A 57,671-nucleotide genomic window follows, 5' to 3' on the forward strand; every position below is an offset into this window, starting at 1 on the left:
CGCCGCGTGCCGTTCGGGCAGATCCTCTCGAATCTGACGATGGCCTCGCCGAGTTTCCGTCACGCGTTGCGCGTGACGATTGCCGTCGCGGTCGGCTTCTGGCTCGGCCGTCTGCTGCCGCTCACCAACGCCTACTGGATCGTGATGACCACCGTCATCATTCTGAAACCCGGCTATTCGCTGACCAAGCAGCGCAACGGGCAGCGGATCATCGGCACGCTGATCGGCTGCGCGGTCAGCATTGCGCTGATGGTGTTCGTCAAAGAGCCGGCCGTTCTGCTGGTGGTGATGTTCGCGTCGATGGTGATGAGCTACAGCCTGCTGCTGTTCAACTACACGGCGAGCGTGGTGTTCACGTCGTCGTATGTGCTGCTGATGTTCCATCTGCTTGCGCCGGGCAGCATGCGCATCATCGGCGAACGGGCGATCGATACGGTGGTGGGCTGCGCGATCGCGATTGCGGCAAGCCATCTGTTCCCATACTGGGAATACCGGTTGATGGGCAAGCTCGTCAACAACGTGATCAACGCGACCCGGCAGTATCTGGAAGCGAGCTGGTGGTGGAGCGGCAAACCGGCCGCCGCGGTTGCAGCGACCGTGACCGAAGCCGGCGCGCGCGCACCGGTGGCGGCGATGGCGGACCCGGCAATCGAGTTCGGCACGCCGGCGCTCGCAGTTGCTGGCAACGGTGCGGGTGTAGGTACGAACCCGGGCACCACTACCGTCAGCAACAACGCCACAGCCAAACCAGCTACTGCGACGTCTGCTGCCGCAGCAGCCGCCGCTACCGCGCTCGATCGCGACTATCGCTACCGGCTCGCGCGCAAGAACGTCCATGTCGCGTTTGCCAATCTTGGCCAGGCGTTCCAGCGCATGATGCTGGAGCCCAAGTCGGCGCAGAAGTTCGTGCCGGAACTGAATGGCCTGCTGGTGCGCAGCCACGTGCTGGCGTCGCAGATCACGGTGGCGGCGCCTTTGCTGCGCACCTCGGCGCAACAACCAGAGGGCGTCTCGCTACAATCGCTGCAACGCGCGCTAAGCATAGTCCGCGACAATCTGACCGAAGCCGAGGCCGGCAATGCGCCGCCGGCCGATCAGGGCGAGCAGATCAAACAGTTGACGCGTGAACTGGATGCGATGGTGGTCGAGGCGGAGAAATCGCCGGACTATTCAGCGGACGCCGTGCATGACATCAAATTGCTTGCGCATCAATGCAAGCAGATGCTCGCGGCGTCGGCACTGATTCGCAAGGATGCGAGCGTGATTCGCCTGCCGGAAGAGCGAGACTTGTAGAGGCCGCGGCGCGATGCTCCGCCCTGGCGCGCTTTATTGCGAAGCGCCGCTCGCCGCTGTCGCTACCGCCGCGTCCGATGCACTCGACAGCGCCGGGGCTTTCTGGCGGTCGAAATCGCGCTTTTCCGTGATGGCGTTGTAGACGAGCGTAGCGATCACCAGCAGCACCGCGACCACAATAAAGATGGCAATGCCGAAGGTCGGGTTCTTCTTGCGCGGCGGATTGTTCATGAGGCGGGCTCGGTTCGCGAGGCAGTCGCGGTTATGTCTGGAAAGGCGGCATTCTACGCCCACTGAGCTTGCACACGGCTTGCAATTGGACAAGCTCACATGGTGTTGCAGGCAGATTCGCCGTCTTGCCTTGCTCGTTGCAGCAGCCAGGCGCCAGGACTGCCGCAACTCGCAGAAACTCGCCGCTAGCGCCCTTCCACAGCGGCCGACGGCCGCACCGGCAACGCCGTCGAATACTTGATCTGCTCCATGGCGAAACTCGAGCTCACGTCGTACAGCGGCACGGCGGCGATCAACTGCTTGTAGACGCGATCGTAGTCGTCGATATCGGACACCACCACGCGCAGCAGGTAATCGGTTTCACCGCTCATCCGGTATACCTCGACGACTTCCGGAATATCCTGCACCGCACGCGTGAAAGTCAGCGCCCAGGCCTCGGTGTGCTGGTTGGTCCGCACCGCGACAAATACGGTCGTGCCCACGCCGAGCTTGCGCGCGTCGCACAGCGCCACCTGCGCGCGAATCACGCCCGCCTCCTTCAGACGTTGCAGCCGTTTCCAGCAAGGCGTTTGCGACAGGTTCACGCGTTGCGCCAACTCGGCGATCGGGAGGGTCGCGTCTTCCTGCAACAGTTCAAGCAGCTTCCGATCGATGATATCCATTCCCATCATTTCACCCCCATAGAAAATTATTCTACTTTTAAGAACCCGAGGGGAATTATATGGAAACTCTTTCTCCAGACAAACAGGTATAAATGTAGCTATCCAAAAATATCGAGAAAGCAGCCGCCCGCTGCACAGCCATCATGAACCAAGGCCTCCGTCCGACACCTTTCGACTGCCCCCCCGCCAGCGGCGCGCAGCTTGCCGAACCGAATGAAGCGGCCTCACGCGCGCAACGAAGCGCGCCGGTCGCGCACCTGTGCGACGCGCTCGACGCGATCTTCGAAGCCTGCGCGAAATTCCCCAAGCCGTCGGACTCCGCCTTTTTCGCCCGCGCCATGCGCATCGCGCTCGCGGACGCCGCGGCGAATCCCGCGCTGCTCACGCCTGCGCAACGCGAAGGCTCTGCCGAAAACTATCGGCGTCATCTGTTAGCCGCCGACCCGCAGGGCCGCTATGCCATAGCCGCACTGGTCTGGCTGCCACATCAGGCGAGCCCCGTGCATGGGCATCACACGTGGTGCGGCTATGCGGTGCTGGACGGCACGCTGAGCGAAACGGTATTCGAATGGAACGGCGCACAGCATTGCGCAAGCGCCACCCGCACGCAAGCTCGCAACAGCGGCGCGGTGTCGTTCGTGCGCGGCGGCCGCGGCGGCATTCACCGGCTGGGCAATTGCAGCAGCGAGCCCGCTGTCTCGCTGCATATCTACGGCGTCCCGGGCGCGCAAATCGCCACGCATGTCAACGACGTGGTGCGTGCAGCCGACGCGCCAGCGCTCGCCTAGGCGCGCTCATTCCGCTTGGCGATGCGGGCCGAGACCTTGGCCGACCCGCTCGTCATTCAATCAGCTTTTGCCACCTGCTTCGCCTGCTGTGGGTATTTGCGGCGGGATCGGCGCAGTCTGTCCAGTCGGCGGCGGCGCAGGACGCGGTTCGTGCGAGACATCGCGCGCCACCGCGGCAGCCAGGTGAGCAGCCCGTACCGATGAGGCCGTATCAGCATGCGCGTGCGCATGACCGTGCACGCCGGACCCAGGAAGGTCGTCGTCCGGCAGAGCTTGCCCTTCGTTATCCTTCGACGATGTGTACACACGCATCTGCGGCACAGGTATCTCAATGCCGGCTTCGTCCATCTTGCGTTTGAGCCGCAGATTGAAGGCCCGCGCCACGCTCCATTGCTGCAGTGGCCGTGTCTTGATCTGACCTTTGACGACCATCCAGTTCGGATCGAAACGGTCCAGTCCCCACACCTCGATCGGCCCGAGCATTTCGCGCCGGTAACGGAAGTCGGCCATCAGATCGGCGCCGACTTCACGGATCAGTTGCGTGATCTGATCGACGTCGGTCGAGAAGCCCATCCGCACTTCGAACACCGCATAGGCGAAATCGCGCGACAGGTTCTTCACGATCTTGATCTGCGAGAACGGGATCGCGTGAATCGCGCCCTGCCCGTCGCGCAGCCGTACGGTACGGATCGACAGATGCTCGACGGTGCCCGCATGGCCACCGTCGACATCGATCCAGTCGCCGACTGAAATCGTATCTTCGATGATGATGAAGAGGCCCGTAATCAGATCGGTGACGAGCGACTGCGCGCCGAAACCGATCGCCAGACCGATCACGCCCGCGCCTGCCAGCAGCGGCGTTACGTTGATGCCGAGGTTCGCCGCAGTGACGATACCGGCGATCGTCATGATCGACACCAGCAGCACGTTGCGCACCAGCGGCAACATCGTGCGCGCGCGCATGCTCGGATTGCGCGACTTGTTGCGCAGGCTGCCCGGGTTGAGCGCTTCAGTAATCGCCGTGTCGACCAGAATCCACAACAGCCACGCTATGAACACCGTCGCGATGATCGCCGTCACAGCGTGTGCAATGCCGCGCGCCGCAACGTTTTTTTCGACCACCGCCGCGAGCGACAAACCCCACAAACGCGCTGCCAGTTCGAAGAAAAACAGCCAGATGAAGAGCGTCAGCAACGTGCCGGAAAAGCGCAGCAAGCGCGTCAGATACGGCGAGCGGCGGCGTGCGCGCGGACTGCGCGGGCGCGTCATGCGCAGCACGATGGCCGACAGGAAGAAGGCCAGCACCAGCAACAGCGCGGTCACCAGAGAAATCTGCAGCACGCTTTCGCTGGTGCCCGAGCCGCCGAGGGTGGCGACGACCGAGGCCGTCGCGAGTACCAGCACCGGCACGTGCCATAGCGACGCGAGCACGTCGAACGCGTCGGTCGCGGCCTTATGATCGTTGCGCTGCTGGTAGGCCCGGTTGCGGATCAGATGCGCGACCGGGCGGCGGAACGCCACCGCGAAATACGCGGTCAGCACGGCGGCCGTCATGTTGGCCACCGTCGAAATCAGGGCGGCAAGGTTCGACCCGAGTTGATGCGCGACGTCGTAGTTCACAGCCGCATCGCCGAGCGCGCCGCACACGCCGACCACGAACAGCAAGCGCCGCGCGTGATCGATCAGCAGATGCACCGCGACCCGCCGATGCCCTGAGCCGAACAGCGAAAACATGATCAGACAGATCGCCGAAAACACCGCGCCCGCAACGATCGCATAGGCGACTACCATGCCTAGCGTGCGGCCAAGCGCATCGGGCATCGCGTGCACGAACAGGAGCGCCGCGAGAAACGCGACGATCCAGGGGCCCACGCGGCGCAACGCGAAAATCAGCAGCTCGCGCGTGGTGGGATTCGGCTTGAGTCCCATGACGATGCCGAAGCGCCGGTACAAGCGGTGCTGCAGATAGATCAGGGCGCCGGCGCAGGCGCCCCAGCCGGCCAGCATCGCGAACATCGACAACACGATGTGGCCGAGGCTCTCCTGCCCTTGGCCCGAAATGATCGTATACAACTCGTTGCCGGCCGCAGTTAAGCGTCCGGCCCAGTAGTGCACGGGCGAGCGGCCCTGATGCACGCCGGTTTCGAACGACGCGATGCCTGACGCGATCGCGCCCAGCAAGCCGGGACTCGGTTGCGCGGGCGCCGGCGGTGCGACGTTCTGCGAGACGTCGCGCAGCTTCTTGAGTTGCGCGACAAGCGCGGTGCGCTGACGGTCGTTGTCGAGCGTGGCAATGACGCTGTCGAGCGAGCGTGCCAGTTCCGCCTGGCTGGCGGGCGACGGCGCGGAGGCCGCCTCTGCCGCCGAGGCGCCGGAGGCCGCGGCGGGCGTCGCCGTCGCGCTATTGATCAGGCTCTGCAACGCCGGAATGACCGGGGTGCTACCGGCGGCCTGCGCGTTGGCGGGCATCCATCCCAGACACAGCAGCAGCGCGAGGCAGACAATGGCCGACCACGCGCCGGGCCACGCCGCGACGCGCGCGTGAACGCCGCGGCGAGCGCCGCATCGGGTATGACTAAAAGGAAATTGAAAGGCGGCGCGAGTCGCCGGCTGCCCGCCGTTGAACGGCGCAGCCCCGGACTCACGCCACAATGGGCATGACTGCATGGCGATCCGTAAGAAAACGGGAGACGCCAGTGTAGCCGCAGTTGCACCGCGAGCGACCGAACATGCGTAACCGAATGTTAGGACGCTTGCGCGTGCCCGGAATGTGAGGCCGGACTGGCTTTCACATCCACGGCACGCCCATTACCACGCGCATGTAGAGCGCAGGCGTCATAGCGCTTCCGCTACGCTCAATAAGCCACCGTCGCGATCTGACGAATGAAACGGCCCTGCTCCAGTTCATCGACGAAGGCGATCGCGTAGTCTTCCGCGGAAATGCGGCTGTTGCCTTCGGTGTCGACCAGCAACGTGCTCGTGCCCGTGCGGAACTTGCCGGTGCGCTCGCCCGGAGCGATCAGCGCGGCGGGGGCAAAGAAAGTCCAGTCGAGGTCGGCCACGCTACGGTAATAGTTGAACACGTCACGGTGCGCGAGCGCAACCGCTTTGTAGGCTTCGGGAAAACCGTCCGTATCGACCAGTTGCTTGCCCGGCGCCACTTCAAGCGAACCCGCGCCGCCCACCACCACAAGGCGCTTCAGGCCGGCGGCGCGCGTGCCTTCGACCAGCGCATGGGTCGCTTTCGTGAGCGCAGCCACATCGCCGTGCGGCGGCGCGTAGGCGCTGGCCACCACATCGTGACCGCGCGCCGCGGCGCCGACGCTGGCGGCGTCGAGCAGATCCGCCTTGGCAGCATGCAGATTCGCCACGTCGGCGGGCACGCGTGCCGGATTGCGCGCCAGCGCCGTCACCTGATGGCCGCGCTGGGCTGCTTCCGCGGCGATCCGCGAACCAATCATGCCGGTGGCGCCAAACAATGCGATTCTCAACTGTTTGCTCATTTCGATGCTCCTGTCATTAGCTTATATGTAACCATGTTAATTACATATAATGCGGAAAAAAGCGGGGCCACCGCCCCGTCCGTTATCAAGCGCATGCGTCTTGACTACTCGCCACGCGCCCTCTCCTACAGCTTCTTTATCGCGTCACCCGTGCGGGCGCCGCTTGCGTTCGCGCGCCCGTTCGGCACGCACTACGTCTGCGGTGGCATCGGCAAGCGTGCGTGCGCCAAGCGATGCCTCCATTGCCTGCTGTGCTTCGCCGATGATGTCACGCAGCACAACCTGAATATTCCGCCCGACCATGCACGCCGGATTCGGCTCCTCGCGATGCAGCGCGAACAATTGCGCGTCGTCCACCGCACGGTACACCTCGAGCAAGGTGATGTCTTCCGGCGCCCGAGCCAGCAGCGCGCCGCCGCCCGCGCCGAGTTGCGAGCTGGTGAGGCCCGCTTCGGCCAGCATGGTCAGCAGACGCCGGATCAGCGCGGGATTCGTATTCACGCTGCCCGCGATCATCTCCGACGATAACGGCACGCCCTCCTGCAACGACAGCAGCGCGAGCACATGCACCGCAAACGCAAACCGGCTACTCGTATTCACAGCAAACCTGCCCGGCAACGACAATGTGTAACCATATTAATTACATTTAATTCGCTTGTCAAACTGTCCTCAAACCGTCGAACGGGCTCGCCGGCGCATTTACTTATCCATCTGCTTTTGCGCATCGCTCGAAGTCGACGAAGAAGTCGAAGCGTTGGCCGACGACGCCGTATTCTGCGCCGACCATTCCTGCAGCTTGCGCCCTGCCGTCTCCAGCCTCTGACCGGTCAGCGAAGCAGCCTTGCCAAGCTGCGCGTTGGCCGCGCTCGCCGCGCCTTGCAGATTGGCTTGCGCGCTTGATGCGAGCGACGCTGGATCGATCTTGATCGACGGCGCGGAGGCCGAGTCGAGGTTCTGCTGCGCAGCGGCCCTGGTCGCGTCGACTTGCTGGCCGACATAGCTGGCCGCCTGATCGAGCTTCTGACCGGCGGCTTGCGCGACGTCATTGAGCTTGCCGGCGACCTGCCCTGCCGATGCATCATTCTTCTGACAAGCAGCCAGGCCGCTCAACGCGAGAACGACAAAAGCGGCGCGACGCAGCAACGGCGAACGAATAGATGAAATCATGTTTGAGTATGAGCCGCGTCAAGCGGCTTCCGCATGCGAAAACGCGCCAATGATACGCCGTTGCGCTGCACGGTCTCCCCGGCGAGCAACTGGAAGCCCGCGCAAGAGCCTCGTGGCGAAGGCTTGCGCCATTCGATGGGTCAATTGCACAAGCCGTCGCACCAGCCGCCGCGCGATCCGTCGCGGTTCTGTCAAACGCGATGGAGTAGACTGCCTGAACGTAATACGCGTTCAATGTGTTCCGTCGATCAATTGGAGGCATACGATGGCAGCAAAGAAGATCCTGTTCCTGACCGGCGACTTCGCCGAGGATTACGAAACGATGGTGCCGTTCCAGGCACTGCAGGCAGTCGGCCATGTAGTCGACGCGGTGTGTCCGAACAAGAACGCAGGCGATCGCATCAAGACCGCCATCCATGATTTTGAAGGCGACCAGACCTACACCGAAAAGCCGGGTCATCAATTCACACTCAACGCGTCCTTCGACGACGCCGATGCCCGCCAGTACGACGCGCTAGCGATCGCCGGCGGCCGCGCGCCGGAGTATTTGCGGCTCAACCATAAAGTGATCGAACTCGTGCGGCAATTCGCCGAAGCGGGCAAGCCGATCGCGGCGATCTGTCATGCCGCACAGTTGCTGGCCGCCGCCGACGTGATCCGCGGCAAGCGCATTTCCGCCTACCCGGCCTGCGCGCCCGAAGTGAAGCTGGCCGGCGGCGAATACGCCGACATTCCGGTCGACGCTGCGATCACCGACGCCAATTTCGTCACCGCGCCCGCGTGGCCCGCTCATCCCGAGTGGCTGCGTCAATTCCTCGTGCTGCTCGGCACCCGCATCGAACTCTGATCTCACAGCGGGCGCCTTGTCCTTGCGACAACGTGCGCTCGCTCATCCCATCAGCATTTGAGACTAGTCCGATAGTTTGCAGCGGAAGGCTCTCCTACAGTTGCCGGCTGACTTGGGAGCCTTTTCCGATGGAACTGATTGATTGGATCGTCATTCTCGCCGTCACGCTAATGACAATTGCTTTTTTCTGCGCGCGCACGCCGGCCAGCTGGTCGCGGGAAAACCGCGCGCGCCGTCTTGCCGGCACGCGTCTGCTGGTGCAAGCCGCGTGCTCGCTGTGGGCGGCGCTGCTGATCCTCGCACACGGCCTGTTCGCGCTCGACGGCCTGCCCGGCTTGCACCCCGCCCCTCTGGAGGCGCTCACGGGCGTCGTTATCCTCATCTGCTTCAGCTGCTACTGGTCGATTCGCGCGAGCAAGCTGCTCAAACCGCGCCGTCTGTTTACCGCGTACTGACGCTCTGCGCCGAATTGGCGGCGCGCGCAGCAGCACTGCCGCCGCCACTTAGATCACGGCCATCACGCCCACCGCGACCATCACGCATCTCCCGCGCATCGCGAACTTCGTTAAGATCGCCCGCTTCAAGCGTGGCCTGCGCCGCCTCGGCAGCCAGGTGCGCCGCCCGCGCCTCGGCCTCGGGCAATGACAGATAAAAGGTCGTCCCCTGAGCTTCTTTCGACTCCGCCCACACGCGCCCGCCGTGCCGCTCCACCATGCGCCGAACCAGCGCGAGGCCGATCCCCTCGCCCGCAGCCACATTGCCGTGCAGCCGCTGAAACGCGTTAAAAAGCCGCGGCAACGCGACGGCCGGAATGCCCAGACCGTTGTCCCGCACATAGAAAATCCGTAGCGAATGCACGCCCGGCGGCGCCGGCGTCGTGCCGATCTCGATGCGGCCTTCGCGCGACGGGTCCAGATAATTGACCGCATTGCCGATCAGATTCGCGAACACCTGCTCGAGCGCGGTCGGGTCGCCCCAGACCGCCGGCAATTCATCGACGATGACGCGGGCGCGGCGCGCCCGGATCGACGCCTGCATCGCATCGACCACACGGGGCACGATGTCACGCACCTCGACCTTCTGCTGCCGGTACTCGACGCGGCCGACGCGCGAGAGCCGCAGCAGCGCGTCGATGATGTGCGATGCGCGCAGCACGGCCGTCTGCAAGTAGTGCAGCGCTTCGCCGATATCCTCGTCGACCACCCGCTCGATACGCTGCCGGGTCTCGGCCGTGAGCGACGACTCGCGCACTGCCGCGCGCAACTCGTCGCAGGCGCGAATCAGTTCTTTAGAAAATCCCTGCAGATTCACCAGCGGCGCGCGCAGATCGTGCGACACGCTGTAAATGAACATTTCGTTTTCCTGGGTCTGCTGCCGCAAGGTCTCGTTGATGCGCGCGAGCTCACCGGTGCGGCGCGTGAGATCGGACTGGAAGCGCGCCTGGAAGCGCTCGGCTTCGAGTAGACGCCGGCTGGTTTCGTGCAAAGTCAGATCGAGCCGGGCAATCTCGTCGGTGCCTGGGCCGAGCGGCGCTAGCGGCTCATTTCCCGCAAGGCGCCCGGCGTTGTCGGACAGCAGCGCGAGGCGGCCGCGCACGCCGCGCGTAAAAAGCCAGACCGCGAGCGCGACGAACAGCAAGGAACCGAACACCGCGGCGACCACCAGCATCTGCTGACGTTCGCGCGCGGCGTCGGCGGCATTCGAGCGCTCCGTGTCGAGGCGCCGCTCTTCGGTCTGGAACGCCACCACCTGCTGGCGGAAACGATCGAGCACGTCGGCCGCCGCGAGATCGCGGAACCGCTCGACCACATCGCGCCGCCGCCCGGAACGCAGCATGTCCTGCATGCGATCCGACCACTGGCGATACGCCTGCACAGCCTGGCGCACCTGAACCACGCGCTCGACTTGCGCCGGGTTGTCGGCAACCAGTTCGGCCAGTTGATCGATGCGCCGGTCGACGTCCACCCACAGCGTGACAGGCGTGCCGAAGCGGGTATCGCCGGCGAGCACCGCACCACGCAGACGCACCGATTCGCCGAGCACCGGTTCGAGAATCGCGGTGGTCTGGCGCAGTACTTCTTCGCTATGGATGGCCCATTGCTCCGCTTGCGTCGCATCCGCCTGCGCCTTGACCAGTCCGGACAGGAGCGCCAGTTCGAGGAAGGCCGGAATCGCGATCAGCAGCAAGCCTTTGGTGGTCAGTCTCATGCGTGCGCATTGGAGTTCGGTGGCCCGGCAGCTGATGCGCGGGGACGGCACATTATGTCGGCGTTTTAACGCGAAGACAAAGACAGAGCGCGGCGTGACGGCGGTTCTTCAAGTAATGGTGGAGACCGTGCTCCGAGAATGAGCATTCGCCTTCGGGAATTTTAATTAAAACGTAAATCAAATCGGATAAATTGCCCAAACTTGGGGCATTTTGACCGCCGCAATACCGAAATGCACCTTTACTGTGCATTCCTTGCGATTAAAGGTACTTATCGTGTAGCCGGCCGCACAGTGCAGCAACCACTACAAAGCGCATTCCGGTGCGGCTTTGCACCGAATCGAGGCTTTCGGCACAAGTTTGGCCCGCTTCTTGCGTTCACTGCCCGCTTTTTTTGGCATAAGCGGGACACATCGATGGAAAGCTTGAAAACCGGCACCGATACCCTCTTCCTGTTGTTGGGTGCCGCAATGGTGCTCGCCATGCATGCGGGCTTCGCGTTTCTCGAACTCGGTACGGTACGCAAAAAGAATCAGGTCAACGCGCTGGTCAAGATTCTGGTGGACTTCTCGGTCTCGACGATCGCGTATTTCTTCATCGGCTACACCATCGCCTACGGCGTGCAGTTTTTCGGCAGCGCCGAGTCGCTGGCCGCGCACAACGGCTATGCGCTGGTGCGCTTCTTTTTCCTGCTGACCTTCGCCGCGGCGATTCCGGCGATCGTTTCGGGCGGCATCGCCGAGCGCTCGAAATTCAACCCGCAACTATTCGCAACCTTCGTGCTGGTCGGCTTCATCTACCCGTTCTTCGAAGGGATCGCGTGGGACGACCGCTTCGGCATCCAGACGTGGCTTACCCAATTGTTCGGCGTGCCGTTTCACGACTTCGCGGGCTCCGTGGTGGTGCATGCATTCGGCGGCTGGGTCGCGTTGCCGGCCGTGCTGCTGCTCGGCGCGCGCCACGGCCGCTATCACCGCGACGGCGGCATCGCCGCGCATCCGCCATCGAATATTCCGTTCCTGGCGCTGGGCGCATGGGTGCTGGCAGTCGGCTGGTTCGGCTTTAACGTGATGAGCGCGCAGACCATCGACAAGATCAGCGGTCTGGTCGCGGTCAATTCGCTGATGGCGATGGTCGGCGGCACGCTGACGGCGTGGCTCGCGGGCCGCAACGACCCCGGCTTCACGTACAACGGGCCGCTCGCCGGACTGGTCGCCGTATGCGCCGGCTCCGATGCGATGCATCCGCTCGGCGCGCTGGTGACCGGCGGCATCGCGGGCGCGCTGTTCGTCTACATGTTCACCTGTGTGCAGAACCGCTGGCGCGTCGACGACGTGCTCGGCGTGTGGCCGCTGCACGGCCTGTGCGGCGCGTGGGGCGGGCTGGCGGCGGGCATCTTCGGCTTGCACGCGCTCGGCGGGCTGGGCGGCGTGTCGTTCGGCGCGCAACTGATCGGCACGCTAGGCGGCATCGCGATCGCGTCGCTCGGCGGCACGCTTGTATACGGCGCGATTCGCCTGACAGTGGGCCTGCGGCTCGACCAGGAAGACGAATACAACGGCGCGGATCTGTCGATCCACAAGATTTCGGCAACGCCGGAGCGCGAAAGCGTCGGCTGATTATCGATATCGCCTCCGCGGCACGGCGCACGGTCCCCGCAGCGGGCGCCGTGCCGATGATAGACTTGCGCGCCGGAGCGGCTTCGTCGCCAGCGCCTCGACTGCTTCGAGGCCGACGATGCACCGGCAGCGGGCCGACCGCGCGCCGCTTCGCCCAGGCTGGCCGCGGACACGGCGGCCGGCGCGCTCCATCCGCTCCGACGACCATTCGACACTGCTGCCACACCTTATCGATATGTATCTGTCCATTCTCGCGGTTGGCATCGGCGGCGCGCTCGGCTCGCTGTTCCGCTGGTTCCTCGGCATCCGTCTGAACGGCTTATTTGCCGGTTTGCCGCTCGGCACCTTCGCCGCCAATGTGATTGCGGGCTACATCATCGGCGTCGCCGTCGCGGGGTTCGCGCGGGCGCCGCAGATCGCGCCGGAATGGCGGCTTTTCGTCATTACCGGTCTGATGGGCGGCCTGTCGACCTTCTCGACCTTTTCAGCGGAAGTCGTGCAGCGTTTGCAGGACGGCCGGCTCGGCTGGGCCGCCGGCGAGATCGTGATTCACGTGGGGGCGTCGCTGGTGATGACCGTGCTCGGGATTGCGACCGTCGCGCTGCTGGCGCGCTGAAGCGCCCGATGCGTAGCGGTAGCGCTATCGCGTTGCCCGCAACCTCACGTGTGCCCCCGCCGGCGCGAAACGACGCGATTTCCGCCGCTGCCGCGCGGCCATATACGTCGCCAAATACCGAAGGACGAAAAAAAAGACGTCACGTTGCCGTGACGCCTTAAAAAGTTCTAGCCATTCCGAGGGCCGTGCTAGAACCTGAGAGACGGTATTTCGAAAGTTTGCCCGGCGACGCGGACAGGAACAGCGCGGACAACTGGCAGACACAATGCGGACAGCGGCGCGACCACGTTTGGCTCAAAACTTCAGTTCAAAACTTGAAATTCTCGAACACCAAACCGTCTTTCGAAATGAGGTTCCATTTTTTATGGTTATGCTGACTAAGTCAAGAAAAATTTGGAGAGCCTTCATTCGTCTCGGCAAAATATTCCGATACAATGAATCTTCATATAAAAAATGGACTCCATGCCCCATCAAGGGTCCGTCGGCAGACGATATTGCCGGTTGGCCGCTAATAGCGTGTGATCAAATAAATTGAAATATAGTTCCAAAAAAACGACATGATCCGACCAACGCCTTCCCAGACTGCTGCTGACCCAGCCAGAGAGAAAGAGGGCTCGGGAGACGAAGTCACCGCGCTGGCACGCGGCTTGACCGTGCTGCGCTCGATCGCGGCCGCTGACGCGCCGCTCAGCAACCGCGAACTGACCGAACTCACCGGCATTCCGAAACCGACCGTCTCGCGGATCACGGCCACGCTGGTCAGTGCGGGTTTCCTGTTCCGTTTGCCGGACAGCGAACGTTTCGTGCTGACATCGTCCGTGCTGGAACTGAGCAACGGCTTTCTGCGCAATTTCGACATCCGGGCCCGCGCGCGGCCGTTCCTGATCGAACTCGCCGAACGCACCGCCCTGTCGGTACACCTGGCCGTGCGCGACCGCCTCGACATGGTGGTGATCGACGCAATCCGGCCGCGTTCGGCGGTGCTGGTGTCGCGCCTCGAAATCGGCTCGCGGATGGATCTGAGCCGCACCGCGATCGGCCGCGCCTATCTCGCGGCGCTCGCCGAACCGGAACGGGAAAAGCTGCTGATCGGCTTGCAAGCCGCTGAAGGCGACGATTGGGGTCACGTCAGCAGCCGGCTGGAAGCCGCGCTGCAAGAAACCACCGAGCAAGGCTTCGCCATCGCAACGGGGGAATGGTACAACGGCCTGAACGCGATCGCGGCGGGTTTCATCGGACCGTCAGGCGAACGCTATGCGGTTAACTGCGGCGGTTCGGCGGACCAGTGTCCGCGCGACTGGCTAGTGGCGCGCGCGGCGCCGGCGCTGCTCGAATGCATCTCGAAAATCGTCCTCGAAATCGGCGGCACACCTGGGCGCCGCCTCGACAACTGAACCGCGTCGAAGCACCTCGGCCAAAGCCCGGCGCATCCTGTAACCTTCGTAATCAAAAGAAAAATACACGGGTGGACTGTTACAGAGCGCGCGACGTAGGATCATGCATTCCTGTCGCGGGGCGCTGCGCGGGATTGCCGCTGCAGGGTGCTGCCGGGGGTGCTAAATGAGGCTCGCTTGCAGTTGTGTCCGGCGCGGTACCTTACCGGCATCGTTGCCGTGGTATGCGCAGTTCGCTGCAGCAATCCGGCTTACTGCATCGGTCTATAACGGCCCGGCCGACCTGTCACGATGGCGCACCGCATGAACATCTTTGGTTAACATCTTTGCCCCGCGCCTCGGGTAGCATCGCGCTGAACACGCGTGATGCCCCCGCTGTCGAAACCGCCTGTTACGCCGCGTGCGTGCCGAGCCGCCGAACTGTCGAGCGGCCTGCCACCCAGCGGCTCACATCCAAGCCAGCCACCTGATCGAACCGATGGACGAACTACAAAAGCATTCGGAAACCTCACGCCCTGCCACTCCGGCTTCCCAACCGGGTTCGCAACCGTCCACCACCGGCCGGCAGGCCGGCGGTCCCGCGGACGCCCCAGGCGTAGTGCGGAGGCATCGCGGCCGCACTATCGCACTGATCGTCGCAGTGCTGGTGATCCTTGGGTTCGCGCTGTGGCGCTGGCATCCGTGGGGCGGACCGGCCGGCAGCGCCAGCGCGGCTGCCGGAGCGAGCGGCGCAAGCAGCGGCCGCGCGGGCCGCGGCGGCCCCCCGGGAGGCATGGCCAACATGCCGCAGCCCGTTCACGTCGCTACCGCCACGCAAGGCGAGATGCCGGTCGTGCTGAGCGCGCTCGGCACGGTCACGCCGCTCGCCAACGTGACCGTGCTGCCGCAATTGAGCGGCGTGCTGCAGGACGTGTATTTCACGGAAGGCCAGATGGTCAAGAAGGGCGATGTGCTCGCGCAGATCGACCCTCGTCCGTATCAGATCTCGCTCGACAACGCGCAAGGCACGCTGGCGCGCGACGAGGCGCTGCTGCAAACCGCCCGCCTCGACCTGAAGCGTTACCAGACCCTGCTCGCGCAAGACTCGATCGCAGCCCAGCAGGTCGACACGCAGGCCTCGCTCGTCAGGCAATACGAAGGCACGGTGAAGTCCGACAAGGCCAACATCGACACCTTCAAGCTCGACCTGGTCTACGCGCGCATCACCGCGCCGGTGTCGGGGCGAGTCGGCTTGCGCCAGGTCGATCCGGGCAACTACGTGACGCCGAGCCTGACCAACGGCATCGTCGTGATCACGCAGTTGCAGCCGATCAGCGTGATCTTCACGACCTCGGAAGACAACCTGCAGCAAATTCTCCAGCAAACGCAAATCGGCGCGAAGCTCTCGGTCACCGCTTATGACCGCAGCAACACGACCTCGCTCGAAGGCGGCACGCTCGAAACGCTCGACAACCAGATCGACACCACCACCGGCACGGTCAAGCTGCGCGCGATCTTCCAGAACACGAAGAACCTGCTGTTTCCGAATCAGTTCGTCAACACGCGCTTGCTGGTGAGCACGATCAAGGACGCGGTGATCGTACCGACCCCGGCCGTGCTGAACGGTTCGATGGGCCAGTTCGTGTACGTCGTGAAACCGGACAATACGGTGACGGTGCGACCGGTCAAGATCGGCCCGGTCGACGGCGAACGCACCAGCATCAAGTCGGGCCTGCAAGTCGGCGAGCGCGTCGTGATCGACGGTTCGGACCGCCTGCGCGAAGGCGCGCAGATCACGATTCCGGCCGACAGGCCGCGCGGCGCCTCGGGCGCCCGCGGCGCGAGCGGAGCGGCCGCGGCATCGGGTGCATCCGGCGCACGCGGGCATCACGGCAGACATCCGGCGCAAGCCTCGCAATAAAGGCATGGCAATTACCGCATGAATCCATCCCGCGCCTTTATTCTGCGTCCCGTCGGCACTGCCCTGCTGATGGCGGCGATCATGCTGGTCGGTCTCGTCGCGTTGCGCTTCCTGCCGCTGTCCGCGCTGCCCGAGGTCGACTATCCGACGATCCAGGTGCAGACCTTCTATCCGGGCGCGAGCCCGGACGTGATGACTTCATCAGTCACCGCGCCGCTCGAACGGCAGTTCGGGCAGATGCCGTCGCTGAATCAGATGTCGTCGCAAAGCTCGGCCGGCTCTTCGATCATCACGTTGCAGTTCAGCCTCGATCTGCCGCTCGACATCGCCGAACAGGAAGTCCAGGCCGCGATCAACGCAGCGGGCAACCTGCTGCCGTCCGACCTGCCCGCGCCGCCGATCTACGCGAAGGTCAATCCGGCTGACGCGCCGATCCTCACGCTGGCGCTCACGTCGAAAACGCTGCCGCTTACGCAGGTGCAGGATCTCGCCGACACGCGCCTCGCGCAGAAAATTTCGCAGGTCGCGGGCGTGGGTCTGGTGAGCCTGTCCGGCGGTCAACGCCCGGCCGTGCGAATTCAGGCGAATCCGCGCGCGCTCGCCGCGTACGGTCTGAATCTCGACGACCTGCGCACCACCATTTCGAACCTGAACGTCAACACGCCAAAGGGCAATTTCGACGGCCCCACGCGTAACTACACGATCAACGCGAATGATCAGCTGACCGACGCCGACGCGTACAAGAGCGCGGTGGTCGCGTACAAGAACGGCCGCGCGGTGATGCTGACGGACGTCGCCACCATCGTGCAGGGCGCGGAGAACACCAAGCTCGGCGCGTGGGTCAACAACACGCCGGCAATCATCCTGAACGTGCAGCGCCAGCCCGGCGCGAACGTGATCCAGGTGGTCGACAGCATCAAGGCGCTCTTGCCGCAGCTGCAGCAGGCGCTGCCCGCCGCGCTCGATGTCGAGATCATCACCGACCGCACCACCACGATCCGCGCGTCGGTGCGCGACGTGCAGTTCGAACTGCTGATGTCCGTGGTGCTGGTGGTGCTGGTGATGTACCTGTTCCTCGCCAACATCTACGCCACGATCATCCCAAGTCTGTCGGTGCCGCTGTCGCTGATCGGCACGCTCGCCGTGATGTACCTGTGCGGCTTCTCGCTCGACAATCTTTCGCTGATGGCGTTGACGATCGCGACCGGTTTCGTGGTCGACGACGCGATCGTGATGATCGAGAACATCGCGCGCTATGTCGAAGAAGGCGACTCGGCATTGGAGGCCGCGCTGAAGGGCTCGAAACAGATCGGCTTCACGATCATTTCGCTGACGGTTTCGCTGATCGCCGTGCTGATTCCGCTGCTGTTCATGGGCGACGTGGTCGGGCGGCTCTTCCACGAATTCGCGATCACACTAGCGGTGACGATCGTGATCTCGGCGATCGTCTCGCTGACGCTCGTGCCGATGATGTGCGCGAAGCTCCTGCGCCACACGCCGCCGCCCGAAAGCCACCGCTTCGAAGCAAAAGCGCACGCGTTCATCGACTACGTGATCGCCCGTTATGCCGTCGCGCTCACGTGGGTGCTGAACCGGCAACGCTCGACGCTGTTCGTCGCGGTGCTCACGCTGGTGCTGACCGGCGTGCTGTATGTGTTCATTCCGAAGGGCTTCTTCCCGGTGCAGGATACCGGCGTGATCCAGGCGATCACGCAGGCGCCGCAGTCGGTATCGTATGCGTCGATGGCCGAGCGGCAACAGGAACTCGCCGCGCAGATCCTGAAGAATCCGGACGTGGAAAGCCTGACCTCGTTCATCGGCGTGGACGGCAGCAACATTACGCTCAACAGCGGCCGCATGCTGATCAACCTGAAGCCGCGCGACGACCGCAAGAACACCGCGAGCGACGTGATCCGCCAGTTGCAGCAGGACGTCGCGCATATTCCCGGCGCGTCGCTATACATGCAGCCGGTGCAGGATCTGACCATCGATTCGACGGTCAGCCCGACGCAGTATCAGTTCATGCTGACTGATCCGAACATCAGCGAATTCACCACCTGGGTGCCGAAGCTGGTCAACCGGTTGAAGCAGTCGCCGGAACTCGCCGACGTGGCCACCGACTTGCAGGACAACGGCCAGTCGGTCTATATCGAGATCGACCGCGCCACCGCGTCGCGTTACGGCATCACGCCCGCCACCGTCGATAACGCGCTGTACGACGCGTTCGGCCAGCGCATCATCTCGACCATCTTCACGCAGTCCAACCAGTACCGCGTGATTCTGGAGGCGCAGCCGCAGATCCAGCACTACACCGAATCGCTGAATGCGATCTACCTGCCCTCTTCCACGTCGTCGGGCGGCCAGGTGCCGCTGTCGTCGATCGCGAAGTTCGTCGAGAAGCCCGCGCCGCTGCTGGTCACGCACTTGAGCCAGTTCCCGGCCACCACCGTGTCGTTCAACCTCGCGCCCGGTTCGTCGCTCGGCGCGGCGGTGAAAGCGATCGCTCAGGCGGAGAAAGATATCGGCTTGCCTGCTTCGTTCCAGACACGCTTCCAGGGCGCGGCGCTGGCGTTCCAGGCGTCGCTCTCGAACGAGCTGTTCCTGATTCTGGCGGCGATCGTCACGATGTATATCGTGCTCGGCGTGCTGTACGAGAGCTTCATCCATCCGATCACGATTCTGTCGACGCTGCCGTCGGCCGGGGTCGGCGCATTGCTGGCGCTACTGATGACCGGGCATGATCTCGACATCATCGGCATCATCGGTATCGTGTTGCTGATCGGTATCGTGAAGAAGAACGCGATCATGATGATCGATTTCGCGCTCTATGCCGAGCGCGAGGAAGGCAAGCCGCCGCGCGAGGCGATCTACCAGGCGTGTCTGCTGCGCTTCCGGCCTATTCTGATGACCACGCTGGCCGCGCTGCTCGGCGCGCTGCCGCTGATGCTCGGCACCGGCGCCGGGTCGGAATTGCGCCGGCCGCTCGGTATCGCGATTGCCGGCGGCCTGGTCGTGAGCCAGTTGCTCACATTGTTCACGACGCCGGTGATCTATCTCGCGTTCGACTCGCTCGGCCGCCGGGCGCGCGAGCGCTTCAATCGCGGCAAGCCTATGCCACCCGCCACCGATGCAGGGAACTGACCGATGAACCTGTCGCGTCCGTTTATCTCCCGCCCGGTCGCCACCACCTTGCTGGCGATCGGCATCGCGCTGTCCGGCATTTTCGCATTCACCAAGCTGCCGGTCGCGCCGCTGCCGCAGGTCGATTTCCCGACCATTTCGGTGCAGGCGACGCTGCCGGGCGCAAGTCCGGACACGGTGGCGACCAGCGTCGCCAGTCCACTCGAACGGCATCTCGGCTCGATTGCCGACGTGACCGAGATGACCTCGCAAAGTTCGGTCGGCTCGACGCGGATCACGCTGCAGTTCGGCCTGAACCGAGACATCGACGGCGCCGCGCGTGACGTGCAGGCGGCCATCAACGCCGCGCGCGCCGATCTGCCGGCGAGCCTGCGCAGCAACCCGACGTACCACAAGGTGAATCCCGCCGACGCGCCGATTCTGATTCTGGCGCTGACGTCGAAGACATTGACCGCCGGCCAGTTGTATGACTCGGCTGCCACCGTGTTGCAGCAGTCGCTGTCGCAGGTGGACGGTGTCGGCGAAGTGGATGTGAGCGGCTCCGCCAACCCGGCGGTGCGCGTCGAACTGGAACCGCAGGCGCTCTTCCACTACGGCATCGGTCTCGAAGACGTGCGCGCGGCGCTCGCCGCGGCCAACGCGAACAGCCCGAAAGGTTCGATCGAGTTCGGCCCGAACCGCGTGCAGATCTATACCAACGACCAGGCCAGCAAGGCGGCGCAGTACCGCGACCTCGTGATCGCGTATCGCAACGGCGCGGCGGTGAGGCTCTCCGATGTGTCGGAAGTAGTCGATTCGGTCGAGGATCTGCGCAACCTCGGCCTCTTCAACGGCAAGCATTCGGTGCTGGTGATTCTGTACCGCCAGCCGGGCGCGAACATCATCGAAACCATCGACCGCGTGACCGCGATGCTGCCGCAGTTGCACGCGTCACTGCCAGCCGACGTCGACATCGCGCCGGCCGCCGACCGTTCCACGACGATCCGCTCGTCGCTGAAGGACACCGAGCGCACGCTGATGATCGCGGTGGCGCTGGTGGTGATGGTGGTGTTCCTGTTCCTGCGCAACTGGCGCGCAACGCTGATTCCGAGCGTCGCCGTGCCGATTTCGATCATCGGCACGTTCGCCGCGATGTACCTGCTCGGCTTTTCGATCGACAATCTTTCATTGATGGCGCTAACGATCGCGACCGGTTTCGTGGTCGACGACGCGATCGTGGTGCTGGAGAACATCTCAAGGCATATCGAGAACGGCGTGCCACGCATGCAAGCCGCATTTCTCGGCGCGCGCGAAGTCGGCTTCACCGTGCTGTCGATCAGTATCTCGCTGGTCGCCGTGTTCCTGCCGATTCTGCTGATGGGCGGCATTGTCGGGCGGCTGTTCCGCGAGTTCGCGCTGACGCTTTCGCTGGCGATCGCGGTGTCGCTGATGGTCTCCCTCACCCTCACGCCGATGATGTGTTCGCGCCTCTTGCGCGAGCCGCACGAGCAGAAGGAAGAAGGACGTCTTGGACGCTGGCTCGAGCGCGGCTTCACGTCGATGCACCGCGGCTATGAACGCACGCTTGGCTGGGCGCTGCTGCATCCGCGCCTGATCGTGACGATTCTGCTCGCGACCATCGGGCTGAACATCTGGCTGTACATCGTCGTGCCGAAGGGCTTCTTTCCACAGCAGGACACGGGCCGGCTGATCGGCGGCATCCAGGCCGACCAGAGTACGTCGTTCCAGGCAATGAAGGGCAAGTTCTCGGAAATGATGGAGATCGTCGGCAGGAATCCGGCGGTGGACAGCGTGGCCGGTTTCACCGGCGGCCGACAGACCAACTTCGGCTTCATGTTCGTGTCGCTGAAACCGAAAAGCGAGCGCAAGATATCCGCCGACCAGGTGATCCAGCAACTGCGCGCCCCACTCGGCGACGTGGCCGGCGCGCGAACTTTCCTGCAGGCGGTGCAGGACATTCGCGTCGGCGGCCGGCAATCGAATGCGCAGTATCAGTTCACGCTGCTGGCCGATTCGACCACCGATCTGTACCTGTGGGGACCGAAGCTCACCGAGGCGCTGCAAGCGCGCCCCGAACTCGCAGACGTGAATTCCGACCAGCAGCAAGGCGGTCTCGAATCGATGGTGACGATCGACCGCGCGAGCGCCTCGCGCCTCGGTATCAAACCGGCGCAGATCGACAACACGCTGTACGACGCGTTCGGCCAGCGCCAGGTATCGACGATTTACAACCCGCAGAACCAGTATCACGTCGTGATGGAAGTCGCGCCGAAGTACTGGCAGAGCCCCGATATGCTGAAGCAGATTTACATCAGCACCTCGGGGGGCAGCGCGAGCGGCGCGCAGACCACTAATGCGCCGGCCGGGACCGTGACGTCGAAGGCGACCACATCGACCTCGTCTTCGACCAGTGCGTCGACAGGTGGCACGGCGGGCACGACCGCATCGAGCGCGGCGAGTATTGCCGCCGATTCCGCGCGCAACCAGGCGATCAATTCGATTGCGGCGAGCGGCAAGTCGAGTGCTTCGTCAGGTGCGGCCGTATCGACCTCGAAGGAAACGATGGTGCCGTTGTCGGCGATAGCGAGCTTCGGACCGGGGAATACGCCGTTGTCGGTGAATCACCAGAGCCAGTTCGTCGCATCGACGATTTCGTTCAATTTGCCGCCGGGCGTGTCGTTATCGACAGCGACGCAAGTGATTTACGACACGATGGCGCAGATCGGCATGCCGGGGACGATTCACGGCAGTTTCCAGGGGACGGCCCAGGCGTTTCAGCAGTCGATGTCCGACCAGCCGATTCTGATTCTGGCCGCTTTGGCGGCGGTGTATATCGTGCTTGGGATTTTGTATGAGAGTTATATCCATCCGTTGACGATTTTGTCCACGCTGCCCTCCGCGGGCGTTGGGGCGTTGCTTGCGTTGCTGTTGTTCAAGACTGAATTCAGCATCATTGCTCTGATTGGTGTGATCTTGCTGATCGGCATCGTGAAGAAGAACGCCATCATGATGGTCGACTTCGCTATTGAAGCCTCCCGGCAGGGGTTGTCGTCGCGAGATGCGATTTTTCAGGCTTGTTTGCTGCGGTTTCGGCCGATCATGATGACGACTTGCGCGGCCCTCCTGGGGGCGTTGCCGTTGGCTTTTGGACGAGGGGAAGGGGCGGAGCTTCGGGCTCCGCTTGGGATTGCTATTGTGGGTGGGTTGATTGTCAGCCAGATGCTGACTTTGTATACCACGCCGGTGGTTTATCTTTATATGGATCGGATTCGAATTCGGTGGGAGTCGAGGAAGGCTCGAGGGACCGGGATTGCTCCCTCTTGATTTTCTTTGCCTTTGGCGGCGGCATTGGTTTGTGCGCCTGCGGAGGTGGTCTTTGTTTTTTGCCTATGCGGCGCTTCTTATCTCTGTGTGCCTGTGGCGTTGGCCTTTCCTTGAGTTGTTAGTGGTCTATTAGCGTCGCCCCTGTGCGGGGCAGGCACTTACTTTCTTTGCCGCCGCAAAGAAAGTAAGCAAAGAAAGCGGCTTCACACCGCTAACCCTTAAGCGGGTCCCCTGGCTTGGAGGAGGTAGTGGAGCATCTGGAATCGGTGTTCTCGCACATTCCGCGTGAGTGACAAGGCAGTCATACTTCCGGCGGCGCTGCGCGCGCCGTAGCGGTACTTCTCAAAACCGATGGGCGTACGCGCTTCCGGCGTCATTCTTCCCGCCTCTCACTGCGTGCTCGCCGGAACGGTCTGCGAGGGAAACCAGGGGCGTTGTTTGCGCGCGGTGGGGGCCATCGGCTTCGCCTCGGCGAGGCGCTGAATTGTGGAAATGCCGGCCACTTCGCCGAGCGAAATGCAACTGTGAATTGCAAGCCATCTCGCCAAACGAAACGTAGCTGCGAATTACGTCAGCGCAGTAAAGACAAGCCCTTACGCGTGAACACCGCAGGCGCCGGAAGCACCCTACGGGCCCGGTGGGCCCGTAGGTTTTGTGAAGTACCGCTACGGCGCGCGCAGCGCCGCCGGAAGTATGACTGCCTTGTCACCAGCGCGGAGTGTGCGAGAACACCGATTCCAGATGCTCCACTACCTCCTCCAAGCCAGGGGACCCGCTTAAGAATTAGCGGGGTGAAGCCGCTTTCTTTGCTTACTTTCTTTGCGGCGGCAAAGAAAGTAAGTGCCTGCCCCGCACAGGGGCGACGCTAATAGACCACTAAGAAATCAAGGAAAGGCCAACGCCGCAGGCAAACAGACAACAAGCGCCGCATAGGCAAAAAAATCACCCTGGCATCGCGCAGCCCCAAACCTTATGGCTGCTTATGTGTCGCAGCCCAATCCTTCACCGCCTTAAGCGTGTTCTCGACATGCTTCTCCGGCGACAGACTCGTGTACTCATAGATGATCTTGCCGTTCGGCGCGATCACGTACGACACGCGATTGGCCATCGAACTATGCATCGGCAAACCGGCGTCGTACTCGCCGATAACCTTCGAGTCGGCATCGGCGGCCACCGGGAATTTGCTGCGGCATTCGCTGATTGAAAACTTCGTCAACGTGTCGATGTTGTCGTGCGACACGCCGATCACCGTCGCGCCATATTTCTTGTACTCATCGACGGCCTCGGCAAACTCGTGGGCTTCAATCGTGCAGCCCTGCGTGAAAGCCGCCGGATAGAAATAAACCACCACCGGTCCTTTCTTCAACTCGTCGGCAAGTGAATAGGTGTAGGTCTTACCGCCCAGCGATGCCTGCGCGGTGAACGCCGGCGCTGCGTCGCCCGGCTTGAGCGTCGCCGACGCCGTCAGCGAATGCATCGCGAATCCCACCGACAAGACGGCAGCAAGCGCCACCGGTATGATTTTCTTCTTCATCTGCAGCCCTCCAAGCGTGAATGCACGCAGTTCGTGCAATGAGTCAAGGGGCGCGGCGTTCATCCGAACACCGCTCGACCCTCCTTCGCTATTGGACCACGTCCGGGTCAAGTGCGTCAGAACTAGCCTACAAGCGGCGCACGAGTCAGCGCTCGCAACCGCGCCGCATGGAACCACGCGGCAAAGCCTGGCGAAGCCCGGCAGCACGGCGAGCGCCGCGCGCAAGCTTCAGGCAGCCGCCTCTTCGATATGCGCGCCGAACCACGCAGCCGCCGACAGGTTCAGTTCGGCCAGCAATTCCGGCGTAAGCGCGGCGAAGCCGGCCGGCGCATCGGAACCGGCGGCGATCGACGCGGCATCGGCGCCCTCGCCCGCCGCTTCGGCAATGCGCAGCAAAGTACCGAGCGGACCGCTGCGCGAGACGATCGCCTCACGGATCTGCGGCGCGAGGCCGAGCTTCTCGAGCACAGCAGCGGGCGTGCTGCCGAGCACCACGTGGACCAGCGAAAAAATACCGGTCATGAAAGCCGCATCGGCAAAATCGTCGTCGGCCGGGCGCAGCCAGTTTGCGGCCAGCTCCATGAAGCGCGAACGCGTGCCCGCCAGTTGCACCAGCGGATCGGCGCGCCACGGCAGATCGCCGCCGTCGGCGTAGAGCAGCAGTTGTGCCCAGCGCGTAATCTGCCGCGTGCCGGTGGCGATGACGGCCTCGCGCAACGACGCAATGTCGCGCCCCAAGCCGAACGCACTCGAATTGACGAGGCGCAGCAACTGCACCACCACGCTCGGATTGAGCTTCAGTTCCGCTTCGAGCTCGACGATGCCGGCATCGCGCGAGAGCAACGCGAGCAAACGCAGCAAGGCCGGCCGCGGCGAGCGGTTGCGCGGCGCGGCCAGCACCTGCGGCCGCGCGAAGAAGTATCCCTGGAACAGATCGAAGCCGAGCTCGCGCGCCAACATGAAATCGTCGCGCGTCTCGACCTTCTCGGCGATCAATGTCTTGCCGTGGCCGCGCACGACCGAGGCCAGCTTGGCCAGTGCCGCCGGCTGGGTGAGCAGGAAGTCGATCTTGACGATATCGGCGTACGGCAGCACGGCGATCAGCTCGCTCGACAGTTCGCTGACATCGTCGAGCGCTACCTGGAAGCCGGCGCGGCGCAAGTCGGTCAGCCGGCGCACCAGCTGCGCGTCGAACGTCACGGTCTCGAGGATCTCGAGCACGAAACGCTCGGGCGGCATCAGATGGACGATGTCGTTGAACAGCAGCGCGCGGTCGATATTGACGAAACCGCGGTGAGGGCCCAGCACCGCCGGCACACCGATTCCGCCGATCGTGCGCGCCACCACCTGCGCCGTCGCCTGGGCATCGTCGCTGACTTCGGCGTAGTTATGCGCGCCGGATCGAAACAATAATTCGTAAGCATTGAGCGCGCCGTCGCGATCGAGAATCGGCTGGCGGCCCAGATAGACGAACTGCGAGACAAACTGCGCCTGAGTGGCCGGATCGACGCTGTCGGCGCGTTGAGCAAGCACCTCGACGTGCCCGGGCTCGGCCCTGACAGGGTGACGTTCAGACATGGATCATCGGTGCGTGGATTCGGAAACGCTATGCAGCGGCGTAACGCGCCGACGCTGCATAGCGGCTTGCCGCAGGGGTTTGCCGCCGTCGGGTTGGTCCTCAGTTCGGCCCTTCGGTTTGCCCTTGGCTCTGCCCCTGTTAACGGATACAACGAGCCCGCACTTTAACCGAATCGATCCCGGCGCGGTGGCGACTCGCGCAGCCATTCCTTACCAACGGTTTTTTTCAACCGGCGGCGCTAAAGATTTCCCGCCGCCGGTCGTTATCCTGTTCTGATGAGGCGGCCTGATACCTCTCGAGCGCCCGAGAGCACGGCGGGCAGCAAGCCGCCTCGCCTGCAGACGAACACAGGTTCCCAGCGACAAACATGGAAGCGAACAGGATCACCGCGCCCCGCCGGGGCTCCTTGCGCACGGTCATCGACCGGCTGCGGGCGTTCGGCCGGCGCGCGGAGCCCAAACCGCAGTTGGACGCAAGCCGCGCTGCGCAACTGGAACAAGTGGTCGGCGCCGTCGACCTGCTGGCGCACGTCGATCACGAACTGCGCTTTCTCTATGTTTCCGACGCCAGTCTGCGCTTCATCGGCTACCACCGCGAGTATCTCGAGACCATCACGCTGCACGATCTGGTGGCGCCCGCCGACGTCCAGCGCCTCGACGCGTTGCTCGCGCGCGCCGCCACGACGGGCAACGTCGAGAAAGCTACGCTCAGCCTCATCAAGTCGCTGACCTACCCGATCACGGTCGAACTGCGCGTGGTGCGCAACAACCACGGCGGCATCGACGGTTACGCGATCGCCGGTTTCGACGTGTCGGCCTGGCGAGCCACTGAGGAACGCTTGACCCAGGCGCTGCATCACGACCGCCTGACCAACCTCGCCAACCAGTCGGCGCTGATCCCCGCGCTGCTCGACGCGCAACAGCAAGCCGACGCGCACGGCACGCCGGCCGCTCTGCTGCTGCTCGACATCGACGACTATCAGCGCGTGAACCGCGCGCTCGGCTACGACGCCGGCGACGAAATGCTGCGCGACACCGCGCGGCGTCTATTGAATATGACGAGCCCGAGCGAGACGATCGCGCGCGTGGCCAGCGACGAGTTCGCGATCCTCGTGAAGGCGGCGACGGACCGCACCCACGCGGCGGCGGCCGCCGAAGCGCTAGCCCGCCGCTTGTTGACCGCGATCCTGCAGCCGTACGTATTCAACGGCCAGCAGGTGCATCTGTCGGCGAGCATCGGCATTGCGCTCTACCCCGACGTGCGCCACGTCAACGACACCGCCGCGCACGACACGCATCTGCTGCGCTGGGCCGACCATGCGCTGCAACAGGCCAAGGCGGCCGGCGGCAACACGCTCGCCTTCTATGTGCCGGACGACAACCCGGCCGACGCCGAACGTCTGAAGCTCGAAGCCGATCTGTACGACGGCGTGCGCAACGGCGAGTTCTCACTGCACTTCCAGCCGATCACCAGCAGCCGCACGCATGGCGTGGTCGGCGTCGAGGCGCTGATCCGCTGGCTGCATCCCGTGCACGGTCTGGTTCCCCCTTCGATGTTCATTCCGCTTGCTGAGTCGATCGGCCTGATCAACTTCCTCGGCAACTGGGTGTTGAAGGTGGCCTGCATGCAGTTGATCCAGTGGGACGCGCAGGGCATCTCGTTGCAGTACGTGGCCGTGAACGTGTCGCCGCAGCAGTTCCGTGATCCGCGTTTCAAGGACGCCGTACGCGAAGCGATCGAACTGACCGGCATCGATCCGCGCCGCGTCGTGTTCGAGATCACCGAAAGCCTGCTGATGCACGACCCGGCGCACGCCAAAGGCCTGCTCGAGGAATTCACCGCGATGGGCATTCGCTTCGCCATCGACGATTTCGGCACCGGCTATTCGAGCCTCGCCTACCTGCAGCGATTCCCTCTCGCGAAGCTCAAGATCGACAGGAGCTTTGTCGAGAATCTGCTAACCTCCCGGAACGATCAGGCAATCGTTAGCGCGGTCGTGGGTCTCGCGCAAACACTCGATCTCGAACTGGTCGCCGAGGGTGTCGAAACGGAAGAACAGCGCACCCTTCTGACCGAAATGGGATGCGACCATATTCAGGGTTGGCTCGTCTGCAAGGCGTTGCCCTCCGACGAACTCGCGCAGCGTTTCGAATCACGCACGCTACACTTGCACGCCGCATAGCGATGCGGGCGAAGCGCTTGTGCAGCTGAACAAGCCGGCTTCGCGCCGGCGTGGCACTCATTGGAACATGTATGGTTTTTGCGGGAATCACATGGTAAAGGCGGCGGTGCTCGACAGGCTCTGGACGCGGATGAGCGAGCGCGGCGATTTCCCTATGCTGTCGCAGTCGCTGCGTACCACCATGGCGGCAATGAACAACGACGACCTCGACTTCACCGGACTCGTGCAAGTCGTGTTATCGGATTTCGCGTTGACGCAAAAAGTGCTGCGCCTGGCCAACTCGGCCATGTATATGGCGTTCGGCGGCAACATCACGACCGTGTCGCGCGCGCTGATGGTGCTCGGCATGGACGCGGTCGGCCACCTCGTCGTCGGCCTGAAGATCGTCGATCACTTTCATCACAGCGCGCCGCGCCGCATCGACGCGAAACTCGAACTGAACCGCACGCTGCTGTCGGGCTGCGTCGCGCGCAAGCTGACTGAGCGCGGCGATCTGCGCGCCGGCGAAGAGGCGGTGGTCTGCACGCTGATGCGCCAGATCGGCAAGCTGCTGGTGGTGTTCTATCTCGACGCAGAGTGGGATCAGATCCGCCGCCACATCGAAAGCGGCACGCTCGAATCCGACGCCTGCGTCCTCGTACTCGGCGTAACGTTCGACGAAATCGGCATGGAAGCGGCCACACGCTGGCGTCTGCCGGACATGATCCGCTCGGGCATGGGCGAGTTCGATCCGCAGGATACCGAGCAGCCACGCCAGGTGCAGTGGCTGCGCGCCATCACCAACTATTCGACGGCCGTGGCCGGCGTGCTGACCCAGCAGAACATGCCGGAGTGGGAACGCGAATCCCGCATCGGCGAATTGGCCCATGATTACAGCCGCGCGCTGAACACCGACCCGGAGGTGCTGCTCGATATGAGCGTCGCGCTCGCCCGTGAAGAAGGCGGCGACGGCGTGATGCGCGAGATCGTCGAGTTGCGCGCCAATGCGGACGCAATTGCGCGCGAGGCGCTCAATCCGGAAGCGCGCATCACGGCAGGGGTCGAAGATTTGCGTGCCCTGCCCGCCGGCAGCCCGCTCGCGCCGGCGCTGGCAATGGCCTCCGAAACCGTGCTGGCCGGCCTCGGATTTGCGCGCACGGTTGTGTTCGTCAAGCACAGCAACGGCACCTTCAGGGCGCGCCTCGGTCTCGGCCCGAAAATCGACGCGGCGCTGCCGAGGCTGTCGTTCAGCACCGCCTTCGAGCCCGACGTATTTCATCTCGCGATAGCGAACTCGGTGGGTATCTTCATCGAGAACGCGCGCGATCCGAAGATGGTCGCGCGGTTGCCTGAGTGGTTCCGCCGCTCGTTCGACGACACGCGCGCGTTCGTGCTGCTGCCGGTGGTCGACGAGACCGAGAAAACCATCGCGCTACTATACGGCGACTGGTCGGATACCCAGGAGGTGCGCCGGATCTCACAGAAAGAGATGGCCGCGCTGAATGAACTGGCCAGGGAGCTAGGACGTTTTTTCGCCCAGGGGCAAATGCAGGAAATGGAGACGATGTGAAGATGTGGCGTGATCGTTGATCACGGTGCTTCAGTTCTCCCGCATTTGCCCTGAATCGAGTTGGCCGATCAAGTGACTGAAACTCTCGGCCCGACTTAGGCGACGCAGCTGATGCTGCCGTCGCCCCCTCAGCCAACCCGACGCGCACTCCGCATCTTCCTCACCATCGCATCAAACAGCTTGATCGCGAACCGATCGTTGCGGATCAGTTGCGCCGCCAGTTGCGAACAACGCTCCTTGATGGCGTCCGACAGCGGTACATCGTCGCCACGCAGCGCCGCCGCCTGGCATTGAATTTCCGCTGCGCGCTGGGCGGTCCACAGCAGCATGAAGGTGCCCGGAATATCCTTCTCGCAAACGGCAATGCCGTGGTTGCGCAGCACCAGCACGTGCTTGTCGCCGAGGCTGGCCAGCATGCGCGCCTTCTCGTCAGCGAACAGCGTGATCCCTTCGAACGTGTGGTAGGCCACGCGTCCAAACAGCTGCGCGCCGTAAAAGTCGTCGTAACGAAAGCCTTCTTCCTTTAACGCAATGGCCGAAATCGGTGTCGTATGCGTGTGGACGATGCAATGCACGTCTTCTCGCGCGCCATGAATCGCGCTATGCAAAGCGAACCCGGCCGGGTTGCCGGGATACGGCGACGGCTCGACCAGATGGCCCTCGTGGTCGACCTTCAGCAGGTTGTCCGGTGTCACTTCGTAGTAGTTCAGGCCGAAAGGATTGACCAGATAATGAGCGTCTGCCCCGGGCAAGCGCGCCGAGATATGGTTGAAGATCATTTCCGTCCAGCCCATGTAATCAACCAGATGGTAGAACTCGGTCAGTTGAATGCGCAGCGCCCATTCGGCATCGTCGATGTGAGCCGGCTTGCGGATGTCAGAAAGGATGGCGTATGTCATGACTGTTTCCGGTTAAAAAGCAAAGCTGTATCGCGCGCGTTTTATCGAAGCGCGCGCTGCGTCGTTCGAAGGTCCACGGCGCATATCGATTCGCCATCGAGGCCACCGCATTGACCACCGAAAAACCACCACGGCACGCCGTTGACCGCCGGCACAACCAGCGTCTCTTCGCCGAGCATCGGTTCGATGGACGCCACCAAACCGGCTAACGCATGAGCCTTCGCACACACGAACACGATGTCCTGAATACCGAATTCGGCTTGATCGCTGACCTGCACCTTCACCTGGGCCGACCCGGACAGATCGGTCAGTTCGATACCGCGCCGGCTAATGGCCGCTAGTGTCGCGCCACGCGCGAACACGCTGACCTTCAGTCCACCGGCGGCGAGCCGCGCCGCCAGGGTGCCGCCAATCGCGCCCGCGCCGGCCACGCAAATCTTCGGCGACGACGGCATACCGCCGCGACGCACTTGTTCTCCTATCCAAGCCATTTCAAGCCAATCCCAGGTAGACGTCGACGATTCGCGAGTCCCGCGCGATCTGATCCGCCGGTCCTTCCATCGTCAACGCGCCGGTTTCCAGCACATAGGCATAGTCCGCGACCTTCAGCGCGGCGCGCGCGTTTTGCTCGATCAGCAGGATCGACACGCCACGCTCGCGCAACGCGGCGACAATGCGGAACACTTCCCGCACGATCAGCGGCGCGAGACCCAGACTTGGTTCGTCGAGCATCAGCAGCTTGGGCCGCGCCATCAGCGCGCGGCCGACAGCCAGCATCTGGCGCTCGCCGCCGGAGAGGGTGCCCGCGGCCTGGGTGCGGCGTTGCTTCAAGCGCGGGAACAACTCATAGACCTCCTGCATCGTCTGCGAATGGTCGGGATGTCCTTGCCGAATCCGGCTGAACGCGCCCAGTAACAGGTTGTCTTCCACCGGCATTTCGGCGAACAGCTCGCGTTTTTCGGGCACGAGATTCATACCGGCTGCCACCCTGTCCTCGATCTGCGCATGCGCGTGATGGCAGCCGCAAAATGCAATTTCGCCCTCCGACGGCAGCACGCCCATCAGCGCCGACAGCAGCGTGGTCTTACCCGCGCCGTTCGGCCCGATCACGGTCACGATCTGCCCTTCCCCCACCTGCAGGCTGACGTCCGACAGCGCGCGCACCTTGCCGTATGAGGCCGACAGGTTGCGTACATCCAGCATTTGTCCGGCCATTCAATCCTCCCCGCCCAGATAGGCCTCGAGCACGGCCGGATGCTGTTGCACCTCGGCCGGCAGACCCTCGGCAATCTTCTTGCCGAAATCCATCACCACCACACGGTCGACCAGGTTCATCACAAAGTCCATGTCGTGCTCGACCAGCAGAATCGCCAGTCCCTCTGCGCGCAGTTTGTTCAGCAACTCGGCGAGATCGCGTTTTTCCTGATAACGCAGACCGGCAGCAGGCTCGTCGAGCAGCAGCAGGCACGGATCGGACGCCAGCGCCCGGGCGATTTCCAGCACGCGCTGCTGACCTAGCGCGAGCGCCCCGGCCTCCTCGTTCAGATACGCACCCAGCCCGACCCGCTGGATCTGCCGCGCCGCTTCGGCCAGCAAACTGCGCTCCTCGGCCTGCCCGCACCGGAACGCGGCGCGCAGCACGCCACCGTTGCCGCGCAGGTGCGTACCGAGCGCGACGTTGTCGAGCACGCTCATCCGGCTCAATAACCGCACGTGCTGGAAGGTGCGGCTCATGCCGCGCTGGGCGATCTTTCTCGAGCCGATGCCGGTGATGCGCTCGCCGCGAAACACCACTTCGCCGGAGGTCGGCGTATCGACGCCGGAGATCTGGTTGAACATCGTGCTCTTGCCCGCGCCGTTCGGCCCCAGCAACGCGACGATCTCCGCTGCATGCACGGTCAGACTGATGGAATCGTTCGCCACCAGACCACCAAAGCGGCGCGTGACGTCGCGCACTTCCAGCAGAACTTCGCCCCTTGGCGGCATGGACCGCCTCGGCAACGCGGCGGCATTCGCGTCCACGCGAAGACCCGCCCGGCGCATGCTCCGCCCGATGACCGGCAACCGGCGCGCGAGCAGCGGCCACAATCCGCCACGCGCGTAATGCAGCAGAAACACCATGCCGAAGCCGAATACGATGATTTCAAAGTTGCCGGTTTCGCCGAGCAGCTTCGGCAGGATGTCCTGCAGCCACTCTTTCGCGATGGTGAACACGCCCGCGCCCAGCAGCGCGCCCCACACCTGCCCCGCGCCGCCGATGACGGCCATGAACACATAGTCGATCCCCATCTGGATGCCGAACGGCACCGGGTTCACGAACTGCTGCATATGCGCATAGAGCCAGCCGGACGCGCTCGCCTGCAGCGCAGCGATGATGAAGATCACCATGCGCGCCTGCGCCGTATCGACGCCCATCGCTTCGGCCATCACCGTACCGCCCTTGAGTGCCCGTATTGCGCGGCCCGCGCGTGAATCGAGCAGATTGCCGGTACAGACGATCGCCGCCAGCAGGAACAACCAGATCAGGTAATACATGCGCGCGCCGTCGCGCAGGCTGATGCCGGCCACTGTCACCGGCGGAATATCGGCGATGCCGGTATTGCCGCCCAGTCCGCCGATCGCGCCGAACGCGTAATAGAGACTCAGGCCCCACGCGATTGTCCCAAGCGGCAGGAAGTGGCCCGACAGGCGCAAGGTCAGCACACCGATCAGGCAGGCCGCCGCCAGGGTCAACAGCAAACCGGCCACGAGCGTCAGCCATGGCGATGCACCGAGCCAACCGATCCACGCCGGTAACGTAGCGCCCTGTACGCTAAGCACAGCGGTGGTGTACGCGCCAATGCCGACAAAGGCTGCCTGGCCGAAACTGGTCATGCCGCCGACGCCGGTCAACAGTACGAGGCCGAGCGTCACGAGCGCATAGAGGGCGATGTAATTGAGCAGCGTCACGTAAAACGGCGGCAGCACCAGCGGCCCGATCGCCAGCAACACCAGCACGCAGAGAAAGATGCGGCGAGGCATCATTCTTCCTCCTCAACAGGATGACTCTTCAGTGAGCGCCATAGCAGCACGGGAATGAGCAGCGTAAAAACGATGATCTCCTTGTAGGGACTGGCCCAGAATGCCGAGAACGATTCGATCAGCCCCACCAGAAACGCACCGGCCGCCGCGACGGGATAGCTGATGAGCCCGCCGATAATCGAGCCGACAAAGCCTTTCAGACTGATCAGAAAACCCGAATCGAAATAGAGCGTAGTGAGCGGCGCGATCAGAATGCCGGACAGCACGCCGATCAGCGCGGCAATGAAAAACGTCGCCTTGCCTGCGAATACCGGCGAAATACCCATCAGCCGGGCGCCCAGCCGGTTGAACGCGACCGCACGCAACGCCTTGCCATAGACGGTGCGTTCGAACGCCTGGCGCATCACGATCATCAACAATACGGATGTAGAAATAATCAGCAATGCCTGGCTGCTCAGGTTGATGGCGCCGAGTTGCAGCGGCACGTCGATGAACGGTGTGATGCGTGCGCCCTCGGGACCGAAGATCAGCAGACCCAAACCGACCAGCGCCAAATGCACCGAAATCGACACGATCATCAGCACCAGCACCGACGATCCGGCAAGGGGTTGATAGAAGAGCCGGTACAACTGCGGACCGAGCGGCACGATCAGCGCGAATGTCAGCAGCGCCTGCACCGCAACGGGCAGTTGCGCCACCGGCAACATATGCACCATTCCAGCCAGCGCGAACGCGTAAGCAAGCTTCCCGCACCCGGTGGCCGACAGGCGGAGCGTGCGCGTGCGCCGATAGCGCTCGACGAGGTCCGCCGCTGCTTCAGCCACCGAAAACGCAACCAGCAACCAGGCCACGAGCAGCGGCTTGCCCGCTTGCATCGCCGCCATCGTCAGCGCACCGTAGACCACGAATTCACCCTGCGGGATGAACAACACCCGGGTGACACTGAATACCAGCAGGATCGACAACGCCAGCAACGCATAAATCGCACCGTTGGTGAAGCCGTCCTGACCGAGGATCAAAACAATCTGAGCGTTCATCGGGACATCCGACCGTGGCTTACTTGATGCGCGCCCAATTGCCGTCCTTGACGGTAATCAGCACGCGGCCGCGATCATCGAAACCGCTGTGATCGGCGGGACTCATGTTGTAGACGCCTTGCGTGCCGACCAGATCGTGGGTCTGTTCGAGCGCGTCGCGCAATGCGCTGCGAAACACCGGTGTGCCTGGGCGCCCCGCTTTTTCGGCAATCGGCACCGCGCGTTCGAGCAAGAGGCCGGCATCGTAGACATTCGCACCGAAGGTGGCTGGCCTCACGCCGTTCAGCTTCTGATAGGCATCGATATAAGTGGTCGCCACTTTCTTCGACGGATTGCTGTCGGGCATCTCGGGCAACACGAGCATCAGGCTCGCGGCCAGCACGGTGCCTTCGACCTTGCGGCCGCCCAGCTTCAGAAAATCGGGCAATGCCGCGCCGTGTGTCTGATAAAACTTGCCCTTGTAGCCGAGGTCGTACAGCGTCGCTTCCGGCAGCACGCTGGCGCCGCCGGGCGCTGCGATCAGCACTGCATCCGGACGGCTCGCCATCACCTTCAGCGCCTGTCCCGTTACCGAACTGTCGGCGCGCTGATAGCGCTCGTTCGCGGTGATCTGAATGCCGTGGGTCTTCGCGAGGCCCGAGAACACCCGGTACCAGTTCTCGCCGTACGGATCGTTCAAGCCGATAAAGCCCACCGTCTTCACGTTGGTCCTGACCATATAGTCGACCAGCGCCTGAGCAATCAGATCGTCGTTTTGCGTGGTCTTGAACACCCACTTCTTCTGCTCGGTCATGGGCAGGACCACGGCCGCAGTGCCGACCGGCGCAAGCATCGGCGTGCCGGATTCGGCGGCGAACTGGATTACGCCCATCGCGTTAGGCGAACCGGTTGGCCCGATGATCGCGTCGACTTTGTTTTCGGCGATCAGCTTCTTGAAGTTGGTCACCGATGCAGTGGGGTCGCTCGCATCGTCCAGCGAAATATAGTCGACGCTCAGATCGCCGATTTTCTTCGGCAGCAACGGCACTGTGTTCTTCTGCGGAATGCCGACGAGCGCAGTCGGTCCCGTCGACGAAGTAATCACACCGACCTTGAGTTGGGCGTATGCCGGCAGCGAACATGCAGCGGCCACGGCGACGAGCGCCACCGTCGAGATTTTCTTCAACAACATTGCAAACCCCCGAGGACAGGTTGACTGATACCAATGAATGACTTCTGGATTGCTCACGAATGACGTGCCCACTCGTTAAACGGTGAAGGCAGTCTAAGTGAACGTTTTTTTGGCGGTAACCCAACCAAACCACCGCCCACCCCAGGAAAATCTTTAGGCGGGTACGGGATCGAAGCATGGGCGGCTGAGCAAGCCTGCTGCACGCGGCGCTGCTCCAGACAGCAGGAACGCCGGTGACGAAATAAGCGCGCGCCTAAAGATTTTCCCGGTAGAAAACGTGCATTCCTTGGGTTACCGCCAAAAAAACGTTCGCTTAGACTGCCCCTCGTCGTTCGGACACCCCGTGGCACTGCCGGTGCTGCCGCGGGTGAAAGTTTCAGTCTGAATCTTCTTCAATAAGCATTGCTTACTGTCTTGCGGAAAAACCTTGCATTTGCCGGCGTCGCCTTCGGCGGCTGCCTCACCTAAAACAACGAGACACGTAGCGGACTTTTACTCCAGGGGAATAAACAGTATGGCCAAGCGAATCATTCTCACGTCGGCGTTGATGTTGTGCGCAGCGCCGGTCTTTGCTCAATCGAGCGTCACCCTGTACGGCCGGATCGACACATCGATCGAATATTCGAACTTCGGGCCCAATCACGTGGTCCACATGGGCAGCGGCGATATCGCTGCCACCTCGTGGGGACTTAAAGGAGTCGAGGATCTGGGCGGCGGGCTGCGCGCCATCTTCAAGCTCGAGAATGGCTTCAATTCCTTTAACGGCGCAGCGGGTCAGAACGGCGCGCTGTTCGGCCGTGAAGCCTGGGTCGGCCTCGCGGGGTCGTTCGGCGCGTTTCAGGCCGGCGTCAACTACACGCCGATTCACACGATTCTCGTCACGTATTCGCTGCCCGCCTACGGTGCGGGTCTGGGCTGGGGCAATGCGGCCGACAACTTCGTCTATGGCCCGTCGCTGCGCGTGAGCAACTCGGTGCGCTATGTGTCGCCGCGCATGGGCGGATTCCTGGCGCGTGCGCTAGTCGCACGGGGCAACAACGGCTCGTCGAACAACGCGCCGGCGTCGCTGGGCGACACCTACAGCGGCGGCGTCAACTACGTGTACAACAATTTGTCAGTAGATATCGGCTACCAGTTGCAACGCTTCAGCCCGGTCACGACGCTCACGGCAAGCAGCCCGGTGGAGGGCGGTAATTACGCGCTTGCCGGCGTGTCGTATAACTTCGGCTTCGTGAAGCCGGCCTTCGTTTATGTACGGCATCGCGGCGGCCAGGACGTCGCCAGTATGGCTGGCTCGACTTATGCGAATCCGCATTCCGACTTTTTCGAAGCGAGTGCACAAGTGCCGATCAGCGTCGGCAAACTGCTGCTCAGCTACGGCCACTATCGCAAGATCGCCAATAGCGACGGCAACGCCGATTCGTTCGGCATCCGTTACGACTATCCGTTGTCGAAGCGCACCATCGTGTATGCGGGCGCCGCCGAAGTGCGCAACGGCGACGCCGCCGCCTTCTCCCTGAACAATGCGGGCGGCCCCGCCGCGCTCGCCGCACCCAAGCCGGGCCAGAATTCGAACTCGGTCGTGGTCGGCATGTTGCACATGTTCTAGGCGCGGATTCGTTTACCGCAATTTTTTGAACCGCTACGATGACAGCTGACCGGCTCGATATTTCCGGGCGGCCAGCTCTTCTCACAGCAGCGAGCCGAAGCACGTCATGGACGCACCCACCCAGTCCCCCATTGTGTACGTCGTCGATGACGATGAGGACATGCGTACGTCGCTTTCCTGGCTGCTCGCCTCGGTGAAGATTCAGGCCCGCTGCTTTCGGGGCCCGGTGGAGTTCCTCGAACAATTCGATCCCAGCGTGCCGGGCTGCATGGTGCTGGATGTGCGCATGCCTGGCGTCAGCGGCTTCGACCTGCAAGCTGAACTCAACCGCCAAGGTGTCTCGCTGCCGATCATTTTCGTGTCGGGTCACGGCGATATCCCGATGTCGGTACGCGCGCTGCAAAACGGCGCGATCGATTTTGTCGAAAAACCGTATAACTCGCAGCAGATGCTCGAACGGATCCAGAAAGCGATGCGCGTCGCGAGCGAAACGCATCGGGCGAATCAGCACCGCCAGGCGATGATCCAGCGCATCCGCGCGCTCACGCCGCGTGAGCAGGAAGTGCTGAACGGCGTGATCGAAGGAAAGGCAAGCAAGCTGATTGCGCGTGAACTGGGTATCAGCGCGAAAACCGTCGACGTCTATCGCGCGAGCATCAAGGAGAAACTCGGCGCGACGTCCATTGCAAGCCTGCTCAAGGACGTAATCGAAGCGCGGCACGCGATGGCCGCGCATCACCCGCACGAGTAGGCTTCAAAGGCCGGCTCTCCGCCGGCCTCTCATTTGGCACTCTACCAACCATTACGCAGCGCGCAGAAATTTCGGCCCCAATGCGTCGATCGAGGGACACCCGAGTTGCCCCAGCGTACGGTCGATTTCACGCGCCTTCGGCACGAAGCGCCAGCGTTCGAACGCGCTCCGGTTGGCCCGCATCGTCACCTCGTCATCCGCGCCGCCGCCCAGGTATTCGAACGCGAAATTCGGCAGCCGGCGCCGGGCCAGCAGCCGGAGTCCGTCGACATTGCAGGCACGGTAAAATTGAGCCGGACTGGAAAGATGTCTTTTCATCGGTGTTGGAGGTATGGATGAGGTGCAGCGGAGGTGCCACGGAGATGCCGCGGTTGACTGCGCCTCAGTCATCCCGCTCCTGCAGCGGCAGCGAAAAGCAGAACGACGTCCCCCGGCCCGGATTGGCTTCGGCCCAGACGTCGCCGCCGTGCCGGGAAACGATGTTCTTGCAGAGCGAAAGCCCGATGCCGTTGCCCCCGAGCTTCGACGTGAAGAAACCGTCGAATACCTTCTCATGCTGGCCGAGATCGATTCCGACGCCGGTGTCCGACACGCGTAGCACCGCCCGGCCGCGCTCGGAACACGTTCTGATGGTCAGGAAACGTAACGTCTCGGACACGTCGAGCATGGCCTCGACCGCATTGAATGCGAAATTGAGGATCACCTGTCCGATCAGGACTTTTTCGCAGCGAACCCATAACGGCTGATCGCCCAGTGCGAATTCGAATGGCACGCCGGCCTCGCGCGCTTTCAGCGCGATGAAATACTCGACATCGTGCACGATGGCGTTCAGGTCGATCGCCTCCTCGACCTGCTCGAGTTTCACCACGTAATCACGCACGCTCTTGATGATGACCGACGCGCGCTCGACCTGTTTGAGCACGCTGTCCAGCCCCCACATCACGTCTTCCGGCGTACCGGGCGACGCGTTGAGCCGCATCATGCCGCCTTCGAGAAAATTACGCGCCGACGCGAGCGGCTGGCTGAGTTCGTGCGAAAGCGTCATGGCCATTTCGCCCATCGCGTTGTAGCGCGCGAGGTACTCGAGCTTTCGCTCGCTGACGCGGCGCATTTCCTCGGCCTCGACTTGCGGCGTCACGTCGCGAAAATGCAGCAGGATGCCGCTCAGATCGTCTTCCAGCTCGACATGGCGGCAGAACGCGTCATGCCAGCGCAGCGATCCGTCGCCATTGCGGATCCGGTAACGAAACGAAGTCGGCTCGTGGCGCAGCTCAGCCTGGGCGAGCTGCGCGAGCACGACCTGCCGCGACGCGCCATCGCATAACGCGGTGAAATTCATCAGTGTCGAAACATCTGCCTGCAGGCCCAGCAGCCGGCACGACGACTCGCTCAGATATTTGATTTCGCCGCTTGCCGACAGCACCGCGATGCCTTCGCTCAGGTCATGCATGAATTCCCTGAGGCGGGTCTCGAATCGCTTCAGATCTTTCTTGATCCGTTCCTCGGCGGCAATGTCCCTGAACTGAACCATCAGCACGTCGCGATCGTGCAGCTTGACGCGTGTCGCTACCGCTTCGGAGAGGATTTCCGTGCCGTCTTTCGCGCGATAGCACCATTCGATGATGCTCTCGCCGTTCGCCACCGCGTCCTTCAACCACTGCAAACCGATCTCGTGCCGATACTTCTCCGCTTTGCGGGTCATATCAGGGGCTTTCAGCGGCAGCAATTCTTCGACGGTGAAGCCCAGCGCGTTGCATGCCGCGGCGTTGGCCCAAAGAATGGCCTTGGTTTCTGCGTCATGCAGGATGATGCACGTCTTCAGCGATTGAAGAAGCGCAAGGCGATCGGCATCCAACAGTTCGAATACGGGGGACGTTTCCATTCGTTCAGGCCCAGCGACGAAGTGTAACGGCCGTGCAAAAAGGCCTGAACGCAGCTTAACGCATCGTCGATATGGGTTCCTAGGGTCGAAATGGAGCGTGCGGCTAAAGGTTTCTTTAGTCGACCGTCGGCCCTCGGCCGAGGTTCATTAGATCAGTTATGAGAATCGCGCCCCGCCCGCGCCAAACTCAATCCTCAATCCGCTCCAGGCCCTCCGCGCTCCGATCCGCTGTCCCCGCCCATGCCCCTGCCGCCAGGCCAAGCTGCGCAACCTCTTGCGCCGTCAGCGGCTGCAAGCGCGCGCAGATGGTATCGATCTCATCCCATGCGCCCCGCTCCAGCGCTTCAACCGCTTTCAGCAACACCCCCAGCACGCCCTCGCGATGCAAAATCGCCGCCTGGATCGGCCGCGACAGCGTCAGCACGTTCAACGTGCTCTCGAGCGAGCCGCCAAACACCGCATCGACAAACGAAAACACGCCGGTCAGAAACGCCGCGTCGGCTTCGTCACGCCCGGCTTCGGGCAAGCGCGCGATCGCCAGTTCCATGAAACGCGCGCGGGTCGCCGCCAGTTGCAGCAACGGATCGTCTTCCAGCGCGACCTTGCGCCCGTCCGCGTATAGCAGCAACTGCGTCCAGCGGGCGATCCGATCGGTGCCGGTCGCGTTGATCGCTTCGCGCAGGGTCGTCACCTTGTGGCCGACCGCCAGCCCGCTCGAATTCGCGAGCTTCATCAGATGCATCACCAGCACCGGGTTCAGCTTGAGTTCGGCTTCGAGTTGCGCGACGGTCGGCTCGCCCGCCAGCAGTTGCAGCAGATTCAGCAATGCGTGCCGTGGCGCGCTGACACGCCGCGTCATCGAGGTCTGGGGACGCGCGAAGAAGTAGCCCTGGAAACGGTCGAAGCCCAACCCATGCGCCGTTTCGAAATCGGCCGGCGCATCGATGCCCGCTGCGATCAACAGCTTGCCCGCGGACTTGAGTACGCTGCTCAGCTTGGGCAGCAGCGCGCCCGAGGCGCGCGTGAAATCGATCTTGACGACATCCGCGTAGGGCAGGAGCCGCGCGAACGCCTCGTTGGGCTGGGTCACTTCATCGAGCACGAAGCGATAGCGCCGCCCATGCAGCTGAACGATCCGCGCGATCAACGCCTCGTCGACTTCGAGCGCAGACGACAGTTCGAACATGAAGCGGTCAGTAGGCAGGTGCATGATCGAGTCGTCGAACAGCATGTCGCGGCTCACGTCCACGTAGGCGGGATGCCCAGTGAGCGCGCCGCGCACGTTGCTCTGGAGCAGACCGCGAATGACGGCTCGCGCCACCTGTTGCGCCGGCTCGGGCTCGCGACCCGGCAAGGCGTCGGCGTTCGCGTTTGCGTTCGAGCCCGCACCGGCGGCGCCGGCCGCTGCCGCGCTCGAGTCGGCGGCCGGCAGATCCGGCGCACGCACCTTGATCTCATAGCCGCATAGCATGCCGTCCCGATTCAGGATCGGCTGACGGGCAAAACTGGCGTTCAATTGCGCGTCGTCTGCGCCATCCGGCGCAACACCCGTCCGGCGCGAATTCTCGATTGCGATGGTGGTCATTCCGATCCCCGCTGAGCGCCGCCCTGGCGCTTGCTGCTGTATTTTGATTTCCGCTGACGGCGCGCCCAAATTTCCGAGGCTCGCGGCACCGCGCGGCGCCGGCTACGGGCGCCCGGCGATTTTAGCTCAGGCCGCCGCGCGCGGACACGGCGATGCAGCAATATCTCGAAATAATTGCGTGCCGGCCTCGCTGAAAGCCGGGAAGGAATCGACGATACTGTTGTGCAATGCAAAAGCGTTCCACCTGTGCTACCCCGGTCTTTAACCACCAAGGAAAACCATGGACGTCAAAAGCGTGCTTTCAAATGCCTTCGCGATGCCGATCACGAGCCCGGCGTTTCCGATGGGCCCGTATCGGTTCACCGATCGGGAATTTCTGATCATCACCTACCGCACCGATCCGGACAAACTGCGGGCCGTCGTGCCCGAGCCGCTGGAAATCGGCGAGCCATTGGTACATTACGAATTCATTCGCATGCCGGATTCGACCGGTTTCGGCGACTACACGGAAAGCGGCCAGGTGATTCCGGTGTCGTACAACGGTGTTGCGGGTGGCTACACGCTGGCGATGTATCTGGACGACCACCCGCCCATTGCCGGTGGCCGCGAGTTGTGGGGGTTTCCGAAGAAGCTCGCCAAGCCGGTGCTCGAGGTACACACGGACACGCTGGTCGGCACGCTCGACTACGGCCCGGTGCGCATCGCCACCGGCACAATGGGCTACAAGCATCGGCAGCTCAATCTGGCGCAGCAGAAAAAACGCCTGGAAGCGCCGAACTTCCTGTTGAAGGTGATTCCGCACGTGGACGGCACGCCGCGCATTTGCGAACTGGTGCGCTACTACCTGCAAGACATCGACCTGAAAGGCGCATGGACCGGCCCGGCCGCGCTCGAACTGGCGCCGCACGCACTGGCGCCGGTCGCCGAATTGCCGGTGCTCGAAGTCGTCGAGGCGCGGCATCTGATTGCCGACCTGACGCTCGGCCTTGGCGAAGTCGTGTTCGATTATCTGAGGTAGTTTTAGCCGGCGACGCATTCGGCATGGCAGCGTGCCGAGCCATCCGGACAACGGCCGCAAGCGGCCGTTTTTTATTTACTTGGCCAAACAGATCAGATGACAGCCGAAATGCAAACCGGCCGCGCAGGCGGCCGGTTTGCATACAGCGGATAACGCAACCAACGATTTACTTCAACACGACCTTCACGTCGAAGTACTTCGCGGCGAAGCGGTCAATCGTGCCGTCCGCCTTCAGTTCCTTGAGCGCCTGATTCAGCGCATCCTTCAGTGCCTTGTCGCCCTTGCGGATGCCATAGCCCACGCCCGCGCCGAGCAGTTTTTCGTCGGAGACGGCCGGACCGGCGAATTCAAAGCCGGCGCCTTGCGGCTTCTTCAGAAAGCCCTTCGACGCAGCTTCCGCGTCCTGGAACGCGGCATCGAGGCGGCCCGATGCGAGGTCGGCGTAGATCTGGTCCTGCGTCTGATACGGCACGACGTCGACGCCGGCCGGCGCCCAGCGCGCCTTCGCGTAGGCTTCCTGAATCGTGCCTTGCAGCACGCCGACGTGCTTGCCCTTGAGCGAAGCCGGCGTCGGCAGCAGGCCGCTGCCCTTCTTCGCAATCATCTGATTCGGGATCGTGTAGATCGGATCGGTGAAGTCGACCGCCTGACGGCGCTGCTCGGTGATCGTCATGTCCGAGTTGATCGCGTTGAACTTGCGTGCCTGCAGTGCCGGAATCAGGCCGTCGAACGAATTCTCGACCCACACGCATTTCGCCTTAAGCTTCGCGCACACGGCGTTACCAACATCGATATCGAAACCTTGCAGCTCGCCGGACGCCGACTTCGATTCGAAGGGCGCGTACGACGCCTCGACGCCGAAGCGCACTTCCTTGATATCCGCTGCCGACGCGGCGCCTGCCGCCACCGTTGCCGCCGCGAACAGCGCGAGCGCAGCCGTGTTTCGCCAATTCATCTTCATTACGGGTGTTCCTCTACGGTATTGAATAAGACGGAGCCGAATCCGGCAGGCATGATTGCCGCGCCAAAATTGCGATTCAAACTCGTGCGGCCGGTGTGGTGCAGCGCAACAGCCGCGAGGGCGCGATTGTACAGGCTTCGCAGCGCATGCCTGGCGGGTGCGCGCGCGTGTGCCTCGTTCGGCGAAGCCGGCACGGCGCACATAAAGGTGCAATTTCGTGTCGCGTTCAGGCAAACAAACCAGCGTCCAGATGCGCGTCAGACCGCGCCGTCACTGGCCGCGACATCGCCGCCGAGCCGCTGCGACAGATGCGTATAGACCGCCGCGACATGCGGCAAATGACGCGATTCCGGATGCGCGAGCACCCAGACCTGCGATTCGGCTTCGTCGAGCGGCGAGGTCAATTGCACGAGATCGTCGCGGCCGCGCGCGAGGAAGGTCGGAAAGATACCGACGCCGAAGCCACGCACCACCAGTTCGAACACCGCCATCACGCTATTGGTCCTGTAGCGCGGCTCGACAGTCGGGCAATGGCGCTTGCGCCACAGGACCGACGGATGATCGCCGAGCGAGCTGTCCGGCGCCGCCCAGTCGCAGCGTGACAGCGCATCGGCATCGCTCGCGTGGATGCCACTCCCCTTCGCGGCAAACACCGCGATACGCAGCGGGCCCACATGTTTGCCGACCAGATGATCCGGCGCGCGGCGCGTGGCGCGCACGGCGATATCGGCATCGCGTTTGGTCAGGCTCGCAAGGCTGTTGGTGGCGCTCAGCTCGAACGACAACGCGGGGTGCAACGCCGCGAAATCGTGCAGTGCGGGCAGCACAAGGCCGTACAGCACGGTATCGGTGGTCGTCACGTGAACATTGCCGGACACGCGGTCGCTGCTCGCCTGCACCGTCGAGCGCGCCGCCGCCAGTTCGCTTTCGATGCGCTCGGCGTGGCGCGCCAGTTGTGCGCCGAGCGGCGTCGCGCGATAACCGCTGCGCGAGCGTTCGAACAGACGCTGCCCGAGTCCGCGTTCGATCCGCTGCACGGCGCGAAAAATCGTCGATGCGTCGATGCCCAGGCGCTGCGCCGCTTCCGCCAGCGTGCCGGCACGCACCAGCGCAAGGATGGTCTGGGTATCCGCCGAAGTCAGTTCGTATTGCGTTTTTGCATGCATGGTTTGGCAAGCCGCCTGTTTAATCGGAACGCGATCCGGGCTACTTTTACCACATCGACTTGTCGGCCGACGAGCCTTGCCACCGGCACCTGCCGGGATTTCACTCTCGTTTATAGCGGTGACACCATGAAACTCTATTACTCGCCGGGCGCCTGCTCGCTGGCCGTTCACATTGCATTGCGCGAAGCGGAGCTCGACTTCGAAACCATCAAGGTCAACCTGCAAACGCACAAGCTCGCCAACGGCGACGATTACTACGCGATCTCACCGCGCGGCTATGTGCCTCTCGTCGAGTTCGCCGACGGCTCACGCCACACCGAAGGCGCCGCGCTGCTGCAATACATCGCCGATCTCGCGCCGGAGTATGTCTTGTTGCCACCCGCCGGATCGCCGCAACGGCTCGCAGCAGTCGAATGGCTCACCTACATCAGCTCGGAATTGCACAAGACGTTCAGCCCGTGGCTCTGGCATCAGGAGACAGCGGAATCGACGAAGTCCGAATGCCGCGCGAAACTCGCCACGCGATTCAGCGAACTCGATCGCGTGCTGACTGAACGCGATTATCTGATCGGACAGTACTCGGTCGCCGATGCGTACGCGTTCACGGTGTTGAGCTGGGCGCGGATGCTGTCGGTGGATTTGAGCGCGTATCCGCATCTGAGCGCGTATCTGGAGCGCGTCGCGGCGCGGCCGAAGGTGCGTGAAGCGATGGCGGCGGAGGGACTAGCGAAGGCGAACGCGGCTTAAGCTGCACGACGCGCGCATGGTGTGAGACGTTGCGCGTCAAGACGCGCAACGTCTGACGCTATGCGGCGCGACTACACGAGTCTGGACAGCGTGTCCTGGGTCGTCTCGACCACCATCAAGCCAGCGCGCAAGCCCGGCTTGACCGTCGCGTTCGGGAACACGATGCGTTCTTCGTCGCGACGCACGACATAGCGGTAGTCGCCATCACAGGCAAGCACCGTATCCTTCACGAACGGCGTGAAGTTCGGCACGTCGGCTTCTATCCGCAGTTCGAATGCGTCGCTTTGCTTGGTGATCTGATCGATCACAGTGAATGCACGCGGCAGCGCCGCCTTCGCACCACCCTTTATACCGCTGGTACCGGCCAGCAGATGACGCAGTGCTTCATCCGCACCCGCAAACCGTGTCAGATCGTTCTGGCCGAACGGCCGCACTTTGCCGAGTTCCAGCGTACACGCCTCGGCGCCGCACGCTTGCGCGGTGAAATGCGAAAACGTATGGCCCTTGGTCGTGTGGAGCAGTACCGCGCTGATGCGCGCCTCGCCGAGCCACTCGAACATCGCGCGCGAAAACGGCATGCCCGTGTGCGGCAACAGCGCAAACCGCTCGAACGCGGAGGCGCGGATCGCCGTGTGCATGTCGATATGCCAACGCGCGCCGCGTTCAGCCGATGCCTCGGCGAAGAACTGCGTCGCCGCGCGTTCCAACGCCGCGGCGCGCGGTGCTTCGTGACTTTGCGGCATCTGCGCATGACGTCCGCTGAAGAGGCGGTTCAGGTCGTCGTCGCGATAACGGCACGCGTCGCGCATCGCGTCGACGTTGCCGAAAATCACCAGCAAGCGGCAAGTCAGCGCAGCGTCGCCTTGAGCGATATCGCGCACGAGATACGACAGCAGCTCGATCGGCGCGGTCTCATCGCCATGCACCCCGGCAGATGCGAGCACGCTGCGTGTGCCCTCTTCCTGCGACGCGGGTTCCATTTGCAGAACCCCGTCAGCGAGCCAGCGCCAACGCACGCCGTTCGCGCACGCGCCTTCTGCGTCATGCGCGGCGGGCTGCTTGCCCGCCAACGTGTACGCGAGGAAATCGTCGAGCATCGAAGCCGGCATGCCTCGCTCAGCGCTGGAAGTCATACAGCGAACCCAAACCGAGAATCTGCGTCAGTTCGTCGAGCGCGGTGCGCGACTCGGCGAGCAATTGCGGATCGGTCAGATCGGCCGGCGCGAGACGGTCGCGATAATGCTTTTCGATCCACGTATCGAGGCGGCCGAACAGGTTGTCGTTGATCCACACGCCCGGCGTCACCGCCGCGCGCTCCGCATCGTTCAGCACAACGCGCAAACGCAAACAGGCCGGACCGCCGCCGTTCTTCATGCTTTCACGCAGATCGAACACGAGCACGTCGTCGATCGGGCCGGTGTGCGATGTCAGATTGTCCAGATACGCGGCCACGCGTGCGTTCTCGCGGCATTCCTGCGGCACCACCAGCACCTGCTTGCCGTCCGGGCGCGTCAGCAACTGGCTGTTGAACAGATACGACGTGACGGCATCGGACACGCTCACTTGCGCGTCCGGCACTTCGATCACGTTGAACTCGGCCTTCAGCCCCGAGAGCTTGGTGCGCAGTTCGTCGTATACAGCGCTCTGCTCGACGAACGCCTGCTGATGGCAGAACAGCGTGTTGCGATTGCCGACCGCGATCACGTCGTTATGGAACACGCCCGCGTCGATCACCTCCGGGTTTTGCTGTGCGTACACGGTGGCCGCTTCTTCGAGACCGTGACGGTGCGCGACCGCGCGGCTCGCTTCGAAGGTTTGCCGTGCCGGGAAACGCTTCGGCTCCGGTCCGCGGCGATATTCGCTGCGGCCGTACACGAAGAATTCGACACCACGTGTGCCGTATTCCGCGCAAAAACGCGTGTGGTTCGCCGCGCCTTCGTCGCCGAGCGCGGGCGTGCCGGGCAAGGCCTCGTGTACCGCGAACCGGCCGGCATCGCTGAAGATCGTACGCAACGTGCGGCGCGTGGATTCATGCTCGATCGCGCGATGCAGCTTGCTGCACAGATTAGCCGGTGTGAAGTGCACGCGGCCGTCGTGCGTATCGGACGAGGGGCTGACGGTCGCGGCATTCGCCGTCCACATCGCCGACGCGGAACTCGCGGCGGCCAGCAACTCGGGCGCGTCTTTAGCGACGCGCGCGATCACCGTCGCGTCGTCGCCGGAAAAGCCGAGTTCGCGCAACAGGCGCATCGACGGACGTTCCTGCGGCGGCAACACGCCTTGATGAAAGCCGAGGTCGGCCAACTGCTTCATCTTGCGCAGGCCTTGTTTGGCCGCCGCTTTCGGATTCGCAATCGACTTCTCGTTGTTCTGCGACGCGACGTTGCCGAACGAGAGCCCGGCGTAGTTGTGGGTCGGGCCGACCAGGCCGTCGAAATTGGCTTCAGTGGCTTGCATCGTCGATCCTCAGAATTGAAGGCCCGGCGAGACGCTCGCGGGCATTTGCAGTTGCGCGCTTTCGACGGAAGCCATCGGATACGCGCAGTAGTCGGCGGCGTAGTACGCGCTCGGCCGGTGATTGCCCGAACGCCCCGGACCGCCGAACGGCGCGCCCGACGACGCACCGTTGGTCGGCCGGTTCCAGTTGACGATGCCCGCGCGGATGGTGCGCTGGAAATGCGTCCACAGTGCTTCGTCGTCGGCCAGCAAGCCGGCGGACAGGCCGAACTCGGTGTCGTTGGCGCGTTCGATCGCTTCGTCGAAGGTGCCGTAGCGGATGATTTGCGCCAAGGGTCCGAAGTGCTCTTCGTCCGGCAGATCGCGCACGGCGGTCACGTCGAGAATGGCCGGCGTGACGAAACCGAGTGCCGGATCGCGCTGCTCCATCGTCAGCAACGATTTCGCGCCGTCGGCAAGCAAGCGCTCTTGCGCCGCGACCAGACGCGAAGCAGCGTGCGCCGAGATCACCGCGCCCATGAACGGCTGCGGATCGGCGTTGTATTCGCCGACGCTGATGCGCGACGTGACCTCGGTGAGGCGTTCGATAAAGCGATCGCCGAACGCATCGTTCGGCACGAAAATGCGCCGTGCGCAGGTGCAGCGCTGCCCCGCCGACAGAAACGCCGACTGGATCGTGTGATGCACGGCCGCGTCGAGATCGGCTACCGGCCCGATCACGAGCGGATTGTTGCCGCCCATCTCCAACGCCAGCACGATTTCCGGACGACCGCCGAACTGCTTGTGCAGCAACGTGCCCGTATCCGAACTGCCGGTGAAGAACAAGCCGTCGATCTGCCGATGATTCGCGAGCGCAATGCCGGTCTCTTTCTCGCCTTGCACGAGGTTCAGCACGCCCGCGGGCAAGCCCGCATCGCGCCAGATCTGCACGGTGACAGCGGCCACGCCCGGTGCCAGCTCCGACGGCTTGAACACCACGGCGTTACCGGCGATCAACGCCGGCACGATATGCCCGTTCGGCAAATGCCCAGGGAAGTTATACGGCCCGAACACCGCGACCACGCCATGCGGACGATGCCGCAGCACGGCGGTGCCGTCCGCCATCGCCGAACGCTTTTCGCCGGTGCGCTCGTTGTACGCCTGAATCGAAATCTCGACCTTCGCCGCCATCGACGCGGCTTCCGTGCGCGCTTCCCACAGCGGCTTGCCGGTCTCGCGGCCGATCGCTTCGGCCAGCGCTTCCTTGCGTTCGGTCACGAGCGCAGCGAAGCGGCGCACCACGGCACAACGCTCGTCGAGGCTCAATGCCGACCACGTCGCGAACGCGCGGCGGGCGCTGCGCACCGCCCGATCGACGTCGTCCGCCGACGCGCTATTGCCTTCCCAAACCGTCGCGCCCGTACCCGGGTTGCGCGACGCGAATGCGGGTCCTGTGCCGGCGGCCCATTCGCCGTCGATGAAAAGCTCGCTCATGATCATCCTTGTTTGTGTTTCTGCAGCAGCACCCGCACCGGGTCGCCTGCCTTCACATCGAGTGCGGCTGCTTCCGCGGGGCTCAGCAGGAACACGCCGTTTTCCGGCACGCCCGCTACCACGCCAACGCGAAAATCGCCCAGCGACGTATTCGACACCATCGATTTCGGCCCATCGGCCGGCGCATTCGACACGCCGATCTCGACCGGCACCACCACGCTTTCGCGCACGGTACGCAAGTCGGCGATATGGCATTCGAGGACCGGACCCGCATCGAAAATATCGACGTGGTTCTCGTAGCGCAGCCCTTCCGCTTCGAGCATGCGGCGCGCCGGAATCGTGTCGCTATGCGTGAGGCCGACGCATTGCTGCGCCTCTTCCGGCAACAACTCGACATACACCGGATAGCGCGGCATCAGCTCGGCGAGAAACGCCTTGCGGCCGTGCGAGCTCAGATAATCCGCCGCGTTGAAATCGATCTGGTAGAAATGCGAGCCGACCGCGCGCCAGAACGGCGAAGTGCCGTCCGCGTCGAAATGGCCGCGCAATTCCGCGCAGATACGCTGCGGAAAGCGCTCGCGAAACTGCGCGAGAAACATGAAGCGCGAACGCGACAGCAAACCGCCGACGCCGCTCGTCCGGTAACGCGGGCTCAGAAACAGCGAGCACACTTCGGCGTAGCCGGTCAGATCGTGCGAGATGTTCAGCGCGCGCATGCGCGTCCAGATGCCGAGATCCTGGCTCGCGTGCACCACTGTGCTGACGCGATAGTTGTAGAACGGCTGCTGCAAACCCACCGCGGTTTCAATGCCGCATACGCCGGCCACGTCGCCGGTCTCGGTGTCTTCCATCACGAAGAAGTAACCCGCTTCGTGCGGCGCGGCTTTGTCTTCCATCGTGCGGCGCGCGCGTTCGACGCGTGCCGCGAGTGCCTCGCGATCCGGCTTGAAGGTGGTGAGACCGGGCCCGGTCTCCTGGGCGAGCGCCATCAGCGCGTCCACATCGCCTCGTTGCACAACGCGAACGACGATCATTGTGCGTCTCCCGAAGATTCTTCCTGATACGGCTGGTGCAGCGGCACGCAGCGCACCGCGTCGCCCTCCTGCACGCCGAGCGCGGCCCGCGCCGCTTGCGGCAACGGCGCGCCGGCTTCCTTGCCCGCGGATAGCTCGCCCAGCACGCAGCGGAATTCGCCGTCGGCACCGTTATGCGCGATCAGATACGTCGAGCCGGCCGCCACTGCACCGGCCTCGTGCACCACACGCGTTTCATTGCGCGTCACACACGCGCTGCGATCCACTTGCGCGGTCAGCACCGGACCCGCATCGAAAATGTCGATAAAGCGATCGGTCTCGAAGCCTTCTTCCAGGTGGATCTCATACGCGAGCAGCGCCTTCGAATCCGGTTCTCCGAGCACGCGTTGCGCCGCTTCGGGCAGCAGCGGCACGTAGATCGGATAGGTCGGCATCACTTCGGCGATAAAGGTGCGGCTGCGGCCACCCGATTCGATTTCGATGTCGGCGAAGTCGCGGCCGAAGAACTTGCGCCCCACCGCTTCCCAGAACGGCGACACGCCCGCATCGTCGGTCACGCCGAGCAGCAGCGAGAACACCTCGGGCGTGAAGCGCTTGCGATTGGCGGCGATGTACATCATCCGCGCCCGCGACATCAGATGTGCGGCTGCATCGCCACGCAGCGAAGGATCGATGTAGTAGCCGGCAAGGCGGCTCTTGCCGGTCAATTCATGCGACATGGTCAGCGCGTGAATCTTGCGGTTCACGTGCAACTCGCGCGACGCATGAATCAGCGCGTCGTTGCGAAACGCGTAGAACGGGTCTGAATAACCGGCCGCGGCGACGATGCTCGCCGTGCCCATCAGCTTGCCGCTTTCCGCATCCTCGAGCACGAACAGATAGAATTCTTCGCCCGGAAAATCGACGTCCGCGCGAAACGAGTCTTCCGACAACGCGACGCGCGCTTCGAGCGCACGCCGGTCGTGCGGCAACGAATGCAGCACCGGTTGCGCGGTGCGCGCCATGTGTTCGAGCGCATCGAGATCGGCGAGGCGGCCGGGGCGTACGAAGAGCATCGTCGTTCCTGTTGAATGTGACGCCTGATTAACGAGCCGGGGCTTCAACGGTTGCGCCGACCACTTCGTCGATCGCCTTCGCCAGACGCGCAAAGCCTTCATACATGTCGTCGAGCGGAATGATCAGCGACGGCACAAAGCGCAACACGTCCGGACCTGCCATCAGCATGATCACGCCGTGATTGCCGGCCGCCGTGACGAAGTCCTTCGCACGGCCCTTGAACGCGTCGGTCAATTCCGCACCGATCAAAAGACCCTTGCCGCGCACTTCCTTGAAGATGCCGAAGCGCTCGTTGAGCTTTGCAAGTTGCCCCTTCAGCGCGTCGCTGCGCGAGTGCACGCCTTCCAGCAGCCTCGGATCGCTGACCAGCTCGACCACCTTCTCCGCGATGGCCGACGCGAGCGGATTACCGCCATACGTCGTGCCGTGCACGCCGACCTTGAAGTGGGCGGCCAGTTCTTTGGTGGTCAGCATCGCGCCGATCGGGAAACCGTTGCCGAGCGCCTTCGCGGTGGTCAGGATATCCGGCGTGACGCCCGTGTCCTGGTACGCGTAGAAATGGCCGCTGCGGCCCACACCCGTTTGTACCTCGTCAAAAATCAGCAGTGCGCCGTGCTGGTCGCAGGCTTCGCGCAAGGCGAGCAGGAAGGCCGGATCGGCCGGGATCACGCCGCCCTCGCCCTGGATCGGCTCGACGATCACTGCGCAGGTTTGCGCGCCGATCGCGTTCTTCGCGGCTCCGATATCGTTGTACGGCAGATGGGTGATGCCGGCTGGCACCGGGCCGAAGCCTTCCGAATACTTCGGCTGGCCGCCCACGCTCACGGTGAAGAACGTGCGGCCATGGAACGACTGCGTGAACGAGATGATTTCGTATTTGTCCGCGCCATGACGCTCGAACGCGACGCGGCGCGCCAGCTTCAGCGCCGCTTCGTTGGCTTCCGCGCCCGAGTTGGCGAAGAACGCGCGGTCGGCGAAGGTCAGGTCTTCGAGGCGCCTGGCGAGACGCAGCACCGGCTCGTTGGTGTAGCCGTTACCGATGTGCCACATCTTGCTGCCCTGCTCGTGCAGCACTTTCAGCAGCTCAGGATGCGCATGACCGAGCGCGGTGACGGCGATACCGCCGGCGAAGTCGATATAGTCGCGGCCCTGCGTATCCCAGACGCGCGAACCGAGACCGCGATCCGGTACGAAGGCGGCGGGCGAAAACACCGGCACCATGACTTCGTCGAAGGTCTGGCGTGTCACAGTCAGGTCGTTCATGGCAAATCCTCGTTACAGGTGAGAGGTAATACACGTAGTGTAGGAAACCGCACGCGATACGTCTTGCGCATACGCGACGCTTTCTATGAGCTTCCGGGCGGGCATGCGGTGTGAGGCGCTGATTCGGCCGTCTATCCGCTTGCCTATTTCGTCTGCTTGTCCGGATTACCCGGTTTGATCGGGCCGCTCGATCAACGCGCCGGGCCGCGGCTCGCTCGCCGCGGCGCCCGTCGCGCCGGTCTGCTTGTCGATCCAGTTACGACGATCCTCGCGCGGTGTGACACCAAAGCGTTCGCGATACGCATTTGAAAAGTGCGCCGCCGACGAAAATCCGCAAGCAAGACTGATCTGCACCACCGATTTGCTGGTGCGCTGCAATTGCGTGCGGGCCTTCGAAAGCCGCAGCCCCAGGTAGTATTTAGACGGCATCGAGCCGAGGTACTGGCGAAACAGGCGCTCCAACTGCCGCCGCGAGACGCCGACCAGACCGGCGATTTCATCAGTGGTGAGCGGATCTTCGATATTCGCCTCCATCAGCAGCAGCGCATCGTTCAACCGCGGATGGCGCTCGCCCGGCGCGGTCACGAACGGAATCCGCTGACGCTCCTCGCCCGCGCGCAACACGCCTACGCCGAGCGTATCGGCGATCCGGTCCGCCAGTTCAGGGCCGTGATCGCGGCCGATCATCGCCAGCATGAAGTCGACCGTTGCCTGGCCGCCCGCGCACGTCGCGCGATCACGGTCGATTTCGAAGATCTGTTGGGTGACGATCGAGCGCTCGAACTGCTCGGAGAACTGCTGATAGGTTTCCCAGTTGACGCTCACGCGATAGCCGGACAACTGCCCCGCCATCGCCAGCCACCAGACGCCGTGGTGAATGCCGGTGACGAGCGGCGTGCGCTGCCCGACGCGCGACAAACTCGCCAGAAACAGGCGGTAATCGGCGAATTGCTGAAACCGCTCGCTGACGATGATCAGCCAGTCGCACGAGATCGCGTCGCCGAATGCGGCATCGGCCGGCCATTGCGCGCCGCCCGAGAGCGGCACCGCGCGGCCGTCCCACGAGCACACCTGCACGCGGTACAGCGCGCGGCCGTCTATTTCGTTGGCGAGATTGAGCGCGTCGACAATGGGCCCGACGCCCGACATCGACACAGGCGGCAATGCGACGATTGCAACCTGAGTGGTGCGTGCGGGGCTGGACGTGCGAGCCATCGCCTATTAGAGAAACGCGGAAGCGCGAGCCACGCGTTACTTCAGACTGCCGGACAGGAACTGCTTGAGCCGTTCGCTGCGCGGCGTGGTCAGCACCTCGGCGGGCAAGCCCTCTTCTTCGGTGCGGCCCTGATGCAGGAACATCACATGGTTCGACACGTTGCGCGCGAAACCCATTTCGTGCGTGACGACGATCATCGTGCGGCCTTCTTCGGCAAGCTTCTGCATCACCTTCAGCACTTCGCCGACCAGTTCGGGATCGAGCGCGGAAGTCGGCTCGTCGAACAGCATCACGTCCGGGTTCATCGCCAGCGCGCGGGCAATCGCCACCCGCTGCTGCTGACCGCCCGACAGATGCGACGGATACTGTTTTTCCAGACGCGGCGCGAGACCGACTTTCTCGAGATACTCGCGCGCGCGATCTTCGGCTTCGCGACGCGATATGCCGAGCACATGAATCGGCGCTTCGACGATGTTCTCGATCACATTCATGTGCGCCCACAAGTTGAAGTGCTGGAACACCATCGCGAGTTTCGTGCGGATGCGTTGCAACTGCTTGTGATCGGCGACTTCGAGATTGCCGGCGCGGTCGGTTTTCGTCTTCACCGCTTCGCCGTCGACGACGATTTGCCCGGCGTTCGGCCGCTCCAGAAAATTGATGCAGCGCAGGAACGTGCTCTTGCCCGACCCGCTCGCGCCGATGATGCTGATCACGTCGCCTTTGTTCGCGTTCAGCGATACGCCCTTGAGCACTTCGTTGTCGCCATAGCGCTTGTGGATGTCTTGAACGGCGAGCTTGCAAGCTTCGGTTTGAGTCGTGTGGAGCAAGATGCTCTCCCAGTGAAAATACAGATCAATCTTCGTGACGGCGCGAGTCAGACGCGCCGCTCAATGCCAACACGCCCGCTCGATGCGTGTCAATGCGTACGTACCGCCAGATACCCGAGCCAGTGACGCTCGGCGCGCCGGAACAAAGCCACCAGCGCGAACGACACCACCAGGTAAATTAGCGCCGCGAGGCCGAACGCGTTGAACGACTGATACGTGGCCGAATTCGCATCGCGCGCCACCTTCAGGATGTCCGGTACTGTGGCCGTGAACGCGACCGTGGTGGCGTGCAGCATCAGGATCACTTCGTTACTGTACAACGGCAGCGCCCGGCGCAGCGCGGACGGTATCACAATGCGCCGGTACATCGTGAACCAGCTCATGCCGTAGGCCCGCGCCGCTTCCACTTCGCCGTGCGAGGTCGAACGGATCGCGCCGGCGAAAATCTCGGTGGTGTACGCGCAGGTGTTCAGTGCAAAGGCGAGAATCGCGCAGTGAAAACCGCTGCGGAAAAACGCGTCCAGCAGTTGATGCGAGCGCACGAATTCGAGGCTGTACATGCCGGTGTAGATGAGCAGCAGTTGCACGTACAGCGGCGTGCCGCGAAACACGTAGGTGTAAATACGCACCGGCGTCGACAGCCAGCGCTTCTTTGAGACCCGCGCGACCGCCAGCGGAATCGCCATCACGAAGCCGATCCCGATCGACGTCACCAGCAGCCACAACGTCACCGCGAGACCGGAAATACGCTGACCGTCCCAGTACAGGAACGCGCGCCAGAATTGGTTGAGGATGTCGATCATGGTCTGTCAGAGCTCCGCGTGCCGCACGCCAATCGAATAACGCCGTTCGAGCCAGATCAGCACGAGATTCGATGCAGTGGTGATCGCCAGATAGATCAGTGCGGCGACCAGAATGAAGAAGAACATGTTGAAGGTGCTCTTGCCGGCATCCTGCGCGGCCTTGACGACATCAGCGAGACCGATGATCGACACCAGCGCGGTGGCCTTCACCAGCACCTGCCAGTTGTTGCCGATGCCGGGCAGCGCGAAGCGCATCATCTGCGGAAACAGGATGCGCGTGAACACGCGCACGCCGCTCATGCCATACGCGCTGCCCGCTTCGAGCTGACCGCGCGGCACCGCGAGAAACGCACCGCGGAAGGTCTCGGTGAAATACGCGCCGTAGATGAAGCCGAGCGTCAGCACGCCGGCCACGAACGGATCGATATCGAACTGCGGCAGATTGAGCGCATCGGTCAGATTGTTGACCGCGATCTGGATGCTGTAGAACAGCAGCAGCATCAGGACCAGATCGGGCACCGAGCGGATCAGCGTCGTATAGCCGGTCGCGATTGCCCGCAGCGGGCGGTTGAACGAGAGTTTCGCCGCCGCGCCCGCGAGGCCGAGCAGCACGGAGGCTGCCAGCGACAGGACGGACAGCTCGATCGTCTGGATCGTGCCGGCCAGCAACACCGGACCAAAGCCGTAAAGGAACACACGCGTCTCCATCCAGGTTTATTGAGGATGTCACGGACGGCGCCGGCTGCTTTCCTTGCCCGACTCGTCCGACATGGCGCGGAGTCTCGCAAGCGAAAATTAATTGCTCAAATAGAGGGGCGGAGGTTTGTTGCATTGCAACATGACGCGGTTTGGTGCCGCTGGAGGCTCCTGGGGCTTGGTTTTGCGGGGGATATGGGTTTGTAAGCCGGCTCGTTTGCGGCGCGGGCTGCCGCGATTTAGCAAGTTTCGGGTCGCTTTTTCGATAGACGGATTGAGGCGCGACTGTGGTTTGCCTACGCGGCGCTTGTTGTCTGTTTGCCTGCGGCGTTGGCCTTTCCTTGATTTCTTAGTGGTCTATTAGCGTCGCCCCTGTGCGGGGCAGGCACTTACTTTCTTTGCCGCCGCAAAGAAAGTAAGCAAAGAAAGCGGCTTCACACCGCTAATTCTTAAGCGGGTCCCCTGGCTTGGAGGAGGTAGTGGAGCATCTGGAATCGGTGCTCTCGCACATTCAACCCTGGTGACAAGGCAGTCATACTTCCGGCGGCGCTGCGCGCGCCGTGGCGGTACTTCCCAACACCGATGGGGCGTGTGCGCCTTCGGCATCATCCTTCCCGCCTCGCACTGCGTGCTCGCCGGAACGGTCTGCATGGGAAACCCGTGGCTTCGTTTGTGCGCATTGGGAGCCATTGGCTGCGCCTCGGCGAGGTGCTGAATGGTGGAAGTGCGGGCCGCTTTGCCGAACGAAATGCAGCCGCGAGTTACGCGAGTTGAGCAAAGGCAATCCCTTACGCTTGAACAACCGCAGGAACGCCGCTGGCGCAGCGAAGACAAGCCGTTACTCCTGATAACCGCCGGCACGAAAGCGCCTGACGGTTTTGTGAAGTACCGCTACGGCGCGCGCAGCGCCGCCGGAAGGATGACTGCCTTGTCACTCACGCGGAATGTGCGAGAGCGCCGATTCCAGATGCTCCACTGCCTCCTCCAAGCCAGGGGACCCGCTTAAGAGTTAGCGGTGTGAAGCCGCTTTCTTTGCTTACTTTCTTTGCGGCGGCAAAGAAAGTAAGTGCCTGCCCCGCACAGGGGCGACGCTAATAGACCACTAACAAATCAAGGAAAGGCCACCGCTGTAAGCACAACCACCATGCCGCCGCTAAAGGCAAAAAAACCTAATCAATCCCGAGCCGAGCCCGAATAGCCGGCAACATATATTCCACCGCCGCACGGCCCTCTTCAATCGCCGGCGCGGCCCGATGAAAATCAAAAATCCCCATCCCCCCCAACCGCGGTTGAATCAAAATATCCGCCGGTTCGCCGGCAAGACGACTCCGCGTAATCCGCACTTGCATGATATCGATGCTCTGCGCGATCGAGCTAAGCATCGAAGGCACGCGCGTGCTCGGCGCAGGCGGCACCCGAACATCGTCGACACCGCGTGCCTCAGCCGGTGCAAGCCACCGTGGC

Annotated in this window: 47 protein-coding genes (2 of these 47 cut by a window edge); 16 read left to right on the top strand and 31 right to left on the bottom strand. The window is 63.1% G+C overall.

Annotation, left to right across the window (positions count from 1 at the left end):
* Positions 1-1,293: the 3' portion of an FUSC family membrane protein gene (locus WN982_RS13480; RefSeq protein ID WP_341315789.1), read on the top strand. 1,143 nt of this gene lie to the left of the window's left edge; the window shows 1,293 of its 2,436 coding nt (coding positions 1,144-2,436); the start codon falls outside the window, past its left edge; the stop codon is at positions 1,291-1,293.
* Between the two features lie 33 nt (positions 1,294-1,326).
* Here the strand turns inward: WN982_RS13480 and WN982_RS13485 are convergent, their stop codons facing one another.
* Positions 1,327-1,524, bottom strand: coding sequence for a hypothetical protein (locus WN982_RS13485; protein ID WP_341312483.1), 198 nt, complete (start codon positions 1,522-1,524; stop codon positions 1,327-1,329).
* A 185-nt stretch (positions 1,525-1,709) separates the two neighbouring features.
* Positions 1,710-2,192, bottom strand: a complete 483-nt coding sequence (locus WN982_RS13490; RefSeq protein ID WP_341315790.1) for an Lrp/AsnC family transcriptional regulator — start codon at positions 2,190-2,192, stop codon at positions 1,710-1,712.
* A gap of 137 nt (positions 2,193-2,329) precedes the next feature.
* Here WN982_RS13490 and WN982_RS13495 point away from each other — a divergent pair, with 137 nt between their 5' ends.
* The gene (locus WN982_RS13495; protein ID WP_341312484.1) at positions 2,330-2,974 is read left to right on the top strand and encodes a cysteine dioxygenase family protein; all 645 of its coding nucleotides are present in this window, start codon (positions 2,330-2,332) and stop codon (positions 2,972-2,974) included.
* A gap of 60 nt (positions 2,975-3,034) precedes the next feature.
* On the opposite strand, the gene WN982_RS13500 is transcribed toward WN982_RS13495, so the two are convergent.
* From WN982_RS13500 to WN982_RS13515, 4 genes are all read right to left on the bottom strand, one after another.
* Complete coding sequence (locus WN982_RS13500; RefSeq protein WP_341312485.1) at positions 3,035-5,641, bottom strand: mechanosensitive ion channel family protein; 2,607 nt, start codon at positions 5,639-5,641, stop codon at positions 3,035-3,037.
* Positions 5,642-5,829: 188 nt separating this feature from the next.
* Entirely contained in the window at positions 5,830-6,477 is a 648-nt protein-coding gene (locus tag WN982_RS13505; RefSeq protein ID WP_341312486.1) for an NAD(P)H-binding protein, read from the bottom strand.
* Between the two features lie 144 nt (positions 6,478-6,621).
* A complete protein-coding gene (locus WN982_RS13510; RefSeq protein ID WP_341312487.1) occupies positions 6,622-7,077 on the bottom strand; it encodes an Rrf2 family transcriptional regulator in 456 nt (151 codons plus the stop codon).
* Between the two features lie 99 nt (positions 7,078-7,176).
* Complete coding sequence (locus tag WN982_RS13515; protein WP_341312488.1) at positions 7,177-7,644, bottom strand: hypothetical protein; 468 nt, start codon at positions 7,642-7,644, stop codon at positions 7,177-7,179.
* Positions 7,645-7,909: 265 nt separating this feature from the next.
* Between WN982_RS13515 and WN982_RS13520 the strand changes: the two genes are divergently transcribed.
* The gene (locus WN982_RS13520) at positions 7,910-8,491 is read left to right on the top strand and encodes a DJ-1/PfpI family protein (RefSeq protein WP_341312489.1); all 582 of its coding nucleotides are present in this window, start codon (positions 7,910-7,912) and stop codon (positions 8,489-8,491) included.
* A 128-nt stretch (positions 8,492-8,619) separates the two neighbouring features.
* Positions 8,620-8,946, top strand: coding sequence for a hypothetical protein (locus WN982_RS13525; RefSeq protein ID WP_341312490.1), 327 nt, complete (start codon positions 8,620-8,622; stop codon positions 8,944-8,946).
* Here the strand turns inward: WN982_RS13525 and WN982_RS13530 are convergent.
* A complete protein-coding gene (locus WN982_RS13530) occupies positions 8,933-10,699 on the bottom strand; it encodes an ATP-binding protein (protein ID WP_341312491.1) in 1,767 nt (588 codons plus the stop codon). The genes WN982_RS13525 and WN982_RS13530 overlap by 14 nt on opposite strands.
* 414 nt (positions 10,700-11,113) lie before the next feature.
* On the opposite strand from WN982_RS13530, the gene WN982_RS13535 reads away from it, so the two are divergent.
* From WN982_RS13535 to WN982_RS13560, 6 genes are all read left to right on the top strand, one after another.
* Complete coding sequence (locus WN982_RS13535; protein WP_341312492.1) at positions 11,114-12,316, top strand: ammonium transporter; 1,203 nt, start codon at positions 11,114-11,116, stop codon at positions 12,314-12,316.
* 235 nt (positions 12,317-12,551) lie between these two features.
* The gene (gene crcB / locus WN982_RS13540; RefSeq protein ID WP_115101867.1) at positions 12,552-12,932 is read left to right on the top strand and encodes a fluoride efflux transporter CrcB; all 381 of its coding nucleotides are present in this window, start codon (positions 12,552-12,554) and stop codon (positions 12,930-12,932) included.
* 557 nt (positions 12,933-13,489) lie between these two features.
* Positions 13,490-14,326, top strand: coding sequence for an IclR family transcriptional regulator (locus WN982_RS13545; RefSeq protein WP_341312493.1), 837 nt, complete (start codon positions 13,490-13,492; stop codon positions 14,324-14,326).
* A 478-nt stretch (positions 14,327-14,804) separates the two neighbouring features.
* Entirely contained in the window at positions 14,805-16,226 is a 1,422-nt protein-coding gene (locus WN982_RS13550; RefSeq protein WP_341312494.1) for an MdtA/MuxA family multidrug efflux RND transporter periplasmic adaptor subunit, read from the top strand.
* An 18-nt stretch (positions 16,227-16,244) separates the two neighbouring features.
* Positions 16,245-19,367, top strand: coding sequence for an MdtB/MuxB family multidrug efflux RND transporter permease subunit (locus tag WN982_RS13555; protein ID WP_341312495.1), 3,123 nt, complete (start codon positions 16,245-16,247; stop codon positions 19,365-19,367).
* A 3-nt stretch (positions 19,368-19,370) separates the two neighbouring features.
* Entirely contained in the window at positions 19,371-22,691 is a 3,321-nt protein-coding gene (locus WN982_RS13560; RefSeq protein ID WP_341312496.1) for an efflux RND transporter permease subunit, read from the top strand.
* Positions 22,692-23,661: 970 nt separating this feature from the next.
* On the opposite strand, the gene WN982_RS13565 is transcribed toward WN982_RS13560, so the two are convergent.
* Positions 23,662-24,225 (bottom strand): peroxiredoxin, encoded by a 564-nt coding sequence (locus WN982_RS13565; protein ID WP_341312497.1) that lies wholly within the window; start codon positions 24,223-24,225, stop codon positions 23,662-23,664.
* A gap of 228 nt (positions 24,226-24,453) precedes the next feature.
* A complete protein-coding gene (locus tag WN982_RS13570) occupies positions 24,454-25,803 on the bottom strand; it encodes an EAL domain-containing protein (RefSeq protein ID WP_341312498.1) in 1,350 nt (449 codons plus the stop codon).
* A gap of 368 nt (positions 25,804-26,171) precedes the next feature.
* Between WN982_RS13570 and WN982_RS13575 the strand changes: the two genes are divergently transcribed.
* Positions 26,172-27,986, top strand: coding sequence for a sensor domain-containing phosphodiesterase (locus WN982_RS13575; protein ID WP_341312499.1), 1,815 nt, complete (start codon positions 26,172-26,174; stop codon positions 27,984-27,986).
* A gap of 91 nt (positions 27,987-28,077) precedes the next feature.
* Positions 28,078-29,535 carry an HDOD domain-containing protein gene (locus tag WN982_RS13580; RefSeq protein ID WP_341312500.1) on the top strand — a complete coding sequence of 486 codons (1,458 nt, stop codon included), beginning with the start codon at positions 28,078-28,080 and terminating at the stop codon, positions 29,533-29,535.
* A 128-nt stretch (positions 29,536-29,663) separates the two neighbouring features.
* Here WN982_RS13580 and WN982_RS13585 read toward each other — a convergent pair whose 3' ends face one another.
* The 6 genes from WN982_RS13585 to WN982_RS13610 are packed head-to-tail and all read right to left on the bottom strand — an operon-like array spanning position 29,664 to position 35,663.
* On the bottom strand, positions 29,664-30,434 hold the full coding sequence (locus tag WN982_RS13585; RefSeq protein WP_341312501.1) for a class II aldolase/adducin family protein: 771 nt from the start codon (positions 30,432-30,434) through the stop codon (positions 29,664-29,666).
* A gap of 41 nt (positions 30,435-30,475) precedes the next feature.
* Positions 30,476-30,904 (bottom strand): 2-dehydropantoate 2-reductase N-terminal domain-containing protein, encoded by a 429-nt coding sequence (locus WN982_RS13590; RefSeq protein ID WP_341312502.1) that lies wholly within the window; start codon positions 30,902-30,904, stop codon positions 30,476-30,478.
* Positions 30,905-30,926: 22 nt separating this feature from the next.
* Positions 30,927-31,649, bottom strand: a complete 723-nt coding sequence (locus WN982_RS13595) for an ABC transporter ATP-binding protein (protein WP_341312503.1) — start codon at positions 31,647-31,649, stop codon at positions 30,927-30,929.
* On the bottom strand, positions 31,650-33,458 hold the full coding sequence (locus tag WN982_RS13600) for a branched-chain amino acid ABC transporter ATP-binding protein/permease (RefSeq protein ID WP_341312504.1): 1,809 nt from the start codon (positions 33,456-33,458) through the stop codon (positions 31,650-31,652).
* Positions 33,455-34,492: a branched-chain amino acid ABC transporter permease gene (locus WN982_RS13605; protein WP_341312505.1), complete on the bottom strand. Its 1,038-nt coding sequence runs from the start codon at positions 34,490-34,492 to the stop codon at positions 33,455-33,457. Before WN982_RS13605 ends, WN982_RS13600 begins: the two co-directional genes overlap by 4 nt.
* Positions 34,493-34,511: 19 nt before the next feature.
* Positions 34,512-35,663 (bottom strand): ABC transporter substrate-binding protein, encoded by a 1,152-nt coding sequence (locus WN982_RS13610; RefSeq protein ID WP_341312506.1) that lies wholly within the window; start codon positions 35,661-35,663, stop codon positions 34,512-34,514.
* A gap of 514 nt (positions 35,664-36,177) precedes the next feature.
* Between WN982_RS13610 and WN982_RS13615 the strand changes: the two genes are divergently transcribed.
* A complete protein-coding gene (locus WN982_RS13615) occupies positions 36,178-37,272 on the top strand; it encodes a porin (protein ID WP_341312507.1) in 1,095 nt (364 codons plus the stop codon).
* Between the two features lie 106 nt (positions 37,273-37,378).
* Positions 37,379-38,023 (top strand): response regulator, encoded by a 645-nt coding sequence (locus WN982_RS13620; RefSeq protein ID WP_341312508.1) that lies wholly within the window; start codon positions 37,379-37,381, stop codon positions 38,021-38,023.
* Positions 38,024-38,074: 51 nt separating this feature from the next.
* On the opposite strand, the gene WN982_RS13625 is transcribed toward WN982_RS13620, so the two are convergent.
* The 3 genes from WN982_RS13625 to WN982_RS13635 form a co-directional block, all read right to left on the bottom strand.
* Positions 38,075-38,341: an alpha-hydroxy-acid oxidizing protein gene (locus WN982_RS13625; protein WP_341312509.1), complete on the bottom strand. Its 267-nt coding sequence runs from the start codon at positions 38,339-38,341 to the stop codon at positions 38,075-38,077.
* Positions 38,342-38,405: 64 nt separating this feature from the next.
* Positions 38,406-39,905: an ATP-binding protein gene (locus WN982_RS13630; RefSeq protein WP_341312510.1), complete on the bottom strand. Its 1,500-nt coding sequence runs from the start codon at positions 39,903-39,905 to the stop codon at positions 38,406-38,408.
* 187 nt (positions 39,906-40,092) lie between these two features.
* Positions 40,093-41,490: an EAL domain-containing protein gene (locus tag WN982_RS13635; protein WP_341312511.1), complete on the bottom strand. Its 1,398-nt coding sequence runs from the start codon at positions 41,488-41,490 to the stop codon at positions 40,093-40,095.
* A gap of 280 nt (positions 41,491-41,770) precedes the next feature.
* Here WN982_RS13635 and WN982_RS13640 point away from each other — a divergent pair, with 280 nt between their 5' ends.
* Positions 41,771-42,508, top strand: a complete 738-nt coding sequence (locus tag WN982_RS13640; RefSeq protein WP_341312512.1) for an acetoacetate decarboxylase — start codon at positions 41,771-41,773, stop codon at positions 42,506-42,508.
* Between the two features lie 166 nt (positions 42,509-42,674).
* On the opposite strand, the gene WN982_RS13645 is transcribed toward WN982_RS13640, so the two are convergent.
* Positions 42,675-43,469 (bottom strand): ABC transporter substrate-binding protein, encoded by a 795-nt coding sequence (locus WN982_RS13645; RefSeq protein ID WP_341312513.1) that lies wholly within the window; start codon positions 43,467-43,469, stop codon positions 42,675-42,677.
* Positions 43,470-43,726: 257 nt separating this feature from the next.
* Positions 43,727-44,635: a LysR family transcriptional regulator gene (locus tag WN982_RS13650; RefSeq protein WP_341312514.1), complete on the bottom strand. Its 909-nt coding sequence runs from the start codon at positions 44,633-44,635 to the stop codon at positions 43,727-43,729.
* A gap of 126 nt (positions 44,636-44,761) precedes the next feature.
* Between WN982_RS13650 and gstA the strand changes: the two genes are divergently transcribed.
* Positions 44,762-45,382 carry a glutathione transferase GstA gene (gstA, locus tag WN982_RS13655; protein ID WP_341312515.1) on the top strand — a complete coding sequence of 207 codons (621 nt, stop codon included), beginning with the start codon at positions 44,762-44,764 and terminating at the stop codon, positions 45,380-45,382.
* A 71-nt stretch (positions 45,383-45,453) separates the two neighbouring features.
* Here gstA and astE read toward each other — a convergent pair whose 3' ends face one another.
* The 11 genes from astE to WN982_RS13710 form a co-directional block, all read right to left on the bottom strand.
* A complete protein-coding gene (astE, locus tag WN982_RS13660; RefSeq protein WP_341312516.1) occupies positions 45,454-46,515 on the bottom strand; it encodes a succinylglutamate desuccinylase in 1,062 nt (353 codons plus the stop codon).
* Entirely contained in the window at positions 46,499-47,839 is a 1,341-nt protein-coding gene (astB, locus tag WN982_RS13665; protein ID WP_341312517.1) for an N-succinylarginine dihydrolase, read from the bottom strand. The genes astE and astB overlap by 17 nt, the downstream gene beginning before the upstream one ends.
* A 9-nt stretch (positions 47,840-47,848) precedes the next feature.
* Positions 47,849-49,312: a succinylglutamate-semialdehyde dehydrogenase gene (astD, locus tag WN982_RS13670; RefSeq protein ID WP_341312518.1), complete on the bottom strand. Its 1,464-nt coding sequence runs from the start codon at positions 49,310-49,312 to the stop codon at positions 47,849-47,851.
* Positions 49,313-49,314: 2 nt separating this feature from the next.
* Complete coding sequence (gene astA / locus WN982_RS13675) at positions 49,315-50,346, bottom strand: arginine N-succinyltransferase (RefSeq protein ID WP_341312519.1); 1,032 nt, start codon at positions 50,344-50,346, stop codon at positions 49,315-49,317.
* A complete protein-coding gene (gene aruF, locus WN982_RS13680; RefSeq protein WP_341312520.1) occupies positions 50,343-51,401 on the bottom strand; it encodes an arginine/ornithine succinyltransferase subunit alpha in 1,059 nt (352 codons plus the stop codon). Before aruF ends, astA begins: the two co-directional genes overlap by 4 nt.
* Positions 51,402-51,429: 28 nt before the next feature.
* Complete coding sequence (locus tag WN982_RS13685; RefSeq protein WP_341312521.1) at positions 51,430-52,665, bottom strand: aspartate aminotransferase family protein; 1,236 nt, start codon at positions 52,663-52,665, stop codon at positions 51,430-51,432.
* Positions 52,666-52,830: 165 nt separating this feature from the next.
* On the bottom strand, positions 52,831-53,880 hold the full coding sequence (locus WN982_RS13690; protein WP_341312522.1) for a GlxA family transcriptional regulator: 1,050 nt from the start codon (positions 53,878-53,880) through the stop codon (positions 52,831-52,833).
* 36 nt (positions 53,881-53,916) lie between these two features.
* Entirely contained in the window at positions 53,917-54,708 is a 792-nt protein-coding gene (locus WN982_RS13695; RefSeq protein WP_341312523.1) for an ABC transporter ATP-binding protein, read from the bottom strand.
* Between the two features lie 89 nt (positions 54,709-54,797).
* On the bottom strand, positions 54,798-55,511 hold the full coding sequence (locus WN982_RS13700; protein ID WP_341312524.1) for an ABC transporter permease: 714 nt from the start codon (positions 55,509-55,511) through the stop codon (positions 54,798-54,800).
* Between the two features lie 6 nt (positions 55,512-55,517).
* A complete protein-coding gene (hisQ, locus tag WN982_RS13705) occupies positions 55,518-56,207 on the bottom strand; it encodes a histidine ABC transporter permease HisQ (protein WP_341312525.1) in 690 nt (229 codons plus the stop codon).
* A gap of 1,169 nt (positions 56,208-57,376) precedes the next feature.
* Positions 57,377-57,671, bottom strand: partial view of a patatin-like phospholipase family protein gene (locus tag WN982_RS13710; protein WP_341312526.1) — the final stretch only. 659 nt of this gene lie beyond the right edge of the window; the window shows 295 of its 954 coding nt (coding positions 660-954); its start codon lies beyond the right edge, outside the window — the gene reads right to left on this strand; the stop codon is at positions 57,377-57,379.

Source organism: Paraburkholderia sp. IMGN_8 (assembly GCF_038050405.1).
Lineage (GTDB): Bacteria > Pseudomonadota > Gammaproteobacteria > Burkholderiales > Burkholderiaceae > Paraburkholderia.

What these genes read in the sequence shown, in the direction of transcription:
- WN982_RS13585 (WP_341312501.1), bottom strand. Translation starts at nt 30,434, where the DNA reads ATGACATACGCCATCCTTTCTGACATCCGCAAGCCGGCTCACATCGAC.
- WN982_RS13635 (WP_341312511.1), bottom strand. Translation starts at nt 41,490, where the DNA reads ATGACCACCATCGCAATCGAGAATTCGCGCCGGACGGGTGTTGCGCCG.
- WN982_RS13550 (WP_341312494.1), top strand. Translation starts at nt 14,805, where the DNA reads ATGGACGAACTACAAAAGCATTCGGAAACCTCACGCCCTGCCACTCCG.
- WN982_RS13645 (WP_341312513.1), bottom strand. Translation starts at nt 43,469, where the DNA reads ATGAAGATGAATTGGCGAAACACGGCTGCGCTCGCGCTGTTCGCGGCG.
- WN982_RS13485 (WP_341312483.1), bottom strand. Translation starts at nt 1,524, where the DNA reads ATGAACAATCCGCCGCGCAAGAAGAACCCGACCTTCGGCATTGCCATC.
- astB (WP_341312517.1), bottom strand. Translation starts at nt 47,839, where the DNA reads ATGCAAGCCACTGAAGCCAATTTCGACGGCCTGGTCGGCCCGACCCAC.
- WN982_RS13575 (WP_341312499.1), top strand. Translation starts at nt 26,172, where the DNA reads ATGGAAGCGAACAGGATCACCGCGCCCCGCCGGGGCTCCTTGCGCACG.
- WN982_RS13525 (WP_341312490.1), top strand. Translation starts at nt 8,620, where the DNA reads ATGGAACTGATTGATTGGATCGTCATTCTCGCCGTCACGCTAATGACA.
- WN982_RS13515 (WP_341312488.1), bottom strand. Translation starts at nt 7,644, where the DNA reads ATGATTTCATCTATTCGTTCGCCGTTGCTGCGTCGCGCCGCTTTTGTC.
- gstA (WP_341312515.1), top strand. Translation starts at nt 44,762, where the DNA reads ATGAAACTCTATTACTCGCCGGGCGCCTGCTCGCTGGCCGTTCACATT.
- WN982_RS13490 (WP_341315790.1), bottom strand. Translation starts at nt 2,192, where the DNA reads ATGGGAATGGATATCATCGATCGGAAGCTGCTTGAACTGTTGCAGGAA.
- WN982_RS13600 (WP_341312504.1), bottom strand. Translation starts at nt 33,458, where the DNA reads ATGATGCCTCGCCGCATCTTTCTCTGCGTGCTGGTGTTGCTGGCGATC.
- WN982_RS13650 (WP_341312514.1), bottom strand. Translation starts at nt 44,635, where the DNA reads ATGCATGCAAAAACGCAATACGAACTGACTTCGGCGGATACCCAGACC.
- WN982_RS13700 (WP_341312524.1), bottom strand. Translation starts at nt 55,511, where the DNA reads ATGATCGACATCCTCAACCAATTCTGGCGCGCGTTCCTGTACTGGGAC.
- WN982_RS13560 (WP_341312496.1), top strand. Translation starts at nt 19,371, where the DNA reads ATGAACCTGTCGCGTCCGTTTATCTCCCGCCCGGTCGCCACCACCTTG.
- WN982_RS13605 (WP_341312505.1), bottom strand. Translation starts at nt 34,492, where the DNA reads ATGAACGCTCAGATTGTTTTGATCCTCGGTCAGGACGGCTTCACCAAC.
- WN982_RS13630 (WP_341312510.1), bottom strand. Translation starts at nt 39,905, where the DNA reads ATGGAAACGTCCCCCGTATTCGAACTGTTGGATGCCGATCGCCTTGCG.
- WN982_RS13625 (WP_341312509.1), bottom strand. Translation starts at nt 38,341, where the DNA reads ATGAAAAGACATCTTTCCAGTCCGGCTCAATTTTACCGTGCCTGCAAT.
- WN982_RS13580 (WP_341312500.1), top strand. Translation starts at nt 28,078, where the DNA reads ATGGTAAAGGCGGCGGTGCTCGACAGGCTCTGGACGCGGATGAGCGAG.
- WN982_RS13530 (WP_341312491.1), bottom strand. Translation starts at nt 10,699, where the DNA reads ATGAGACTGACCACCAAAGGCTTGCTGCTGATCGCGATTCCGGCCTTC.
- WN982_RS13520 (WP_341312489.1), top strand. Translation starts at nt 7,910, where the DNA reads ATGGCAGCAAAGAAGATCCTGTTCCTGACCGGCGACTTCGCCGAGGAT.
- WN982_RS13640 (WP_341312512.1), top strand. Translation starts at nt 41,771, where the DNA reads ATGGACGTCAAAAGCGTGCTTTCAAATGCCTTCGCGATGCCGATCACG.
- WN982_RS13555 (WP_341312495.1), top strand. Translation starts at nt 16,245, where the DNA reads ATGAATCCATCCCGCGCCTTTATTCTGCGTCCCGTCGGCACTGCCCTG.
- astE (WP_341312516.1), bottom strand. Translation starts at nt 46,515, where the DNA reads ATGACTTCCAGCGCTGAGCGAGGCATGCCGGCTTCGATGCTCGACGAT.
- WN982_RS13545 (WP_341312493.1), top strand. Translation starts at nt 13,490, where the DNA reads ATGATCCGACCAACGCCTTCCCAGACTGCTGCTGACCCAGCCAGAGAG.
- WN982_RS13495 (WP_341312484.1), top strand. Translation starts at nt 2,330, where the DNA reads ATGAACCAAGGCCTCCGTCCGACACCTTTCGACTGCCCCCCCGCCAGC.
- aruF (WP_341312520.1), bottom strand. Translation starts at nt 51,401, where the DNA reads ATGCTCTTCGTACGCCCCGGCCGCCTCGCCGATCTCGATGCGCTCGAA.
- WN982_RS13615 (WP_341312507.1), top strand. Translation starts at nt 36,178, where the DNA reads ATGGCCAAGCGAATCATTCTCACGTCGGCGTTGATGTTGTGCGCAGCG.
- WN982_RS13570 (WP_341312498.1), bottom strand. Translation starts at nt 25,803, where the DNA reads ATGTCTGAACGTCACCCTGTCAGGGCCGAGCCCGGGCACGTCGAGGTG.
- WN982_RS13565 (WP_341312497.1), bottom strand. Translation starts at nt 24,225, where the DNA reads ATGAAGAAGAAAATCATACCGGTGGCGCTTGCTGCCGTCTTGTCGGTG.
- WN982_RS13595 (WP_341312503.1), bottom strand. Translation starts at nt 31,649, where the DNA reads ATGGCCGGACAAATGCTGGATGTACGCAACCTGTCGGCCTCATACGGC.
- WN982_RS13505 (WP_341312486.1), bottom strand. Translation starts at nt 6,477, where the DNA reads ATGAGCAAACAGTTGAGAATCGCATTGTTTGGCGCCACCGGCATGATT.
- WN982_RS13690 (WP_341312522.1), bottom strand. Translation starts at nt 53,880, where the DNA reads ATGGCTCGCACGTCCAGCCCCGCACGCACCACTCAGGTTGCAATCGTC.
- WN982_RS13685 (WP_341312521.1), bottom strand. Translation starts at nt 52,665, where the DNA reads ATGAACGACCTGACTGTGACACGCCAGACCTTCGACGAAGTCATGGTG.
- astD (WP_341312518.1), bottom strand. Translation starts at nt 49,312, where the DNA reads ATGAGCGAGCTTTTCATCGACGGCGAATGGGCCGCCGGCACAGGACCC.
- WN982_RS13610 (WP_341312506.1), bottom strand. Translation starts at nt 35,663, where the DNA reads ATGTTGTTGAAGAAAATCTCGACGGTGGCGCTCGTCGCCGTGGCCGCT.
- astA (WP_341312519.1), bottom strand. Translation starts at nt 50,346, where the DNA reads ATGATCGTCGTTCGCGTTGTGCAACGAGGCGATGTGGACGCGCTGATG.
- crcB (WP_115101867.1), top strand. Translation starts at nt 12,552, where the DNA reads ATGTATCTGTCCATTCTCGCGGTTGGCATCGGCGGCGCGCTCGGCTCG.
- WN982_RS13620 (WP_341312508.1), top strand. Translation starts at nt 37,379, where the DNA reads ATGGACGCACCCACCCAGTCCCCCATTGTGTACGTCGTCGATGACGAT.
- WN982_RS13500 (WP_341312485.1), bottom strand. Translation starts at nt 5,641, where the DNA reads ATGCAGTCATGCCCATTGTGGCGTGAGTCCGGGGCTGCGCCGTTCAAC.
- WN982_RS13535 (WP_341312492.1), top strand. Translation starts at nt 11,114, where the DNA reads ATGGAAAGCTTGAAAACCGGCACCGATACCCTCTTCCTGTTGTTGGGT.